50 protein-coding genes and 5 pseudogenes (1 of these 55 running past the window's edge) are annotated in these 57,671 nt (G+C 70.2%); 21 read left to right on the plus strand and 34 right to left on the minus strand.

From position 1 onward, the window contains the following. Positions 1-190: pseudogene (locus ABZS66_RS22490) on the minus strand (hypothetical protein); the annotation flags it as partial. Positions 191-642: 452 nt separating this feature from the next. Between ABZS66_RS22490 and ABZS66_RS22495 the strand changes: the two are divergent. Next, positions 643-1,092: an SDR family NAD(P)-dependent oxidoreductase gene (locus ABZS66_RS22495; protein ID WP_354760585.1), complete on the plus strand. Its 450-nt coding sequence runs from the start codon at positions 643-645 to the stop codon at positions 1,090-1,092. 870 nt (positions 1,093-1,962) lie between these two features. Here ABZS66_RS22495 and ABZS66_RS22500 read toward each other — a convergent pair. From ABZS66_RS22500 to ABZS66_RS22540, 9 genes are all read right to left on the minus strand, one after another. After that, positions 1,963-3,189 carry a molybdopterin molybdotransferase MoeA gene (locus ABZS66_RS22500; protein WP_354760587.1) on the minus strand — a complete coding sequence of 409 codons (1,227 nt, stop codon included), beginning with the start codon at positions 3,187-3,189 and terminating at the stop codon, positions 1,963-1,965. Beyond that, positions 3,186-3,518 (minus strand): LuxR family transcriptional regulator, encoded by a 333-nt coding sequence (locus ABZS66_RS22505; RefSeq protein ID WP_354760589.1) that lies wholly within the window; start codon positions 3,516-3,518, stop codon positions 3,186-3,188. Before ABZS66_RS22505 ends, ABZS66_RS22500 begins: the two co-directional genes overlap by 4 nt. Before the next feature lie 7 nt (positions 3,519-3,525). Further along, entirely contained in the window at positions 3,526-4,803 is a 1,278-nt protein-coding gene (locus ABZS66_RS22510; RefSeq protein WP_354760591.1) for an MFS transporter, read from the minus strand. 71 nt (positions 4,804-4,874) lie between these two features. Next, the gene (narI, locus tag ABZS66_RS22515; protein ID WP_354760593.1) at positions 4,875-5,621 is read right to left on the minus strand and encodes a respiratory nitrate reductase subunit gamma; all 747 of its coding nucleotides are present in this window, start codon (positions 5,619-5,621) and stop codon (positions 4,875-4,877) included. Beyond that, positions 5,618-6,283 (minus strand): nitrate reductase molybdenum cofactor assembly chaperone, encoded by a 666-nt coding sequence (narJ, locus tag ABZS66_RS22520; protein WP_354760595.1) that lies wholly within the window; start codon positions 6,281-6,283, stop codon positions 5,618-5,620. The genes narI and narJ overlap by 4 nt, the downstream gene beginning before the upstream one ends. Then, entirely contained in the window at positions 6,280-7,986 is a 1,707-nt protein-coding gene (narH, locus tag ABZS66_RS22525) for a nitrate reductase subunit beta (protein ID WP_354760597.1), read from the minus strand. The genes narJ and narH overlap by 4 nt, the downstream gene beginning before the upstream one ends. Next, positions 7,986-11,654, minus strand: a complete 3,669-nt coding sequence (locus ABZS66_RS22530; RefSeq protein ID WP_354760599.1) for a nitrate reductase subunit alpha — start codon at positions 11,652-11,654, stop codon at positions 7,986-7,988. The genes narH and ABZS66_RS22530 overlap by 1 nt, the downstream gene beginning before the upstream one ends. A 195-nt stretch (positions 11,655-11,849) precedes the next feature. Then, on the minus strand, positions 11,850-12,305 hold the full coding sequence (locus ABZS66_RS22535) for a hemerythrin domain-containing protein (RefSeq protein WP_354760601.1): 456 nt from the start codon (positions 12,303-12,305) through the stop codon (positions 11,850-11,852). Between the two features lie 36 nt (positions 12,306-12,341). Next, complete coding sequence (locus tag ABZS66_RS22540) at positions 12,342-13,190, minus strand: DUF2249 domain-containing protein (RefSeq protein ID WP_354760603.1); 849 nt, start codon at positions 13,188-13,190, stop codon at positions 12,342-12,344. A gap of 59 nt (positions 13,191-13,249) precedes the next feature. On the opposite strand from ABZS66_RS22540, the gene ABZS66_RS22545 reads away from it, so the two are divergent. From ABZS66_RS22545 to ABZS66_RS22580, 8 genes and pseudogenes are all read left to right on the plus strand, one after another. After that, positions 13,250-14,005, plus strand: coding sequence for a helix-turn-helix domain-containing protein (locus ABZS66_RS22545; protein WP_354760700.1), 756 nt, complete (start codon positions 13,250-13,252; stop codon positions 14,003-14,005). Then, entirely contained in the window at positions 14,002-15,156 is a 1,155-nt protein-coding gene (locus ABZS66_RS22550) for a hypothetical protein (RefSeq protein WP_354760605.1), read from the plus strand. The genes ABZS66_RS22545 and ABZS66_RS22550 overlap by 4 nt, the downstream gene beginning before the upstream one ends. A 74-nt stretch (positions 15,157-15,230) precedes the next feature. Then, positions 15,231-17,825, plus strand: a complete 2,595-nt coding sequence (locus ABZS66_RS22555; protein ID WP_354760607.1) for a multicopper oxidase domain-containing protein — start codon at positions 15,231-15,233, stop codon at positions 17,823-17,825. Further along, positions 17,822-18,589 carry a YwiC-like family protein gene (locus ABZS66_RS22560; protein ID WP_354760608.1) on the plus strand — a complete coding sequence of 256 codons (768 nt, stop codon included), beginning with the start codon at positions 17,822-17,824 and terminating at the stop codon, positions 18,587-18,589. The genes ABZS66_RS22555 and ABZS66_RS22560 overlap by 4 nt, the downstream gene beginning before the upstream one ends. 82 nt (positions 18,590-18,671) lie before the next feature. Continuing rightward, positions 18,672-19,187 (plus strand): annotated as a pseudogene (locus tag ABZS66_RS22565) (tyrosine-type recombinase/integrase); the annotation flags it as partial. 1,652 nt (positions 19,188-20,839) lie between these two features. Next, on the plus strand, positions 20,840-21,229 hold the full coding sequence (locus ABZS66_RS22570; protein WP_354760610.1) for a DUF1304 domain-containing protein: 390 nt from the start codon (positions 20,840-20,842) through the stop codon (positions 21,227-21,229). 215 nt (positions 21,230-21,444) lie between these two features. Further along, entirely contained in the window at positions 21,445-21,777 is a 333-nt protein-coding gene (locus tag ABZS66_RS22575) for a hypothetical protein (RefSeq protein WP_354760612.1), read from the plus strand. A gap of 101 nt (positions 21,778-21,878) precedes the next feature. Further along, a complete protein-coding gene (locus ABZS66_RS22580) occupies positions 21,879-22,337 on the plus strand; it encodes an RHS repeat domain-containing protein (RefSeq protein WP_354760614.1) in 459 nt (152 codons plus the stop codon). On the opposite strand, the gene ABZS66_RS22585 is transcribed toward ABZS66_RS22580, so the two are convergent. After that, positions 22,329-22,508, minus strand: a complete 180-nt coding sequence (locus ABZS66_RS22585; protein ID WP_354760616.1) for a hypothetical protein — start codon at positions 22,506-22,508, stop codon at positions 22,329-22,331. The genes ABZS66_RS22580 and ABZS66_RS22585 overlap by 9 nt on opposite strands. 636 nt (positions 22,509-23,144) lie before the next feature. On the opposite strand from ABZS66_RS22585, the gene ABZS66_RS22590 reads away from it, so the two are divergent. Then, positions 23,145-23,363 carry a hypothetical protein gene (locus ABZS66_RS22590; protein ID WP_354760702.1) on the plus strand — a complete coding sequence of 73 codons (219 nt, stop codon included), beginning with the start codon at positions 23,145-23,147 and terminating at the stop codon, positions 23,361-23,363. Positions 23,364-23,456: 93 nt separating this feature from the next. Here ABZS66_RS22590 and ABZS66_RS22595 read toward each other — a convergent pair whose 3' ends face one another. Both ABZS66_RS22595 and ABZS66_RS22600 read right to left on the minus strand, forming a co-directional pair. Then, on the minus strand, positions 23,457-23,588 hold the full coding sequence (locus ABZS66_RS22595; RefSeq protein ID WP_354760704.1) for a hypothetical protein: 132 nt from the start codon (positions 23,586-23,588) through the stop codon (positions 23,457-23,459). Between the two features lie 58 nt (positions 23,589-23,646). Continuing rightward, positions 23,647-23,823, minus strand: a pseudogene (locus ABZS66_RS22600) (DUF4192 family protein); the annotation flags it as partial. An 84-nt stretch (positions 23,824-23,907) separates the two neighbouring features. Between ABZS66_RS22600 and ABZS66_RS22605 the strand changes: the two are divergent. Beyond that, complete coding sequence (locus ABZS66_RS22605) at positions 23,908-24,345, plus strand: GNAT family N-acetyltransferase (protein WP_354760618.1); 438 nt, start codon at positions 23,908-23,910, stop codon at positions 24,343-24,345. A 125-nt stretch (positions 24,346-24,470) separates the two neighbouring features. Then, positions 24,471-25,220, plus strand: coding sequence for a hypothetical protein (locus tag ABZS66_RS22610; RefSeq protein ID WP_354760620.1), 750 nt, complete (start codon positions 24,471-24,473; stop codon positions 25,218-25,220). Here ABZS66_RS22610 and ABZS66_RS22615 read toward each other — a convergent pair. Next, the gene (locus tag ABZS66_RS22615; RefSeq protein ID WP_354760622.1) at positions 25,119-26,039 is read right to left on the minus strand and encodes a hypothetical protein; all 921 of its coding nucleotides are present in this window, start codon (positions 26,037-26,039) and stop codon (positions 25,119-25,121) included. The genes ABZS66_RS22610 and ABZS66_RS22615 overlap by 102 nt on opposite strands. 256 nt (positions 26,040-26,295) lie before the next feature. Between ABZS66_RS22615 and ABZS66_RS22620 the strand changes: the two genes are divergently transcribed. Together ABZS66_RS22620 and ABZS66_RS22625 are read left to right on the plus strand one after the other, a co-directional pair. After that, positions 26,296-27,177 carry a hypothetical protein gene (locus ABZS66_RS22620; RefSeq protein ID WP_354760623.1) on the plus strand — a complete coding sequence of 294 codons (882 nt, stop codon included), beginning with the start codon at positions 26,296-26,298 and terminating at the stop codon, positions 27,175-27,177. A gap of 686 nt (positions 27,178-27,863) precedes the next feature. After that, positions 27,864-28,622, plus strand: coding sequence for a maleylpyruvate isomerase N-terminal domain-containing protein (locus ABZS66_RS22625; RefSeq protein WP_354760625.1), 759 nt, complete (start codon positions 27,864-27,866; stop codon positions 28,620-28,622). Here ABZS66_RS22625 and ABZS66_RS22630 read toward each other — a convergent pair. Together ABZS66_RS22630 and ABZS66_RS22635 are read right to left on the minus strand one after the other, a co-directional pair. Continuing rightward, a complete protein-coding gene (locus ABZS66_RS22630) occupies positions 28,606-29,358 on the minus strand; it encodes a transposase (protein ID WP_354760627.1) in 753 nt (250 codons plus the stop codon). The two genes, ABZS66_RS22625 and ABZS66_RS22630, sit on opposite strands and share 17 nt — an antisense overlap. 52 nt (positions 29,359-29,410) lie before the next feature. Beyond that, a pseudogene (locus ABZS66_RS22635) lies at positions 29,411-29,716 on the minus strand (helix-turn-helix domain-containing protein); the annotation flags it as partial. Between the two features lie 502 nt (positions 29,717-30,218). On the opposite strand from ABZS66_RS22635, the gene ABZS66_RS22640 reads away from it, so the two are divergent. The 3 genes from ABZS66_RS22640 to ABZS66_RS22650 are packed head-to-tail and all read left to right on the plus strand — an operon-like array spanning position 30,219 to position 35,939. Beyond that, positions 30,219-32,324, plus strand: coding sequence for an Hsp70 family protein (locus ABZS66_RS22640; protein ID WP_354760629.1), 2,106 nt, complete (start codon positions 30,219-30,221; stop codon positions 32,322-32,324). Between the two features lie 55 nt (positions 32,325-32,379). Continuing rightward, complete coding sequence (locus ABZS66_RS22645) at positions 32,380-34,743, plus strand: BTAD domain-containing putative transcriptional regulator (protein WP_354760631.1); 2,364 nt, start codon at positions 32,380-32,382, stop codon at positions 34,741-34,743. Beyond that, a complete protein-coding gene (locus ABZS66_RS22650; RefSeq protein WP_354760633.1) occupies positions 34,740-35,939 on the plus strand; it encodes a hypothetical protein in 1,200 nt (399 codons plus the stop codon). Before ABZS66_RS22645 ends, ABZS66_RS22650 begins: the two co-directional genes overlap by 4 nt. Before the next feature lie 73 nt (positions 35,940-36,012). Here ABZS66_RS22650 and ABZS66_RS22655 read toward each other — a convergent pair whose 3' ends face one another. Further along, positions 36,013-37,500, minus strand: a complete 1,488-nt coding sequence (locus ABZS66_RS22655) for a hypothetical protein (protein WP_354760635.1) — start codon at positions 37,498-37,500, stop codon at positions 36,013-36,015. 58 nt (positions 37,501-37,558) lie between these two features. Continuing rightward, the gene (locus ABZS66_RS22660) at positions 37,559-40,081 is read right to left on the minus strand and encodes a hypothetical protein (protein ID WP_354760637.1); all 2,523 of its coding nucleotides are present in this window, start codon (positions 40,079-40,081) and stop codon (positions 37,559-37,561) included. A gap of 452 nt (positions 40,082-40,533) precedes the next feature. Between ABZS66_RS22660 and ABZS66_RS22665 the strand changes: the two genes are divergently transcribed. From ABZS66_RS22665 to ABZS66_RS22675, 3 genes are all read left to right on the plus strand, one after another. Then, positions 40,534-40,698: a hypothetical protein gene (locus ABZS66_RS22665; RefSeq protein ID WP_354760639.1), complete on the plus strand. Its 165-nt coding sequence runs from the start codon at positions 40,534-40,536 to the stop codon at positions 40,696-40,698. Positions 40,699-40,755: 57 nt separating this feature from the next. After that, positions 40,756-40,974 (plus strand): hypothetical protein, encoded by a 219-nt coding sequence (locus ABZS66_RS22670; protein ID WP_354760640.1) that lies wholly within the window; start codon positions 40,756-40,758, stop codon positions 40,972-40,974. A 388-nt stretch (positions 40,975-41,362) separates the two neighbouring features. Then, a complete protein-coding gene (locus ABZS66_RS22675) occupies positions 41,363-41,770 on the plus strand; it encodes an excalibur calcium-binding domain-containing protein (RefSeq protein ID WP_354760642.1) in 408 nt (135 codons plus the stop codon). 335 nt (positions 41,771-42,105) lie between these two features. Here ABZS66_RS22675 and ABZS66_RS22680 read toward each other — a convergent pair whose 3' ends face one another. The 3 genes and pseudogenes from ABZS66_RS22680 to ABZS66_RS22690 all read right to left on the minus strand — a co-directional run. Continuing rightward, on the minus strand, positions 42,106-42,483 hold the full coding sequence (locus ABZS66_RS22680) for a CopG family transcriptional regulator (protein WP_354760644.1): 378 nt from the start codon (positions 42,481-42,483) through the stop codon (positions 42,106-42,108). Beyond that, a complete protein-coding gene (locus ABZS66_RS22685; RefSeq protein WP_354760646.1) occupies positions 42,476-42,754 on the minus strand; it encodes a hypothetical protein in 279 nt (92 codons plus the stop codon). Before ABZS66_RS22685 ends, ABZS66_RS22680 begins: the two co-directional genes overlap by 8 nt. Before the next feature lie 533 nt (positions 42,755-43,287). Then, positions 43,288-43,538 (minus strand): annotated as a pseudogene (locus tag ABZS66_RS22690) (transposase); the annotation flags it as partial. A 704-nt stretch (positions 43,539-44,242) separates the two neighbouring features. Here ABZS66_RS22690 and ABZS66_RS22695 point away from each other — a divergent pair. Further along, positions 44,243-45,346 carry a hypothetical protein gene (locus ABZS66_RS22695; RefSeq protein ID WP_354760648.1) on the plus strand — a complete coding sequence of 368 codons (1,104 nt, stop codon included), beginning with the start codon at positions 44,243-44,245 and terminating at the stop codon, positions 45,344-45,346. Between the two features lie 576 nt (positions 45,347-45,922). Here the strand turns inward: ABZS66_RS22695 and ABZS66_RS22700 are convergent. The 13 genes from ABZS66_RS22700 to ABZS66_RS22760 form a co-directional block, all read right to left on the minus strand. Then, positions 45,923-46,258 carry a hypothetical protein gene (locus ABZS66_RS22700; protein ID WP_354760650.1) on the minus strand — a complete coding sequence of 112 codons (336 nt, stop codon included), beginning with the start codon at positions 46,256-46,258 and terminating at the stop codon, positions 45,923-45,925. A gap of 92 nt (positions 46,259-46,350) precedes the next feature. Then, positions 46,351-47,388, minus strand: a complete 1,038-nt coding sequence (locus tag ABZS66_RS22705; RefSeq protein ID WP_354760652.1) for a M23 family metallopeptidase — start codon at positions 47,386-47,388, stop codon at positions 46,351-46,353. A 187-nt stretch (positions 47,389-47,575) separates the two neighbouring features. After that, a complete protein-coding gene (locus ABZS66_RS22710) occupies positions 47,576-47,755 on the minus strand; it encodes a hypothetical protein (protein WP_354760654.1) in 180 nt (59 codons plus the stop codon). Positions 47,756-48,532: 777 nt separating this feature from the next. Continuing rightward, positions 48,533-49,081, minus strand: a complete 549-nt coding sequence (locus ABZS66_RS22715; RefSeq protein ID WP_354760656.1) for a hypothetical protein — start codon at positions 49,079-49,081, stop codon at positions 48,533-48,535. Next, complete coding sequence (locus ABZS66_RS22720; RefSeq protein WP_354760658.1) at positions 49,078-49,689, minus strand: hypothetical protein; 612 nt, start codon at positions 49,687-49,689, stop codon at positions 49,078-49,080. Before ABZS66_RS22720 ends, ABZS66_RS22715 begins: the two co-directional genes overlap by 4 nt. Positions 49,690-49,915: 226 nt before the next feature. Next, positions 49,916-50,881: a hypothetical protein gene (locus tag ABZS66_RS22725; protein ID WP_354760660.1), complete on the minus strand. Its 966-nt coding sequence runs from the start codon at positions 50,879-50,881 to the stop codon at positions 49,916-49,918. Positions 50,882-51,257: 376 nt separating this feature from the next. Next, complete coding sequence (locus ABZS66_RS22730) at positions 51,258-52,658, minus strand: hypothetical protein (RefSeq protein ID WP_354760662.1); 1,401 nt, start codon at positions 52,656-52,658, stop codon at positions 51,258-51,260. A 303-nt stretch (positions 52,659-52,961) separates the two neighbouring features. Continuing rightward, positions 52,962-53,249: a hypothetical protein gene (locus ABZS66_RS22735; protein WP_354760664.1), complete on the minus strand. Its 288-nt coding sequence runs from the start codon at positions 53,247-53,249 to the stop codon at positions 52,962-52,964. A 59-nt stretch (positions 53,250-53,308) separates the two neighbouring features. Then, positions 53,309-54,064: a hypothetical protein gene (locus ABZS66_RS22740; protein ID WP_354760666.1), complete on the minus strand. Its 756-nt coding sequence runs from the start codon at positions 54,062-54,064 to the stop codon at positions 53,309-53,311. A gap of 20 nt (positions 54,065-54,084) precedes the next feature. Next, on the minus strand, positions 54,085-55,332 hold the full coding sequence (locus tag ABZS66_RS22745) for a monooxygenase (protein ID WP_354760668.1): 1,248 nt from the start codon (positions 55,330-55,332) through the stop codon (positions 54,085-54,087). A gap of 158 nt (positions 55,333-55,490) precedes the next feature. After that, a complete protein-coding gene (locus ABZS66_RS22750) occupies positions 55,491-56,009 on the minus strand; it encodes a hypothetical protein (protein WP_354760670.1) in 519 nt (172 codons plus the stop codon). Further along, the gene (locus tag ABZS66_RS22755; RefSeq protein WP_354760672.1) at positions 55,993-56,928 is read right to left on the minus strand and encodes a DNA-processing protein DprA; all 936 of its coding nucleotides are present in this window, start codon (positions 56,926-56,928) and stop codon (positions 55,993-55,995) included. Before ABZS66_RS22755 ends, ABZS66_RS22750 begins: the two co-directional genes overlap by 17 nt. After that, positions 56,928-57,671, minus strand: the 3' portion of a protein-coding gene (locus ABZS66_RS22760) for a hypothetical protein (protein WP_354760674.1). Its footprint extends 423 nt past the window's final position; the window shows 744 of its 1,167 coding nt (coding positions 424-1,167); its start codon lies off the right edge, out of view; its stop codon occupies positions 56,928-56,930. The genes ABZS66_RS22755 and ABZS66_RS22760 overlap by 1 nt, the downstream gene beginning before the upstream one ends.

The raw sequence follows: 57,671 nt of genomic DNA on the forward strand, positions 1-57,671 counted from the left end.
TGATCAGGATGTCCTCGACCCGGTCGGGTAGGCCGAGCATCTCGATCGTGCGAAACTTGGCGCGCACGACGTCGGTGTTGCCGGCCGCGGCCACGGTGATGTCGAAGTCGGGCCCGCCCCCGAGCGTGCCGAGGGTCATGCCACTGGTGTAGTCGACGAGCGCGACGGCCAGGGCGCCGTCGATGGCCATTGCGCTCTTCAGTGCGACGTCGAGGGTGTTGCTCAAGACCTGCCTCCTTGGGTGTCGTAGCCCGGGAGCCTGCCACGCAGGTCAACTTCGCGAACAGGCTTCGCGCAAGCAATTGACCGTCCGGCTCACCGGAACCTGACTTCCCGACCGATTCTCTGCTCACGGCCCGGGTTGACGGCACCGACGGTCTGTGACATCGACCTCGGTGGGTCTTTGTGGCGCACGTTGCGCCTGATTGGCCGGAGGTGTGCCTCCGGTATCGTGGAGGCGCTGTGCCTGTCGAAAATGGCGTCCGGGCAGTTCAGGCGGCATGTTCGTACTCGTGCAGCACACCGCCGACGCGGTCATGTCGGCGGATGATCAGACGACCGAGTCTGGCCGGTTCTATGATCGGTTCAGGTAGCGGGGCCAGTGGTCGGGCGTTGGCGATGCCCTGATGTGGCCGACGCTCATTGCAGAAGATCTCGAATCGGGCGCGGAACGCCGTCGAGGAACTGCGCCGTGACACCAGCAACGACCAAGTGGACTCGCTGACCGCGGACGTAACCCGCCAACGAGACCTGCATCACCTGGCCGACCAGGTAAAGGGCCGTCACGGGACCCGCGACGTGCTGATCAACAGCGCGGGCGTGACCATGGCGCGGCGGGAACCGACCGAGGACGGTGCCGAGACCGCCTTCGCCGCAAACGTGCTCGCGCCGTACATCCTGATCCACCGGTTGCTGCCGACATTGTCCCGCGCGACGCCGACCCGGGTTATCAACATCACCGGCGGCGTCCCACGCGCCCGGATCGACCTGGACGACCTGCAAGGCGAGCGCTCGGACGTCGGACTGTCGTTGTACAACCAGACGAAGCTGGCGCTGATGGCGATGAGCTACACACTCGCCGAGCGCCTATGAGGCAGCGGAGCAAACCTCAACGTGGCGTATCCGGACACGCGTACACGTCGATGAACCAGGGCCTCACGATCGACACGTACCCGCCCGAAGTACGCCCAATCGTGCCGCTGCTACGGCTGCTGGTGCCGGTCCTCTACGGATAACGCGCCCTGGTCAAGGCCTCCCGGTCCAGCATCTACCTGGCATTGAGCTCTCACGTCGCCGACTTACACGGCACCTACGTCAACAGCAAATGCCGCCGGACCCATGGCCCACCGCGGTCCTCGACCAACGCAACCGCGACGCCATCTGGAGACTTTGCGAAAAGCTAGCCAGCTAACACGTGTAACGGCGTCGGCAAGACGCAAACAGGGCCATCGCCGCCGTCGTCAAAGGCGTGCTCGCAGCCCGTGAAAGCCCAACTTCTCATCGCACTCCACGACGCCGCAGCGCCCACCACGGCCGACCGACCTGCACGACAGCATAAGGCAGCCGGTCCAAGTCCCCGCCAACGATGCCTATCCAAGATCTGTGCGCGGAGTGGTCGCTAACCGCGCGGCGCGGCCGATGGCGCTGAAGGTTCAGAACGAGAACGGCTGGCGCGCCGTCGCAACTGGGCGGCGACAATCGGCCGCACATCCACTCGCGGCCCAGTCCGAATCCGGGCCGCGCACGGCGGTGCCGGCTTACGGCGGCCGGCGACCGGGTCAACACGCTGCCCGCGATGGATCGCACCGGTCGCCATGTCTCCGCCCCCTACACGCCACGCGGAAGGAATCTCCAGCATCAGCCACCGGTCGACGGCATACCGGCGACAGCCGGCAACCTCAGGCCCGCTCGTTACCGGCCGTCGGCAACGTTGCCGGGTGACACGGTCTGTACCCGATCGTCCTACCAGCTGCCGGTGGTCAGCGGGATGTACTGGACGAGGTTGTCGCCGCGTTCGGCGGGCAGGACGGCTAGGGCGTCGGCGTGGGCTGCCGGTCCGAGGTGGCCGGGCCGGGCTCCGCCGATGACGTGGACGCCGTCGCTGCGTCGGTGTACCGGGACGAGTCGGGTGTGTCCTGGTACTACGTGGACGTCGCCGTGCAAGGGTGCGGTGGGCAGGGCCGGGAGCGCGTGGCCGGCCAGTCCGGCGAGAAGCGGTTGCAGCAGGGTGTGCGCGGCGACGAGGGCGGCGAACGGGTTGCCGGGCAGGCCGACGATCCAGCGGCCGGCGGCCTCGGCGAGGACCTGCGGGTGGCCGGGCCGGCAGGCGACACCGTCGACGTGGACGGTCGCGCCGACGGTGTGCAGCGCGTGGTGGAGGCTGTCGGCCGGGCCGATGGAGGACGCGCCGCACACCACCACGACGTCCGCGCTGGCGAGGCTGTCGATGAGGGCTGCGGTGAGGGCGTCGGCGGGCCGGTCGGGCACCGGTAGGGAGCCGACGTCAGGGTCGGCTCCCCACATGGGCAGCAAGGCGTTGACGACCGGGCCAATCGCGTCGCGGACCGTTCCCTGTGGTGGACGCCCGCAGGGAATCACCTCGTCGCCGGTGATGAGCAGTTGCACGAGGGCTCGGGTGGTGACGGTGACGGCGTCGATGCCGACGCTCGCGGCCAGGCCGAGGGCCGCCGGGCGGAGCTGGTATCCGGCGGGCAGGATCTGCTGCCCGGCGCGGACGTACTCGCCGTGCCGGCGGATGTGGTGGCGGTCCGTCGGCGGGGCGAACACCGTATCGGCGTCGCGGACGGCGTCCTCATACCTGACCACGCGGTCGGTACCGTCCGGAACCGGCGCCCCAGTGCCGATCTCGACCGCTTCCCCGAGCGCGAGCGGGCTGGTCGCCGGGTCGCCGGCGAGGACCCGTCCGACGAGCTGCCACGGGCCGGGTCCCCGCACTGCGTAGCCGTCCATCGCAGCGTTGTCGAACCCGGGCAGCATGGTGGCCGCATGCAGGGCGGATCGGAGGGTGCGGCCGGCGGCATGCGGCAGGGCGACGACTTCGGCGGGCAGCGGGACGGCGAGCTGGTGGGCCAGTGTCCTGGCCTGATGCCAGGGCATCGGCCGGTGCGCCGCGAGATGGCCCGGCTGGTGATCGGCTGTGGCGGTCACGATGTCGGCGGGCCCGGTCATGGCAGTTTCGCGACCGTCAGCAGGATCACACTGTCAGTGATGGCTTCGAGGCTGTGCCGGGCGTCGGGCACGGTGAGCAGGTCACCAGCGGCGGCGTCGCAGGTGTCCGCGGCCGCGGTCATCCGAACCTGGCCATGCAGGACGTGCACGGTCGCCTCGCCCGGGTTCTCGTGCTCGTCCAGCCGGTGCCCGGCGGCCAACGCGATGATCGTCTGGCGCAGGGCTTTGGTGTGCCCGCCGACAACGGTGTGCGCGCTGCGCCCGCTGACGGCGGCCTGCGCCGTGGCGAGGTGCTCCGCGGCGAGGCCGGTGAGTGATTGCGTGTGCACGGGGTTCCTACTTTCTGCCTCGGCCGGTGGCTGCGGTGCGGGGAGTGCCGGGGCGGGTGCCGCTTCCGGCGGTCGGGGTGGTCAGGCCGCGCATTTTGACGGCGGTGTAGACGGCGGCGGCCAACGCGACATCGGACAGCAGCATCAGACCGATCGCGTAGGATTGTTCGACTCCGTACACCGCACCCATGATCAGTGGTGGGATGAAGCCGCCGAGACCACCAGCGGCGCCGACCACGCCGGTGACGGCGCCGACCTTGTCGGCTGGGGCGACCTTGCCGACGAGGGCGAACACGGCGCCGCTGGCGGTGCCGAGCAGGGCGGCCATGCCGAGGAACGCCACGGTCGCGGCCGGCATCAGCGGCGGCTGGAACGCCTGCGCGACGGCGAACAGGGCGGTGCCGGTGAAGCACCACACGAGGACCGGCACAGGATGGAACCGGTCGGACAGCCAGCCGCCGGTGGGTCGCGCGATCACGGCGAGGACGACGAACCCGGCGGTGCGCAGCGCAGCGTCATCCGCGGTCAGCTGGTAGGCGGTGCGCAGGTAGGCGGGCAGGTAGACGCTGAAGGCGACGAAGCCGCCGAACCCGACGGCGTAGAGGAAGCACAGCTGCCAGGTGACGCCGAGACGGCCGACATCGACGACGCGGGCGAGCGCCGACCCGGCCGGAGGTATGCGGCCGGGCGGGTCACGCAGCAGCAGGAACGCCAGGACTGCGTAGCCGGCCAGCAGGCCCGCGACGAGCAGGAACGGGGTGTTCTTGCCGTAGGCGTCGGCGAGTCTGACGGTGCTGAAGTTGGCGATGGCTGTGCCGCCCATGCCGATGCCGAACACGCCGAGGGCGAATCCTTTACGGGCCGGTGGGTACCACGCCGACACGTGCGGCACGCCGATGGCGAAGGTGGTGCCGCCGAGACCGAGGACGAAGCCGGTGGCGATCAGCGCCGGGTAGCTGTCGACGACGGTGAGGGTCAGCACCGGCGCGATGGTCAGCAGACTGAGCAACGGAAACATGATCCGGGCGCCGAGCCGGTCGGTGAGCGCCCCGACCGGGATCCGGCCCAGGGAACCGACCACGACCGGCACGGCGACGAGCAAGGACTGGGCGGCGAAGCTCAGGCCGAGGCGTTCCTTGAAGCCGGGTCCGAGCGGGCCGAGCAGCGCCCAGGCCCAGAAGTTGACGGTGAATCCCAGGGTGACCACGATCAGGTTGACCGTGGCACCGGGCGTGCCCGCGGCTCCGGTCGCAGCGGCGGCACGAGCCTTGCCGGTTGATGTCATCCCTCACCTCGAGCGTGATGCCGCTGTTCCCGGACGGCGGCAGCGATACGGGTCAGTGTCAGTCCGGCGGACTACCGCCGCGCGCGGACCGTCGGCGCCTTCGGCGGGCCCTCCCAGCCGGGGCGGCTCGGCCGCAGCCCGCCGCGCGGGTCGCGGCTGCGGTAGACAACGTACGGGCGGGTGAGATAGCCGACCGGCGCGCTGAACGCGTGGATCAGCCGGGTGAACGGCCAGATCGCGAAGAGCAGGAACGCGCTCAGGATGTGCAGCTGGAAGCCCAGCGGCACGTTCGCCATGATCTGCGGGTCGGGGCTGAGGTAGAACAGCGACCGGAACCAGGGCGAGATCGTTTCCCGGTAGTCGTAGCCGTCGCCGGCTACGTTGGCGCGCACGGTGGCGAGCAGGCCAAGCACGATGACGGCGACGAGCACGACGTACATCGCCTTGTCGTTCCTGGTGGTGGCGGTGAAGACCGGTCCGGTGAGCCGGCGGCGGGCGATGAGGATACCGAGCCCGATCAGCGTGCACAAACCGGCGACGGTGCCGATGAACACGGCCATGAGGTGGTAGGTGTGCTCGGTGATCCCGACCGCCTCGGTCCATGCCTTCGGCACCAGCAGCCCGCCGATGTGTCCGATGAGGACCATGAGGACGCCGACGTGGAACAGTGGGCTGCCCCAGCGCAGGACGGTGGTCTCGTACAGCTGCGAGGAGCGGGTGGTCCAGCCGAACTTGTCGAAGCGGTAGCGCCAGATCACGCCGCCGACCAGGATCACGAGCGAGAGGTAGGGCACGACGGCCCACAGCAGCGCGTTCATCGACGGCCTCCGGTGGTGTCGACGGGTCCGAAGGGTTCCAGTCCGACGTTCTCGACCGGCGGGCCGGTACGGGCGAGGCGGGCGGCGGCGGCCAGGTCGGCCGGGGTCGGCGCAGGCAGCATGGCCCGCACGGCGACGATCGCCTCCCGGTAGACCGACCGGTCCCTGGTCAAGGCCTCGGTGAGGAGATCCAGGCCGACCCGGTGCTCGCGCAGCAGTCGCCAGCCCCCGTCGTCGGCGGCGGCCAGGTCGAGCACGGCGGGTAGGTAGTCGGGCAGCTCGCCGTCGACGACCTCCAGCCCGGCGGCCTTGTAGACGGTGGCGAAGCCGACCAGCGCCTCGCCCCGGCGGCGGGTGTCGCCGGCCGTGTAGTAGGTCAGGTGCAGGCAGCAGCGGCGCCGGAAGTCGAACAGCTCCACGTAGTCGGCGGCGAGGCGAACCGGGTCGGTGCCGACGCGGTGCGCGGCCACCTCACCGAGCGGTCCGGCGACCGTCGACGGCAGCTCGGCCAGCGCCGCCCGCAGGACCGGCAGCGCGGCGAGCGTGGTGGCGTCGGGGTAGCGCAGCAGCAGCGACGCCGCCCGGGCCGCGACCGTCCGCCAGCCGGGGCCGTCGGCCGGGTTCGGTGCCCGGTCCGCCGGACGCTCACGGGTCGTGGTCACCGCGCACCTCCGCCGTTGGGCCCCTTGTCGCGGCCGTTCGCGTTCTTCGGCGGGAACAGGCCCTCCGGTTGGCCCTTGCCGTCCCAGTTGAGCAGGTTCACCCGGGCTTCCTTGCTCTCGGGCGCCGCCATGGTGTCGGCGGTCTGCCGGCTGCGCAGCATGTGGAAGTTCTCCACGTCGATCGGCAGTGGGGTGCCCGACGACTCGCCGAAGGGTCCTTGCCCGTACGGGCCGCCGCCGCCCATGCCCGGCCCGCCCTCGAAGTCGAGGCTGCACTCCGCGCCGATCGCCTCGAGGCGGTGCGCGTCCTCGGCGTGCGCGGCCGGGATGACGTAGCGGTCCTCGTACTTGGCGATGGCGAGCAGCCGGTACATGTCGTCGATCTGCGCGCCGGTCATGCCCACGGCCGAGGCGATCGACTCGTCGGGTTCCTCGCCGAGGTTGACCCGACGTTGGTAGGAGCGCATCGCGGCGAGACGCCGCAGTACCTTCGTCACCGGTGCCGGGTCTCCCGCAGTGAACAGCCCGGCGAGGTACTCGACCGGGATGCGCAGCGCGTCGACGGCGCCGAAGAGGTTCCCGGCGTCCTCGCCGTCGTGGCCGGTGTCGCGCAGTACGTCGACGACCGGCGACAGCGGCGGGATGTACCAGACCATCGGCATGGTGCGGTACTCCGGGTGCAGCGGCAGCGCCACCTGGTAGCGCATGATGAGGTCCCAGATCGGCGATCGCTGCGCCGCGGTGATCCAATCGTCGGGGATGCCGGCCTCCCGAGCGTCGGCGACCACCCGCGGATCGTTCGGGTCCAGGAAGACCGAGCGCTGTGCCGCGTAGAGGTCGTGCTCGTCCTTGACGGCGGCGGCCGTACCGACCCGGTCGGCGTCGTAGAGCATGAGTCCGAGGTAGCGCAGCCGGCCGACGCACGTTTCCGAGCAGATCGTCGGCTGGCCGATCTCGATGCGCGGGAAGCAGAACGTGCACTTCTCCGCCTTGCCGGTCCGGTGGTTGAAGTACACCTTCTTGTACGGGCAGCCGGTCACGCACATCCGCCAGCCCCGGCACCGGTCCTGGTCGACGAGCACGATGCCGTCCTCGGACCGCTTGTAGATCGCGCCGGACGGGCACGACGCGGCGCACGACGGGTTGAGGCAGTGCTCGCAGATGCGGGGCAGGAAAAACAGGAACGCCTGCTCGTACTCCTGGCGCACCCGGTCGGACACCTGCCGCAGCACTGGGTCCCCGGCCGCGATCGCGTTGCCGCCGGCGAGGGAGTCGTCCCAGTTCGCTGACCAGGTGACCTTCGTGTCCTGGCCGGTCAGCAGCGACTTGGGCCGGGCGACCGGGATGTCGTCGCCGGCGGGCGCGGTGAGCAGGTGCTCGTAGTCGTAGGTCCACGGCTCGTAGTAGTCCTGCATCGCCGGCAGCTTCGGGTTGGCGAAGATGCTGAGCAGCTTCTTGACCCGCCCGCCGGCCTTGGGCTTGAGCCGGCCGGTCCGGGTGCGGGTCCAGCCGCCCTGCCACCGCTCCTGGTCCTCGTATGTGCGGGGATAGCCCTGCCCCGGGCGGGATTCGACGTTGTTGAACCACACGTATTCGACGCCGGAGCGGTTGGTCCACGCCTGTTTGCACGTCACCGAGCAGGTGTGGCAGCCGATGCACTTGTCGAGGTTCATGACCATCGCCATCTGGGCCATCACTCTCATCAGTACTGCACCTCCTGCGAGCGGCGGCGGATCACGGTGACCTCGTCGCGCTGGTTGCCGGTCGGGCCGAGGTAGTTGAACGCGAACGACAGCTGCGCGTAGCCGCCGATGATGTGGCTGGGCTTGATGAGCAGCCGGGTCAGCGAGTTGTGGATGCCGCCGCGACGACCGTTGACCTCCGCCTTGGGCACGTCGATGACCCGTTCCTGCGCGTGATACATGTACACGGTGCCCTCGGGCATCTTGTGGGTGACCACCGCGCGGCACACCACGACGCCGTTGCGGTTGACCGCCTCGATCCAGTCGTTGTCGGCGATGCCGATCTTCGCGGCGTCCGCTTCGGACATCCACATCGTCGGCCCGCCCCGCGACAGGGTGAGCATGATGAGGTTGTCCTGGTACTCGGAGTGGATGGACCACTTCGAGTGCGGCGTCAGGTAACGCACGGTCAGCTCCAGCTCCCCGTTCCGCCCGAGCCTGGGCTCGCCGAACAGCTTGTGCATGTCCAGGGGCGGGCGGAAGATCGGCAGCTCCTCGCCGAGCTCCTGGATCCAGTCGTGGTCGAGGTAGAAGTGCTGCCGGCCGGTGAGCGTGTGCCAGGGTTTGAGCCGCTCGGTGTTGATGGTGAACGGCGAGTACCGCCGGCCGCCGGTCTCGCTGCCCGACCACTCAGGGCTGGTGATGACCGGCACCGGGCGGGACTGCGTGTCGGCGAAGCGGATCTGCTTGCCCTCGTGCTCGGCGGACAGGTCGGCGAGGCGCTGCCCGGTGCGCCGCTCCAGGGCGTGGAAGCCCTCGGTGGCGACCCGGCCGTTCGTGGTCCCGGACAGGGCGAGGATGGCCTCGCAGGCGCGGATGTCGGTGTCGAGGCGGGGCCGGCCGTCGGCGACGCCGCCGTGCACGGTGCCGTTGATCTGCTTGAGCCGCTCGACCTCGGGGGTGACGTCGACGGTGACCGCCTTCGTCGTGGTGCCGAGCCGGTCCAGCAGCGGACCGAGCGCGGCCATCTTGTCGGCGATCGCGCCGTAGTCGCGCTCGACGACGAGGAACTTCGGCATCGTCCTGCCCGGCACCGCCGCCGTCTCGCCGGTCTTCCAGTCGCGCACGACCCCGCCGGGGGTGGCCATGGCGTCCGGGGTGTCGTGCAGTAGCGGCGCCGCAACGAGGTCCCGGCGCACGCCGAGGTGCCCGGCGGCGAGGCGGGAGAACACCTTCGCGATGCCGTGGAACGTGTCGAAGTCGGTCCGGGTCTGCCACGGCGGGCTGATCGCCGGGGTGAACGCGTGGACGAACGGATGCATGTCGGTGGTGTTGAGGTCGTGCTTCTCGTACCAGGTGGCGGCGGGGAGCACGACGTCGGAGAACAGCGTCGTGGACGTCATCCGGAAGTCCAGCGACAGCAGCAGGTCCAGCTTGCCTTCGGGGGCCTCGTCGTGCCAGACGACGTCTTCGGGGCGCCGGTCCGGCGGGGCCTCGGCCGCGCGCAGGCTGGCGTCGGTGCCGAGCAGGTGGCGCAGGAAGTACTCGTTGCCCTTGGCCGAGGAGCCCAGCAGATTGGCGCGCCACACGGTGAGCACGCGCGGCCAGTTCTGCGGCGCGTCCGGGTCGGTGCAAGCGAAGCTGAGCCGCCCGTCGACGAGTTCCCGCGCTACGTACGCGGCGGGGTTGTCCGGGTCGGCGGCCAGGGCCTCGTCGGCGATGTCCAGGGGGTTGCGCGACAGGGTCGGCATGGACGGCATCCAGCCCAGCCGGGCGGACTTGGCGAGCAGGTCGGCGGTGTGCCGGCCAGCGAACTCTCCCTTGGCGAGGGGCGTGGTGAGCACGTCGGCGGTGTACTGATCGTAGCGCCACTGGTCGGTGTGCAGGTACCAAAACGCGGTGCCGATCATCTGCCGGGGCGGGCGTGACCAGTCCAGCCCGAACGCGAGGTGCGCCCAGCCGGTGACCGGGCGGCACTTCTCCTGCCCGACGTAGTGCGCCCAGCCGCCACCGTTGACGCCCTGGCAGCCGGTCAGCGTGGTCAGCGCCAGCATCGCCCGGTAGGTGGTGTCGGAGTGGAACCAGTGGTTGGTCCCGGCGCCCATGAGGATCATCGAGCGGCCGCCGGAACGCTCGGCATTGTCGGCGAACTCGCGGGCGACCCGGGCCACCGCCGCGGCCGGCACGCCGGTGATCGGCTCCTGCCACGCCGGCGTGCAGGGCGCCGTGGCGTCGTCGTAGCCGGCTGGCCACACCCCCGGCAGACCCGGCCGAGGCACCCCGTACTGCGCGAGCATCAGGTCGTACACCGAGGTGACGAGGCGACCGGCGACGGTGGCGGTCGGGACGCCGCGGCGCAGCAGGGTCGGGGTGTCATCGTCGAAGCGGGGCAGCAGCAGCTCGACGGGCTCACCGCCTGCGCAGCTGAGGCGGGGCACGACGGCGCCGAGGTCGAGGTTCCACCGGCCGACGCCAGCCTCGCTGAACCGGTCGCCGAGCGAGCCGCCCGGCACCACCGCGGCGTCGGTGATCGAGTCCCACAGCACTGGCCGGAACGCCGCCTCGGCGTCGCTCTCACCGAGGTGCGCGGCGGTGAGGAACTTGCCGGGCCGGTAGCCGCCGCCCTCGACCACCTCCAGGGTGACGAGGTAGGGCAGGTCGGTGAAGCGCGAGACGTAGTCGACGAACCGGGGTGTGGTCCGCTCGACGAAGAACTCCTTGAGGATGATGTGGCCCATCGCCATCGCCAGGGCGCCGTCGGTGCCGGGCTGGGCGGGCAGCCATTCGTCGGCGAACTTGACGTTGTCGGCGTAGTCCGGTGAGACCACGACGACCTTCTGGCCGCGGTAGCGGGCCTCGGCCATCCAGTGCGCGTCCGGGGTGCGGGTCACCGGCACATTGGAGCCCCACATCATGAGGTAGGCGGCGTCCCACCAGTCGCCGGACTCGGGCACGTCGGTCTGGTCGCCGAACATCTGCGGCGAGGCGACCGGCAGGTCGGCGTACCAGTCGTAGAACGACAGCATCGTCGCGCCGATGAGTGACATGAACCGGGCGCCGGTCGCGTGCGACACCATCGACATCGCCGGGATCGGCGAGAAGCCGGCGATCCGGTCCGGGCCGTGCCGCCGGATCGTGTGGACGTGGGCGGCGGCGATCATCTCGAGGGCCTCGTCCCAGCCGACCCGCACGAGGCCGCCCTTCCCGCGGGCCTGCTGGTAGCGGCGCCGCCGCTTCGGGTCGTCCTGGATGTCGGCCCACGCCGCGACCGGGTCGCCGCCGTGCCTGGCCTTCGCCTCGCGGAACATCTCCACCAGGACCCCGCGGGCGTACGGGTAGCGCACGCGCGTCGGTGAGTACGTGTACCAGGAGAAGGCAGCACCGCGGGGACAGCCGCGCGGCTCGTACTCCGGGCGGTCGGGGCCGGCGGTCGGGTAGTCGGTCTGCTGCTGCTCCCAAGTGATGATGCCGTCGCGGACGTATACCTTCCACGAGCATGATCCGGTGCAGTTGACCCCGTGGGTGGAGCGGACCACCTTGTCGTAGGACCAGCGGTCCCGGTAGAAGGCGTCAGCCTCCCGGCCGCCGATCTGATGCAACGTCCGGCCGTCCGCGGACACCTCGGCCCTCCGAACCAACCCACCGACCGCCAGCAGTGCGCGTCCCGCGCTGTCGGTTGCGCCCGTCATTGCAGTCTCGACCTCCAAGAGATGACCTTGTTGACCACATTTGTCCGTCGGGCCGGCCCTCGCAACCCGAATACGACTTTCTCCGGTGTCGTCCGGTCCTGAGCATGAGCGGTGCCGTCGCCGGTGCACCGGCGACGACGCGTCACGCGGCTCGCGGGTTGGCGCCAGCCGGCGTGGGTGCTGTCGCCGTTCTGATCATGGTGGTGGTGGTGTGCCGTGTCCTGGCCGGGCCGGTGTGACACGGTCCCAGGCATCGATCGGCAGGGCGATGACGGAGGCGGGGAACAGGCCGTGTTCCTCGTTGTCGATGTGCCGGTGCAGCCGGTCGAGCGCGGCGAGGACCGTCGGCCAGTCGGGGGCGGCACGGTCGACGGTGCCGAGGACACCGTGGATGTCGTGGTGTTCGGCGCACAGCTTGTCCACCGCTTTGGTGAGGCTGCCTTCGGTGCGCAATTCGGCGAACAGGCCGGTCTCCTCGGTGGCGGTGTGCGGGCCGAGCAACGCCAGCAGGTCATCGAGCGCGGTGGCGGGGTCGGCGGTGCCGTGGCTGACGGCGCGGCGCAGCCGGCCGGCGGCGTCGGCGATGGCCTCGTGCTCGTCGGTGAGCCGGGCGATGAGCGGAAAGTCCCGGCAGCCGCAGTAGTTGCACACGGCTTCTTCCTCTTCTCTGGTCGGCGGCGGCAGGTGTCAGCCGTTGACCGGGTGGCGGTGCAGCCGCAGCTGCCACACGTCGGGACCGTCCTGCAGCCAGTCGGTGTCGATCTGACCCGGGTGGCGGGCGTCGATCTCGGCCAGCAGTGGCCGCGGCGTGTGCGGGGCGATGAGCACCAGGGCACCGTCGGCGGGGAGTGCGTCGACGGCGGCGAGGACCCGGGCGTGTCGTTCGTCGTGTGGCAGCGCGCGCACGTCGAGGCGGGTGTCCACGCTGAGGACCGGTGCCGGCGCGCCGGCCGGGCCACGGTCACCGCCGCAGCCGCAGCCGCACCCGCCGCCACCGCAACCGCAACCGCCGGCACCTGATCCGCCCACCTCGTCGGCCGTGTCGGGGGCGTCGGGGGCGTCGGTGCAGCCGAGCAGGTCGTGCATCCCGGTCAGCAGGCCAGCCAGCGACACGTGCGCGGTGTCGAGCAGCAGCGGCAGGACCAGATTGTTCTCTTTGTCCAGATGGACCTCGAACAGTGCGGTCAGCGCGCGGGCTGCCGCTGCCGCATCCGTCGCGGTGTCGGCGGTCTCGAGTTCGGCGACGAGGGCGGTGATCGTCTGATGCTCGCCCACCATGGCCTCGACCAGGAGCCGCCCGCTGGCCTGCGCGGCGGCGGCCGGGTACAGGGCGGTCTCCTCGGCAGCGGCATGTGGCAGCAGTTCGGTCCGCAGCCACCCCAGCAACCCCGCGCGCCGCTGCGGCCACAACGCCGGCGTCCCCTGCCGGGCGGCGTCCCGCAGTGCCGCGGTGTGCCGAGCGAGGTCGGCGGCCAACTGGGTGTGGTGGGCGATCACCGCGGTAGCGGCGCGGCGGTCAGCATCGGGCTGTGACATGGCACCCGTCCCTGGTTTTGACGTCGTTTGACGTTGTAACGTTAGACCTTGTGGAAACCCTGCGACTAGGCCCATCCGGAGAGACGATCGACACGCCCCGGCACCGCGCGCTCGGCTCGGCCAGCCGCACGGCGATCCTGCGGCTGGTCCGCGCCACCGGCACCGGGCTCACGGCCGCCGACGTCGTTGACGCCACTTCACTGCACCCGTCGACGGTGCGGGCGCACCTGGAACGGCTGGTCGAGGCCGGGCTGCTGGTCAAGGCGCGGGCCAGCGGCGGCCTGCCTGGCCGGCCAGCGTGGCGATACCGGGCCGCCGCCGCCGAGCCCGCACCGGCGCCGTACCGGGCCCTTGCCGCCGCGCTGCTGGACCACCTGGCCACCACCGGCGGCGGCGTCGCGGGCGCCGTGACCGCAGGCGAGGCGTGGGGGCGGCGGCTCGCCGCACCCGCCGACTCGGCCGATCCGGTCACCACGGTGCTCGGCGTGCTGCGGCAGCTGGGGTTCGACCCGCAACCGGTACCGGCCACCGGTCCCGTCCCCGTCGATGGTTCTAACCCAGCCCGGGGGCCAGGCCCGGACCAGGCGCCCGGTCCGGACTCCGGCGAGGTGGAGGTGCGCCTGCACACCTGCCCGTTCCTGGAACTGATCGGCCAGCAGCCCGACGTCATGTGCGCGCTGCACGCCGGGATGATCCGCGGTGTGCTGCGCGCCGCGGGAGCGGCCGACGGGCAGGCCGTGCTGGAGCCGTTCGCCGCCCCGAACGCATGCGTGGCCCGGCTCCGGGCCTCGCGTCGGCAGGGTGACCAGCCGTGACCGGGTCCGGTGCGGTGCGGTGGCGACTGCCCCTGCTCGGCACCGGCGGTGTCGCCCTGATATCCGGGCTGTACGCGGGACTGCTGCTGCTCGGCTTCGACCTGCCCGCACCCCGCCCGACCCTGGCGGACGTACACGGCCCAGTGATGGTCATCGGCTTCGTCGGCACCCTGATAGCCCTGGAACGCGCTGTCGCCCTCGGCGCCCGCTGGGCTCTCGCTGCACCCGCCTGCTCCGGTGCCGGCGGCCTGGTCCTCGTCGTCGCCGGTCCGGTCCTGCCCGGCAAGCTGCTACTCGCCGCCGGCGGTGTCGCCCTGCTCGGCGTGTACCGCACGCTGTGGCGCCGCCAGCCGGGGGTGGCGCTGCTCGCCCAGGCCACCGGCGCGTTCGCCTGGTACGCCGCCACGCTGCTGTGGCTGGCCGGGCTGCCCGTCCCCGATCTGGTGCCGTGGTTGGCCACGTTTCTGGTCGCCACCATCGCCGGGGAACGTCTGGAACTGGCCCACGTCGTCAGCGGCGGGCGGTCGGCTCCGCGGTGGTTCCTCGCCGCGTTGACGGCGCTGGTCGCTGGCGCGACCGCGGTCACCGTATGGCCGAGAACCGGTGCGCACCTGTTCGGCGCCGGGCTGCTGGCGATCGTGGCGTGGCTGGCCGTGTTCGACGTCGCCCGCCGCACGATCCGCGGCACCGGGCTGCCCCGCTACGCCGCCGCCGGGCTGCTGGCCGGCTACGCCTGGCTGGCACTTGCCGGCGTGTTCTGGGCCGGTGGTGGCCGGACGGTCGCCGGGCCCCGCTACGACGCGACGCTGCACGCGGTGTTCCTCGGCTTCGCCATGTCGATGATCTTCGTGCATGCGCCGGTGATCCTGCCCGCCGTGCTGCGCCGGCCGTTGCCGTACCGGCCAGTGTTGTATGCGCCGCTGGCGCTGCTGCACGTCTCCCTGCTGGTCCGGGTGACCCTCGGCGACGGCGCCGGGATGAAGCCGGTATGGCGGTGGGCCGGCGTCGGCAACGTCGCTGCGGTCGTCGCGTTCGTCGGCTGCGCCGTTGTGCTCGGTGCGCGGGCCGGCCGGCTCAGCACACGCACCGCCGGTACCCGGGGGTCCGCTGCGGCACGGCCACGGCAGGCCGCGGTAGGAGCGTCCCGGTGACCGGCCCGCAGCGCGCACCGGCCACCGGGACCGATGTTCAGGCCGGATCGGCCGGACCACGATCCGAGCCGCCGATGAGCGAACGAGGCCGATGGCACCGGCGCACGAACGTGCTGCCGCTGGCCTACCTCGCCGGGATCGTCGTGGTCGGGTTCGTCCACCCGGTGCTGGCGCAGTGGCGGTGGCTGGCGATCCACCTGCTGTTGCTCGGCGCGGTCAGCAACGCCATCGTGATCTGGAGCGTGCAGTTCACCGCCGCCGTGTTGCGGGTGCCGACCCCGGAGCGCCGCCGTGAGGCGGTGCGGCTCGCCCTGCTCAACGCCGGCGTGGTGGCGGTCCTGGCCGGTGGTGGCCTCGGCCTGCCGTGGGTCGGCGTCGCCGGTGCGGTGGCCGTGTTCACCGCGATCGTCGCGCACCTGTGCTGGTTGCGGACCCAGCTGCGGGCGGCGCTGCCCGCCCGGTTCACGGTCACGGTGCACTACTACCTGGCGGCGGCGGTGGCGCTGCTGAGCGGCATCCCGGCCGGTGCGTGGATGCTGGTGGACGACGACACCGTCCGGTCGCGGCTGGTGCTGTTCCACGCCCACATCAACCTGCTCGGCTGGGTCACCCTCACCGTGCTCGGCACCGTGCTGACCCTGTGGCCGACCGTGCTGCGCACCCGGATGGCCGACGGTGCCGTCACCGCTGCCCGCACAGCCCTGCCCGCGGCCGTCACCGGCCTGCTGCTGCTCGCGGTCGGGGTCCTCACCTGGTGGCCGGTCCTCGCCGTCGCCGGGCTCGCCGTCACCGCCGCCGCCGTACTGCTCGTGCTGCGCCCGGCGGTGCAGGTCGCCCGCCGTAAACCACCGATGTCGTTCGCGGCCTGGTCGCTGGCCGCCGGCGGCGGGTGGCTGCTCATCGCGCTCGGTACCGACGCCATCTGCCTCGCCACCGCTACCGGCGCGGATGCGGCGGTGGACCGGTTCGGTGCCGTGCTGGTGCCGCTGCTGGCCGGGTTCGCCGCCCAGACCCTGCTCGGCGCGCTGACCCACCTGCTGCCCGTTGCCCTCGGCGGTGGACCGGCCCGCGTCCGCGCCGCCATCGCCGTGCTCGAACGGTATGGCCCGCAGCGGGTCATCACCGCCAACCTCGCCCTCGCCCTGTTCCTGCTGCCCACACCGGCCTATGTACGCATCACCAGCTCGTTGCTGGTGCTCGCCGCGCTGGTGCAGTTCCTGATCCCCGCCACCCGACTCCTCATCGCCAGGAGACGCCCTATGGCCACCTCCGCACCCCCCACCGATGTCGGCCCGCCGTCCAGGCTGCTGTCCGCACCGCCGCCGGTCCGGCTGCTGGGCGCCGTGGCGGCGGGCGTCGCCCTGGTCTTGCTGGCCGTGCTTATCGGTGTCGCCGCCGACCGCATCACCGCGCCGGCCGGACCTACTACGGCGGCCGGGGCGCCCGCGCCGGCGACCGGGCACACCACGACGGTTGCGGTCACCGCCGATGGGATGCGGTTCCACCCCGACCGGATCACGGTCCCGGCCGGGGACCGCCTCGTCATCGAACTCACCAACCGCGACAATCGCCGCCACGACCTAGTCCTCGCCACCGGCGCGAGAACCGGCACCATCGGCCGCGGCGGCACCGCCCGCCTCGACGCCGGCGTCATCGGCGCCGCCATCGAAGGCTGGTGCTCGCTGCCCGGGCACCGGCAGGCCGGCATGACCCTCACCATCAGCACGTCCGACACCGCCGATGCCGCCGCCGAACACGGGCACATCGCCTCGCCACCGAACGTGGCGGCCCCGCGCATCGACCCGATGGCCGACCCCGGCGCCGGGTTCACCGCCCGCGAGGCCACCGCCCCCACCGCCGGCGCCGACCGCATCCACCGGCTCGAATTGCGTGTCCAGGAGGTCGTCCGCGATGTCGCGCCAGGGGTGCGGCAGCGGTTGTGGACATTCAACGGCACCGCCCCCGGCCCTACGTTGCGCGGCAGGATCGGTGACACATTCGAGGTCACCCTGGTCAACGACGGCAGCATCGACCACGGCATCGACTTCCACGCCGGTGCGCTCGCCCCGGACGGCCCGATGCGCCCGATCGACCCCGGGCAGCGGCTTACCTACCGGTTCACCGCCACCAAGGCCGGGATCTGGATGTACCACTGCTCGACCATGCCGATGCTGCTGCACATCGGCAACGGCATGTACGGCGCGGTCATCATCGACCCGCCCGACCTCACCCCTGTCGACCACGAGTACGTCCTCGTGCAGTCCGAGCTCTACCTCGGCCCCGACGGCCAACCCGGCGAACTCACCGCAATACAGGCCGAGCGGCCCGACGCGGTCGTGTTCAACGGCTACGTCGCCCAGTACGTCCACCGGCCCCTCACGGCCGTCGCCGGACACCGGATACGGATCTGGGTACTCGACGCCGGGCCGAACCGACGAAGCGCCTTCCACATCGTCGGCGCCCAGTTCGACACCATCTACCAGGAAGGCCGCTACCAGCTGCGGCCCGGCGACACCGGCGGCGCCCAGATCCTCGACCTCGCCCCAGCCGCGGGTGGATTCGTCGAAACCGTCCCGCCCCAACCGGGCCACTACCCGTTCGTCAGCCACCTCATGGCCGACGCCGCCCGCGGCGCCAACGGCACCATCGACGTCACCGCCCAGTCATGACGACACCCGAGACCGCCACGACCACGCACCGGCCTGCACCGACCCGGCGGCGGACCCTGCGCCGGTACATCCCACCCCAGCACGGCGCCTGGGCCATACTCGCACTGCCCTGGCTCACCGGCGTCCTCACCACCGGCTGGCACTGGCTGCACCTACCACTGCTGCTCGCATGGCTGACCGGATACCTGGCCAGCTACTACCTCCTCCAAGCGGTCAAGACCCGCCGACCCGCCCGGTTCCGCACCCAGATCCTCATCTACGCGGCACCGACCGTCCTCCTCGGCGGGCTCGTCCTCGCGCTGCGCCCGCAACTGCTGTGGTACGCCCCCGCCTACGCCACCCTGCTCGCCGTCAACATCGGCTACGCCGCCCGACGCGACGAACGAGCCCTCCCCAACGACCTCGCCTCCGTCACCCTAAGCTGCCTCATGATCTTCGTCTGCGCCACCGCCGCCCAAACCACACCCGCAGCGACGATCGCGCCATTCCTTGCAGTGACCGCCTACCTCACCGGCACCGTCCTCTACGTCAAGACCATGATCCGCGAACGTGGCAACGCCACCTACTACCGCATCTCCGTCGCCTACCACCTCGCCATCACCGCCGTCACGGCCGGCCTCCGCATACCAGTCGCGATCCTGTTCCTGTTGTTATTGGCACGTGCCGTCGCGTTGCCGCTGCGGCCGATGACCCCGAAACAGGTCGGCCTCGGCGAAGTCGCCAACTCGGTGCTTCTTCTGGCCACCGTCACCCTCACCACATGAGCCCGCGAGCCCACGCGAGCACCCACGCCGGCGGCAGCAGGATCAGCACCGTGACGCCCTGGCCCACGGCCAGGGGCGGGTCGACTCTGGATATGTGTTCGTCCGTGGCGACGGGTTGCCGATCAACCCGAACGACGCCACCACCCGCTTCCGCAAAACTCGTCCACCGCGCCGGACCGCCGCCAGTGCGGCTGCACGACCTGCGCCGCGGCGCCGCGTCTCTCGCGCACGAGGCCAGAGCGGACCTGAAAGCGCTGCAGGGCCTGCTCGGGCACTCCAGCATCGTCGTTGCCGCCGACACCTACACCAGCGTCCTACCCCAGACCCAGCGCCGCTGCGCCGACGACACCGCCCGACTCGTCTACGTCGGCGCGCCCGCAAGAGAATCAAGGCCAAGGCCCGCAAGGGCCGACCTGACCGCCACCGCGAAACAGGCGCTCCCGCCACCATCGCGCCCGATTCGGAGACGAAGTTCCAGGTCAAGAGTGGATGGCGCGGCATGAAGGCTGGGCAGCTCTCGGCATCCACGGCCATAATTGGCCGCAAGCAGCCGATGTGTACTCATGTGATCAAGTCAGGCTTAACGCTCGGTAACTGATCAGAGGACGTCCTGGCGGTTGTCGTCGCTGCGCATGCTTCGGATCCAAGGTCGGTCACGGCGGCGCTGGTTGCCTGCACAACACTTGCGGTGCGCGGGCTGCGGTGCCGTATCGTGGCGACGACGTGCGCGCTTGCTCACCGGATCTGTCTGACCTTGCCGAAATCAGACCCGCTCGAAGCCGCGTCGCATAATGGCGATGTGGAGGCAGATCGGGGATCTTCAACAGACGGAGCTGACCTGGTGCTGTTCACCTCTCAGCCACGTGGGGCCGGCAACGCTGCCACTGCAGGAATGCTGCTCGTCATCCTCGGCGGAGCGGGCTGGGGCACATGGCGCCTCATTGACGTGTCCGGACCGGCCAGATGGTTCGGTTGGCTCATGCTCGGCCTGCTCAGTCTCGTACTGCTTCGGGCACTGAACAGGCACCTCGAGCAGGTCGGTATATGGCTGCGGTGGCGCGGCCGGCCACTGCCTGCCATGCGCTTGACCGCATCCGGTCTCGACTACAGCCCCGCATACACTGGCGAGTTCGAGTTTCACGTTCCATGGGGGCCGCCGATGAGGTGTGCTTACCGGCGAGGCCCTGACAACCGCGGCTTCTTCTGGTGCCTGTACGCGTCGGTGATCGATGGTCCCGGCTCGTTACCGGCGTCCATACCAAGGACGTGGCCCCTTGCCGAGCGCTCGCTCAGAAGCGAGTGGCGAGACCTCGTTCGCACCTTCGACGTGGATGAGCGGTCACCCGTACAGGCCGCCGCTGTGACCCACCTAGTCATGTACGGCACGCCCATCGCCATCAACCCGTACCTGGTTACGGGCGATCCGTTCGACGCAGCTGACCGACGCCTGCGTGAACGCACCAACGGCCGGTGCACACTGCAACCGCCACAGCACCCCATCGGGCCGACCACGCGGCCGGATATCTGGTAGCGCCTGCACTCACGCAACCATCGACAGGGCCGTCCGCGCCCAGCTCGCCGGAGGAGGTCCCTGGGCCCCTGTCTAGGCAGGCCACAGCTTCGGCTGGATCGACGCGAACGAGCGCGAAGGTGGACACGACTAGGCCAGTGCACGCATCCGCCAGGACGTCGTGCTCCTTCGCGGTGAGCTACGGCAACCGGACAGCGACGCCTCGACCGAATGCTGTGCGCAGTTCCGCGTGATAGCTGGCGACCATGTGGGAGACCGAGTCATCGTGGGCGATCGGGGCGGTAGCGGGTTTGACGAGCAGACAGCCGCTGAGGCCGGTAGCGTGCCCCGGTTCAGCAGAGCGGCCGCAAGCCGGTCAGGTAGTCGTCGAGCGCTGTCGGTGCGACCTCCTCCACAGTGAGTGGGGCGAGTCGCGGGCGGATCACCTCGTCGAGACGGCTGTCGACAGCCGCTCCGAACAGCCCGCGTTTGGAACCGAACGCGTGGTAGACGCTCGATCGGCCCAGCCCGTTGCTCGCTCCAGCTCAGGCAGCGCGGCGCCTTCGAATCCCTGCTCCCAGAACACAGCACGAGCCGCACGTACGGCTTCTGCCGTGTCGAACGTCTGCGTGCGGCTCATTCGAAGCACCCTCTCTTTGTGTATCGCTCGACCCACTATATATTGAACCGAGCGATACATTATTGCTCGGTTCTCGCTCCCTCGCCGAAAGGACAGCTCCATGGTCATCGCAGGCCTCGTGCTCGCCGGGCTTGCAGCTCTCGTGCACGTCTACATCTTCTACATGGAGTCGATCGTGTGGACGAGCGAACGTGCGCGTCGAACCTTCGGCACCGGCTCGGTCGAGGAGGCCGCCGCGCAGAAGGCGCTCGCGTTCAACCAGGGCTTCTACAACCTATTCCTGGCGATCGCGGTTCTTCTGGGCATCGTGATCTTCCCAACCGGAGGCGCTGCGATCGGCGCGACTCTCGTCTTCACCGGTACGGGGTCGATGGTCGCCGCAAGCCTCGTCTTGTTGCTGTCGAGCCCCGACAAGGCCGGCGCCGCTCTCAAACAGGGCGTGATCCCCGCGCTCGCCGTGATCGCGCTGGCCATCGGCCTCGCTCTCTAGCTACTTCACCTGAAACAAGCATCTATGATCCGATGGGCCGGATCACCTCGGAGAGGATCAGTACCGATACCGCGTCACGTCCGGTCGGCTGGTGGAAACTCGACGATGCAAGCCGGGGCAGGTGTTCTGGGCGGGTCACTCGTCGGCCCCACAGCACCACGCGACCGGCTACGACGGCGTTTCCCTGGGCGGGGGTCGGCACCTTCAGCACCGGGATGCTGGACGCGTCCAACGTCTTGAACACCACCCAGTCCTATTCGGTGTCGGCTTGGGTCAAGGCCAACAGCCTGACCGGATACCAGACCGCCGTGGGCCAGGGCAGCACGAGCATCGTCGACCAGCGTGGTCTCACCACCGAACAGGTCGGCTCGAACGGCAACACCACCTCGCACGTGTACGACGAGGACGGCAACCCCACAAAGAGCCTCGCCCCGAGCGCGACGACGGAGATCTTCGGCGGGACGCCGGTGTCGACGCAGCCCACGACGGTCATCGGGTACAACGCGTCGGCGAGGCCGTCGAGCAGCAGGACCCGCTCTGCAACGTGACCCAGGCCCGCATGGACGGGAACGGATGGCCCTAGAAGACGATCCTGCCGTCCTACACACCGCCCGGCGGGCCGCCGATCGTTGACGCGAGCAGCACCACTGTGTACGACAAGCTCGGCCGGGTCCCGTCAACGACGAACCCGCTGGGCAAGACGACCGCGTACGAATACGACATCCTCGGCAACGTCACCAAGGTCCCCGGCCCAACCGGCAAGATCACGACGGCGAAGTACCACGCCGTCGGTGACCTCGTCGAGACCGCCGACCCGACGGGCGCGAAGACCAAACGCCACGTACGACTACCTCGGCCAGAAGCTGACAAGCACGCAGATCGTGCAGCAGCCACGACGGTGTCGAACACGACGACGTACGACCACGGCACCGGCGTGTGCGGCACCCAGCCTGCGGCGTGCCCGCGGCTGCGGAAGGTCACCTCGCCCGGTGAAGTGATCACCGAGGCGACGTACAACAGCGTCGGTGAACGGAGGGGATGCCGAGCTTGTCGGCCAGACCAGCGTTCGCGATGTCGTTCGGCCGGTAGACCCCGACGGTCATCGTGACACCGTCCAGGCCGAGCACGGGTTTGGTGTCATCCAAGACGAGCTGACCACCGGGGCGCGCATGCGGCCGGAGCCGGCCTTCACGTCAAGGCGGCGGGTGGACTGGTCACGCAGCAGGTTGATGAGCTGGACGTTGCGGTCGTCGGACATCGCGACAGTCGGCGCGGACACGAGCGGACTCCTCGAAGACGCGGGGAATTCGGTGCGCTGCGCAGCCCGCACACGGCGGTGCGGCTGGTGCCGGAGGTGCCCGCCACGAAGCGGGCTAAGCGGCGGCTCCCGGCCTCCCCGGTGGGGGCCGGCAACGAGGACCGCCGCCCACCATGAGCGCAGCTGACGTCACAGCCGATGCGTCGGGCCGGAACCAGGTGCCAAGAAGCTCATTGGCCGCCAGGCCAGCGAGCCCGCGGCGTCCCGGCCCGAGCAGGGCTTGACGACGGCCAGCCGGGCGGGAGCGTGAGTCCTCGAACGAGCCCCGCAGGGCGAGTACCCTGCCGCCGTCAGCCGTGGGACGTCAGGCGAGTAGCCATCCGAGCGCGTATGAGGCTGCGGTTGTAGGCCCGGAGGCGGCCGAAACCGGCTGTTCCCGGCGTGGGTGCAGGTCGTCTCCTGAGCCGTCGGCCATGACCGCCAGCCGGTCGCGAATGCTCGTGTCGCTGCGGCAGGATCGCGGATGCACGGGCTGTTAGCCGCACGGAGAGCCATTCCTGGTCCGTTCGGCTGCGAGTAACGTACGTTGTGCTCGGTGCTGCGGCGGCGGTGAAGCCCGCCGAAGTCGGGCATGTGCGTCGCTACCACGATCACTTGGTGTGTATGCGGCGGCCGCATTGCGGCCGCTGTGGTGGCCAGGTCGGCGCCGACGAGCAGCAGCGTGATCTCGGCGTCGCCCTGCTGGACGGGGACTGGATCGCCGTACTCCGCGGTGAACGCCCCGGCCGGATTGCACCGCGGTGGACCGCGCCGCGGATCGTGTCGTCCGCGGTGAGCAGCACCACCGCGGCCCGCGCCGCGGCGGTCGGCCGCTGACCGGTGGGTGTCTTCGCGCTAATCGCTCACGGCCGTGCCCCGATCCCGTCAGCACCGCTGTCAGCCGGCCGCCGGCCCGGGGCCGCGGTGGAGTCACGCCCGCCGATACTGTCCGGTTTGCAGCCGGCCTGCCGTCGTGTCCTCGGTCTGCTCCGGCGTTGGCGGACAGACCGGAACGAGGTCGGCGGGGCCGACCTCCGACTGGATCGCCGCGATGACCACCATTGTGATCAGGTTCTGCGGATCGACGGCGGCGGCCTGCGGCCAGGGCGAGGGTGCCTTCGCCGCGCATCCAGCAGCACCAGGCGGCCAGCGTGGCCGGGGCGGCGACGTACGGCTCAGGGACGCTGCGGGTGAGGTCCAGGCGCAGGTTGTACTGCCATATGTGGTCGCTGGTCTGCAGGGCGTCGGCACCGGACTTCGGGTGGCTGCGCCACCGCGGCGCCCACTCCGCCTGCAACGGGCACGTTATTGCGAATTTCTGGTAACGATGTGCTTGCGCGGCGACAGGGTGCCGCTCCGGCTCATGGTTAGAGTCGCGGCCATGAGCGTTGACGTCGAGGTTGTGCGGGAAGCGAGTGACGAGATTCTGAAGGCGTTCGGGCGGTTGCTTCCGCAGCTGTCGCGGTCCGCCGAACCACTTGATGTCGAGGCGTTGCGGGCGCTGGTGACGTGGCCGGGCAATCGGCAGTTGATCGCCAGGGTGGACGGCGAGATTGTTGGTGCGTTGACGCTGGTGATGTTTCCGATCCCGACAGGGCTACGGGCGTGGATCGAGGATGTTGTCGTTGATGGGGCGGCGCGGGGCCATGGCGTGGGTTCGGCCTTGACGCTGGAGGCCGTCCGCCTGGCCCGGGCCGAGGGGGCCCGGACCGTTGACCTGACGTCGCGGCCGTCGCGGGTGCCGGCGAACCGGTTGTATGAGCGGCTGGGTTTCCAGCTGCGCGACTCGAAGGTGTACCGGCTCGACGGGGAGCTCTGATTGCGGCGATGCAGGGGTCACGGCGCCTCCGGCGGCCGCCGGCGAACGTCGGTAGGCGCGATGAACGTGGTGGTCCCGAGTTCCTGCGGTGTGGGGCCAGCGGGAGTCGGGGTGTTCGCGAGCCGTTGCGCGAGTGCGGCCACGGCTGCGCGGTCGCCCTCGAGGGCGACGCGCTCTTCGTCGGTGAGGTCGAGTTGCTCAAGCATTCGATCGATCCCGTCTTTGACGGCCAGGAGCTGGCCGGCGTTGGACTGTTTGGTCAGGTAGAAGCTGCACTTGGCGCAGGCGAGTCGGTGTCGGCGCTTGGCGAAGAAGTCGTAGCTGCAGTAGCCGTCGCCGAGGTCGTCGTACTTCCACGGCTGTTCGCCACCGGCGGTGGTGCCGGTGAGGATGGACTCGCGGTCGATGAGGACCTGAATGGTGCGGACATTGCGGGTGAAGTAGTCGGCCTTGCGGTAGGCGGCGCTGAGGGTGCGCTGCGGGATCTCGCCGTAGTAGCGGGTGCTGGCAGCGTGTTTGTGGCCGAGCCATTGCTGCAGGTCGGTGAGCGTGAGCGGCTCGCGGGCGTTGAGCAGTTGGGTGGCGATGGTGGCGCGGGCCCGGTGGCTGGTGAGTGCGCCGCGGGAGTCGGATTCGGGGATGTTGGCCTTGCTGCAGAGCGCCGGGATGATCCGGTGTCGTTGACAGTTGAAGTAGGCCTTGCCGATCAGCTGGCCGCGCCAGGTGAACAGGTGCTGACGTGGTTGACGTGTCTTGCGGTCGGGCAGGTTCGGTTAGGTTGGGCGGACCAGCTTCCAGGCGTCGATGAGCTGCCCGACGACTGGGTCGACCGGTTTGGTGGAGGGGTCGGCGGTCTTGTTCGCGGGAATCCGTAGCAGGCAGCTGGTGAATTGTTCGCCTGTGTCCGGGCCGGTGCCGGTGTCCCAGATGATGCAGTCGAGCTCGAGGTGGTGGATCTCGTCGATGCGGCAGCCGGCGAACAGCCAGACGCCGACCAGGGCGCGCAGCATCTCGATCGGGTAGTAGGTGCTGAGCTGGCCTTTGGCCTTCGAGGCTGGGCTGCCGTAGGGCTTGAGGTCCTCGCTGTTGAGGGTGAGCCCGGCGACCATGAGCTTGGCCCATGATGCGTCGTCGATGATCCACGGGTTGGGTTTCATCTGAGCGCGCAGCGAGATGGGGAGGGTAAGCACCCGGCGGGGCCCGAGCTTCGCCTCGATCCACTCGAAGTCGATCAGGTTGCAGAAGAAGCCGCGGATGCTGTCGATGCGGTTGGCCATCTCGGACGCCGCGAGCGGGCGGCCGTAGCTGGTCCTGTTGTGGTTGTGGCCGGCCCAGTCGCCGCAGTTGGCGTGCATCGTGTCGGCGACGTACTCCGCGGCGATGTCTCTGGTCCACAGGTCCGGGCTGACGGCCTCCGGATGTTTCTCGGCGGTCCATCGGCCGGCGATGCAGATCGTGGAGAACATGACCTTGGCGGTGCTGGACTCCTGACGGGCCAGCTTGCGCCAGCGCTGCGCCCAGTCCAGCCACGGGCCGGGAACGTCGGCGAGCGTGCCGGCGCGGTTGCCGCGGCGGTGCTCGTTGTTGTTCAACGGCCGCGAAATGATCCGCCGCTCGGCCAGCACCCGGGACACCTTCGCCAGACCCAGCCGCCGGGCGGACCGGGTCGGGTGGTCGGACAGCACCGCGAACACCGCTTCCTCGGTGGTAGAGACGCCCGAACATGCGCAGGTTGCTGCGGCCGGTGAGCTTCGGGCTCGTCGGTACCGAGGTTGAGCAGCCGGAATCCGTCGTACTCGTCCGCGATCGCCCGTGCTTGCCACAGGTCGGGTACGGATTCGTCCACGATGCCGAGCGTTCGATCAACGTGTTGTCGAAGACCGCACAGCTCGTATGAGGCCGATGTATGAACGTGTATCCCAGGTTGGTGCACCGGGTAGGGTGAGCTCTATGGCATGGCGCGTGTTCGGCCGGAAGCGCACCGTCGCGGCGGGGGCATCGGTAGCTGTTCGGGCAGAGGATCAACTGCGCCGACGCATCCAGCGATGCGTCGACACCGAAGACGCGAGCCAGGCGCTCGGCACCGCGGCCCTGGCCGAGGTCTCTGCAGTACTCGACGATGTCGCCGCCGCCGCCGTCGGAGACGGATCCTCCTTGGACGCCCGAGCGATCAATGACGTCGCGCTGCTGCACCGTCTGCGAGTCATCGGCCTGCACGGATCATTCGAGGACCGCCACGCTTGCGGCGCCGCGCAGGTCCTAGCCCACGCTATCGAACCTGCCGCAGTACCTCCCGACGTCCGCGATGAGGTTGCTGAAGCCGTGTCGCATGGCGCACCGACGGATCTGCCGACCGCGGTGTTGCGGGTGCTGCAGGGCAACGCCTCGGCGGTCCGCGCCGCGTGGCGCCGTCAACCAGATCCGCAGCTCGCCGATCTGCTCGTACATGCCTTCCAGCGCCTGATCGAGATGTCCGACCCCATCAGCCCGGCACACCCGACCCGGCTCCTCGATCTCGCCGCCACTCTCAGCGGCCGGTACGACTACCTCAGACCCGGCGGTGACCTCGCCGACCTCGACGAGGCTATCCGCATCACCGACGAGGTCATCGCGGCAAGCACCGACGACGCCGCCCTGCTCATCCGGGCGCACAAGCTGCGAGGCCCGATGCTCGCCGACCGGGACGAAACCAACCCAGGATCGACTGACCTCGCCGAGGCCGTGGTGTCGTTCCGTGCCCTCGTCGACCTGACCGACCCTGCCGATCCCCAGCACGCCGACCTTGTCCGTCGCCTCTCGCACGCGCAAGTCCTGCTCAGCGAGCTCAGCTAGGGAAACGCCACCGCCCGCTGCGCTCGGCCGTGATGCCGGCCGGCCGGCGTCTCAGAGTGCATCGACCACATGCGGCTGTTCGCTGCCTTGGCCGAGGCACCCCACCATGGCGGGCTGTGACGGATGCAGGCGCCAACATGAGATCGTCCGGCCGGTCTGTGGTGTGACCGCACCGGGCGAAGCGCTCGGTGCTGGTGGCGCTGCGGACGGGCACGCGCGGGCGCCGGAAGGCCGCGGTTCTGGAGCCGGCGCCACGCTGCTGCATCAGCCCAGAATCTGCCCGGAGTCCACCTTGGCGCGTCCCACGGCCTGCAAGCCCCCGCGTCGAGCGAACCTGCCCGGCTCACCTGGCGTCGCTGTGGTCCATGCGCCGCCACCTGAATCGTGGGTCGAGGCGCGGCGACGTCTCGTCGTCGTACCCCACGTGGAGTTCTGGTCAGCGTCGACACCACCCTTCCGAATCCGGACGTCCCACCGCTGCCCATCCGTGTCGCAGCCAAGTGTCGAGCCGGTCGAGCCGCCGCCAGGCGCCGTTCCACCAGTGCTCCACCGTCCGTATCTCGCCCACGGGCGACACCATAGTCGAATGCATGTGCTGCTCCTCGGCTTGTGTGGGCGATTTTCGGCCTGTATGACCGAGATGGCGGAGGGCCGCGCGCTGCGTTGGTGTCTGGTTTACTGCCGGTATGGATAGATCCAGGCTGCTGCACTGCCTTGACGCCGAAGTCGCCCAACTTCGCGCCGCGGCTGCACGTGATCTGACTGCACCGGTCCCCACTTGTCCTGAGTGGACGGTCGAGGAGCTGGTCCGTCATGTTGCGAACTTCTATCTTAATGTCGTGGTGCGGCGCTTGCACATGCCCGAGGATGTTCCAAGGGTGGAGTTGGCTCCAGACGCACTGGCGGCCCTCGACCGCGGCTACAACGCGGCGGTACAGGACCTGGCCGGGCGCCAGCCCGACGAGCATGTGGGACAGATGCCGCATGAGACCGTGTACTACTGGACCCGGCGAACGACACACGAGACGGCCATCCACCGCGTGGACGCTGAACTGGCAGTGGCCAGCCCGGTCGGTCCGATGCCCTACGATCTAGCGATCGATGGGATCGACGAGATGCTGACGGGCTTTCTCAGCGAACTTACCCGGCGGTTTCCTGAGGAGTTCGCCGCTCACCTGAACGATTGGGGCGGCAACGTGGTGGCCGTGTCAGCCAGAGACACCGCCTGGTGGATAACTGTGCGACCCGACGGCGTCGACGTCGCCCGGGGCGATCCTGGGCAGGTCCCCAACCAGGCCACCCGGGCACGTGTTCAGGGCGAGCCAGCTGCACTGTTGTACTGGCTCTACAACCGGGCCGGCAACGACCAGGTGGTCACAAGCGGCGACGGTCAATTGGTCGCACAGCTCAAGCGGCTACTGACGGCCGTCACCAACACCGTCTGACGCGTGTTGGCGTGAAGAGACTCGTGGGGGCACGGGAAGTGAGTGGCCGGCTACCAGCTGTTTTGGGTGGACAGGCTACGGATGCTGTTCGGTGGGCAGGGGCGATGGTGATGCCACCGAGACGCGGGTAAGTCATCGACATGAATGAGTCGACGTCGCGGATGCCGAAGCCGCGGCGTTGGATGAGCCGGATGCGGGCGTTGATGCCTTCCAGCCGGGAGCTGGACAGGCCGAGCCGGATTGCGGCGATGATGGCGTCGAAGTGTTTGCGGATACGGCGGACCAGGCTCTTGAACGCCTTGATCCGGCTGGGCAGTGCGGCAGTGCACCAGGACTTGAGATAGGCGGCGGCGTCGTCGGGATGGACGCTGCGGTAGAGCTCGCGCAGGCGTTCCTTGAGTTCCCAGGTGCGCCAGAGCTTGTAGCGGTGGCGGCGTAGCGCGTTGACGATGTCCTCGTGCTGCTGGTCGAGGCGTTCCCAGCCGGCGCGGAGCGCGTAGCGGGTGCGTCGCCAGTCGCGGCGGTTGGGCAGCCCAGGGGCGAGCGGGATCCGCGGCGCCTCGGCCCGGTAGACGGAGTCGAGGACCTCGTTGGTCCACTTCAACACGTGAAAGGGATCGAGGCAGACGATGGCCTGCGGGATCCGGTCGCGGGCCACCGTCATGTAGATGCTGGATCCGTCCAGACTGATCGCCTCCACTTGGCTGGCGCGGGCCGGGTCGAGGGCGTCGAACAACGCTTCGAAGGCCGGCTTTGTTGCGGTCCTTGCCGACCCACACCACACGGCCGGAGTCGTGGTCGGCCACGGTCGTCAAATACCGGTGGCCGCGCTTGTACGACACCTCGTCCACCCCGATGCGTAGCAGCCCGTCCAGCCGGGTGTCGTCGATGTGCTCGACCACGACCCGGTCGACGATGGGGTCGAGGGCCTCCCACGTGCAGCGCAGCAGCCGGGCCACGCTGGTCTTGTCCATCCGCTGCGCCAACCGGGCCGCCACGTCCTCGAAGTCGCGGGTGTGCCGCGCACCCGGCCTGGCCCACGCACCTGCTCGGTGCGACACCCGCCCACACGCCGGGCAGTCGATGCGGTGCACCCTCGGCTTCCAGGAACACCTTGCAGGCCCCGAAGTCCAGGTGCCGCCACCGGCGCCGCGAGCTGTCGTAGTGCGATCGGGTCTGCCGCCCGCACGGGCAGAGCAGGCGGCGACGCCGACGGCGTAGCCCGATGATCAGGCCCTGGTCGGCGAACGACACGGTGACCACCGACGCGCCGGGCAGGTCGAGGATGCGGTTGAATGCCGTAGTGACGCGCACGTGCGTCTCCTCGCGGTGGATGGTTTAGGCAACCGCCCAACCTAGAGGTACCCGCACGTGCCCGTCGTTCATGGCACGCGCCGATCACCCGGGCCCCTTGCGTAGCCGGCCAAGAAGGCCTCAACTCGGCTCAAAATGACCCACGCAGACCCGAGGGGTCGCACGCATGTACGACGCGTAGGTGAACGGCGATGCAGGCTGTACCTGGTCGCGTTTTGCAGTTGGTGTAGATCGACTGGGTGTTTGCATCGTGTATCGCCGATATGACGTACTGTTGCGTCGATGCGTGAGAATGCGTCGATGTCCACGGCCGGCCCGGTGACCGTGGCGGTCGACATCGGCTCGTCCCGGGTCAAAGCCGCCGTCGCCGGCACCGACGGCGTGGTACGGGTGGTGCAGTTCGGCGAGCACCCGTGGATGGATACCGGCACGGCCGTTGACCAGGACGGCACCATCGCAACCGGGCAGGCGGCGACCCGCCGGATGAGGGATCGGCCGGAGGGTTGGGTCGGTGATCCGCTGGGCCGATTGATGCAGGGCCCGTTCGATGTGGCTGGTGTCTGTATCGACCCGGCCGATCTGGTCGCGGCAGTGTTGCGGACGGTCCTGACTACCGCGTCGAGCCAATACGGCAAGGCTGATGCGGTGCGTGTCGTGGTGCCGGTTGCGTGGGGGCCCCGGCGGCGGACCGCGCTGCGCGGGGTGCTGCACCGCGCGGGCGTGGGCGACGCCGAGCTGCTCGACGCACCGACCGCCCTGGGCTGGCACCTGCTCGCCGGCGGCGTCGAACCTCCCGCCGGCAGCCACGTGCTGGTCTGCGACTTCGGCGCCGGATTCACCGCCTCGGTGCTGGCCCGCACCACGGACGGATTCCAGGAGCTGGCCACCATCTCCGACCCCGCCGCCGGCGGCGCCGCCGTCGACGTGGTCATCGCAGCGCTGCTGGTCACCCTGCCCAGCACGGCCGCTCCGACGCCGTCCCGGCTTCCGGTCCTCGCCACCGAAACGGACCAAGACGCGACGCGGACGATCACCGAGTACGCCGTCCGGGCCCGGCAAGCGAAGGAGGCGTTGTCCACCACGTCGAGCGTCGTCATCTACGCCCCGGCCGGCGCGGTCGTCCTCGACGTGACCCACCTTGGTCAGGCGACCGGGCCGGTGCTCACCCGGGCGGTCGCCGTGGCCCGGCAGGCCGTCGACGCCGCCGACCTGCAGACCAGCCAGCTCAGTCTCGTGCTGTGCGTCGGGGGTGGCGCCCGGATGCCGGTCATCGCCGACGCGCTCACCGAAGCGTTCGGGACACGTCCGGTGATGGTGGCCCGAGCGGACACCGCCTACGCCGTCGGCGCCGCCCAGGCCCCAGCCGCAGCCCCCGCAGCCGCCCCCGCCGGATCGAACACATCAGCCCGCAGCGTCCGCGACGGTGTCGGCAGCGTCCTGGCGACCGCCGTATCGGTTGGGCTGTACGCACAGTTCATCGCCGGCACGCAACGCTACGGACCGCGGCAGTCGATCACACCCGGCACACTGCTGGCCCACTGGGGCGGCCTCGCCTCCGCCGCAGTCCTCGCGGTCGTCGCCGCGGCCGCCGGCGCCGCCTGGCTGCACACCGCCACCGACCCGACCGTCGAGCCGCGGACCAGCGAACGACGATACGGGGCGCTGCTGATGATGGCAGCGCTCATCGGCCTGGCGGTGCCGGCCGGCTACGCGATCGTCGCCGCAAGCTACTTCGACGTCCCGGTCGAGCCGCTGCTGCGCTGGTCGATGCTGCCCGCGCTGCCACTGGCCGCAGTGTCCGCCGTCGCCGGGATCGTCGTGCTGCGCCATCCCCATCCACCGGCCGCACCGACGGCGGGTGGGGCCGGCCGAGCCACCGCCGACGGCCAGCGAGCGATGTCGTGGCGGGACCGGCTGCGGCTGCCGGCCGCGTCGGTCGCGCTCATCGCCGTGGGGGTGCTGCTGATCGGCTACGACGTCAGCGGCTCACCCACCGCCCTCAACCTGCTGTGGTGGCTGGCCGGTCAGTGGATGCCGGGGCCAACGATGCACATCATCAGCCCGCTCGGCCGGGTCGGCGCCGCCTGCATCGGCGCCGCCATTGCCGTCCTGCTCGTGCGCCGCCTCCAGCACCGGCTGCTCCTCGGGGCACTGTTCGGCGGGGTCGCGGCCCTCGGCCTCGCCTGGCGCACCACCGGGGTCCTCGCCGTCGCCTGGGCCAGCGTGATCGCCGTCTGGTGGTTGTGGCGTGCGCTCAGCCCGTTCGCCTGGGCAGCGCTGCGCGCAGAGCCGGCCGCCAACCCGCCATTCGCGCCGCCCGGGCCACCGCCACCCGCCGACGGCCGGGAGCCGGGCACCGTCCGCGACTCATGGCAGACGCACCGATGACGACACCACACCGGCCGGGCTGCCCGGTACAGGCGTCACGATGATTAGGCGTCTGGTGCGAGCACTCTGGGCGGCCGGCTGGATGCTCGCGGCACTCGTCGCCCTGCTGTGGCTGCTGCTGACGCTGACCCAGCAACTGCTCGCGAGTGACATCGACGTCGCCGCGGTAGTCGACCAGCCGCTCAACGCTGTCACCGCGATCGCCGCCGTCACCGCGACCGGCTGGCTGCTGTTGATCTGGCTGCTGGTCACGGTCATCCGCGGCGGCGTCGCCGAAGTCCGTCGGCTGCGCCACCGCACCGGCGTCCACCCACAAGGCCACGCGTCCTGGCTGCCGGTCCCGCTACACGCCGCCGTCACCAGCATCGCCGGTGCCACGGTCCTGCTCGTCGATGCTCTCAACAGCACCGCCGCGGCCCCCGGCCCGCTTCCGCCACCCGCCGGCACGGCGCCGGGACCGGTCGCCGTCCCAGCACTACCGGCAGCCGCGACGACGGCGACGCCCCCGAAGCCGGCCGCCCAGCCCCCGCCAGCCCCGCTGGGGCAGGTCGGTGCCGCACCGCCATCCGGACGTGCAGCCGCGCCCGTAGATCACCGCAACGACCCCGCCGATCAGGACCGGGGCGAAGCCGGCGGTGGCTGGCTGCCGGCGCCGACCCGCGATGCTATCGCCGCCGCCACCGGATCGCTGTGGCTGCGGCGGCGCAGCCGCTACCAGCCCCAAACCCCCCGCCGAGCCAACCGTCGCGACGCCGACCCACCGCCCGTCCTTCACCTGCCAAACCTCGACCCGGACACGCCCAGCGACGTCCCGCCGGAATTCGACGAAACCGACCATGCGGCGTCCGTTCCAGCGCCGTGCGTTCCACCGTCTTACCGCCACGGCTCGCCAGTCATCGGTGTTGCGGACCAGCACTGGCTGCACCTGACCGACCTTCCACCAGCCGGGCTCGGACTCATCGGACCGGGCGCAGGTGACGCGCTACGCGGGCTGCTCATCACCATCCTGGCCGCGCACGCCACCCGCGACGCCAGCCCACCCGTCATCATGACCGCGACCGACGCGCGCACGCTCCTCGGCGTCGACCCCACCGGCCTGCCCGGCCTGCGCCTCGTGCCCGCCGACAGAGACCTGCCACCAACGTCATCGGCCGGCGACCCTCGAGGCCACACGCCCGGCCAGCCGAACCAAACGATCACGTACCCGCATCCGGCCCTTGCCATCCAACCGGCGCCCTCGAGCCAACCCCACGACAGAGACCCACACCCGACGGTGGTGTTCCACGGACAACACCCGCCAGCCACCACCTGGCACGTCGCCGCCACCGGACACACCACGCCAGCCGACAGCGACCAGACCGCCCCAACCCGCACCACGCAGCAGCCGCCGACCGTACGGCTCGCCACGCTGAACCCCGCAGCCGCGGCAGCACTCGCCACCCTGCTACGCGAAACCCCGAAAACCCGGCAACCGTCCACCGATCCGGGCATCGACCGGCCCACCACATCCCAACCCCGGCACTCGGGGCCACCGCCGGCATTCGCCACGAACGGAGCCCACCCCGGACCATCACCGGCCCACCCACCGTCGCCCGCACCGCCGAACGCACCGCTCATCACCTCCGGACCCCGCCGTCTGCAGATCCACGTCCTCGGCACGGTCCAGGTACGGTGCCCCCGGCCCGACGGCGACGCCAGCCCCGTCCACATCCGCCGCACCGGCAGCGTCGAACTGCTCGCCTACCTCGCCGTTCAACGCCGCATGACCACCGCCGGGACGCTCAAACACGACCTGCTGCCAGGCATCGGCGACAGCATCGCCCGCCGCCGCCTGGCCACCAACATGTCCGAACTCCGCAGCACCCTGCGCACGGCCACCGGCCAGGACGTCCTGCGCCGCGAACCGGACCCGACCGGTGGCCGATACTGGCTCGACCCCGACCGTGTCCACGTCGACCTCTGGCACTGCCAGGACCTCCTCGACACGGCCGACACCACCCCCGACCCGAACCATCGCCACCGGCTGCTGCACGAAGCGGCCGACCTCGACGGCGGCGAGCTCTGCCATCCCCTCACCGGCCACTGGCTCGATGCCGCCCGCGACACCATGAGCCGGCATTGGATCGACCTCTACACCCACCTCGCCGACCTCGAACCCGACCACCGGGCAGCCATCGGCCTCCTCCGCCGGGCGCTGCGCATCGCCCCACACAACGAGAACCTCTACCGGGCCGCGATGCGCCGCTACGCCGCCGCCGGCGACGACCTCAGCATCCATCGGCTCTACGCCACCGCCACCGAGTGCCTCGCCGAACTGCACACCACACCCGACTCGGCAACCCGACAGCTCTACGAGACGCTCACCATGCATGACGCCACCCACCAGAGCGTCGGCACGCTCGAACGGCGAACCCGATGACCTCCCCATCCCAGCAACCTGCCGTCCTTGTGCCGTACGACGCCGCCGGCTACCCGATGCTGCCCGCCACCGAAGCCCCCGCGTACGTCATCCGCATCACCAGGCCGGCCACCACCCCTCCTCCCGCAGCACCGCACGGCAAACACCGCACACGCACCGTCCTCGCACTCGTGCTCGTCGCGCTGCTGGTCACCGCCGCCGCGGCCCGATGCGCCGGCGCCGGCCCCACCGAATCACCGGATGCCATCGTCCGTGGCTTCTTCGCCGCCCTCACCGCCCGCGACGGCGACCAGCTCACCACGTACGTCGCGTGCCGCGGCAACCCGCTGTGCACTGGCAGCGGCCTCACCGCCGGCTACCAGCCCCCGAGCGACCCCCGGGTCCTGCCGACACCGCCCGGAACCACCGAGCGCGACAAGAACCGCCGAACCATCACCGTGCAGTACACCGTCGGCGGCACTACCTCGACCGAATCCATCCAGATGCTGCGGACCCGCCGAGGGTTGCTCGGGCACGCCTGGGCCATCGCCGCACCACCGGGCACCGAACTCGACCTGCGCAGCAACGCCCACCCCAGACTCCGCCTCGCCGGCATCGACGTCGCCGCCCGCCCGATCGGCGACCACGACACCGCCACTACCCTGATCGGGGGACCACTCGACGCCCGTCCGGGTCCGCAACCGGCGACCTTCTGGGCCCCACCCGGCCTGTACACCATCACCGCACCAGGCGACCAACTCTATGCACCACTCGAAACCGCTCTCGCTGTCGCCGGCGGCACCGACGGCCCGACCACCACCACGTTCACACCGACCATCCGACCCGACGTCCTCGCCCAGACCGAACGGCAGATCCGCGACGTCATCAACACCTGCGCCGACCAGCGAACCCTCAAACCGGACCTCAACCCCGCACCGGCTACCCCCAACATCTGCCCATTCCACGCCGACACCGCATATGCGATCACCGACACACCAACATGGGCAGTCGACAACTACCCCCGGATTGCCTTGGACGTCACGGACAGCGATCTCGTCGCCGTCCGCACCCTCGAACCTGGGATCGCCACCGTCACCTACCGCTGGACGACTGACATCGTCGAACCTCGCCGCTGGAACACCGCCACCAACACCGAGCAGTTCGCCGTTGCCGGCTACGTCGAACTCGACCACGGCACGATCACGTGGCGGCCCTAAGCAGCCGCTGACCTCGCCAACCAAGGCGATCTGGCTCCCGGAGCATCGACAACGATCGCCGCCGATTCTGCGATTAACCGCTCAGGTCGTCCGCGAGCTCCACCATCCACGGGTAGCCGTACACCCCAACCATGATCTTGCCTGGCTCGACGGCCACCTGACCTCGGAACGCCAGACCGCCGGTCCCAGCGGCGGACGCCGACCCGGAACGTTGCGCATCCAGAGCCTCCCAATAGTCGAGCGAGACGACGGCCGGGTCGAGCCGATACCGGCCCCCGGTGTTGACCACCGGATCGCATGCTGCGCCCGCCGACGGTTGAGCTCCGTCAGTGCTGGCTTCGATGACACCGCGCAGGACCGAACGAAGGTTGGCGACGCAGGTCGACAGCCGCTGACCGGCGCGGTGCGTGTCCACGTCAGGCCACACCGCGTTGAGAATGTCTGGAATCGCCGCGCCCTCGCGATGGACCGCAAGATAGACCAGCAGTTCCTGGCTCTTGGCACGCAGCCCGTTGACCCGGCTGCCGCAGTCATCAATGATCGCCAGCTCGTCGAGGATACGAACCCGCACCCGCCCCGACCCGGACGCGTCGGCGTCCGTCGCGCCCGCCACCAACTCGTGGCCGCACTGCCCGTCGCCACGAGGATCGGCCCGGTCCGCAACCACTCCACGGTGGTCTTCCCGCGCCACGTCATGTGCGTCTGCTGCTTCGCTCGCCCTGCCGTGTCGCTTTGCGAGCAGCTGCTCAGCCGTCAGCTCACTGCCGAGCATCGCGGTGAGCCCGTCGTAGTCAGCGGTGGCCCGTAGCCGCCGGGCCACCTCGTCGAGGTCGAGCGTGAGGACGGCGATGTCGGCCAGATCGCGGCCAACGGCCGTCCGGATCCGTGTCCGCAGCGCACCCGCAAGGGCGGAGTTGCGTCGGTGCTGCCGGCGCAGGATGACCGCTCCACGCAGCGAGCCGTAGACGCCCAGTGCCGGGTGCGCCTTGGCCAGAGCGCGTGCCTCGATCGTAAGCATCGGGTGCCGGATCCAGTGACTCCACAGTTCGTACTTGGGGCTCGGCGGCGGCAAGTGCCCGTGCGCGCGGAGACGATCGCGGCGTTTGTTCTCCACGTCCAGCCACCAGCTGGCGAACCCGAGCCCGCTCATGAGCGCGAAGAAACCACCGAGGAGCCGGCTGTCGTGGGTCACCAGGTTGAACGTCGCCGCGGCCGCCGCGATCATGCCACCGAGCAGCCTGGACGCCGCCGCGGTCTCACCGACCCGCCGGCGCAGGTCGGCGTTCGACAGGAACACCACGCCGCCAAGTTCCAACGCGAAGATCCCGCCGGCCGCGATCCACCACGGCAGCTCAAACGCGGCGACCGCGCCGGTGGCGGTGCCGTACAACGCGACGACCAGCACCGCCACATAGAACACGCGCCGCATGATCCCGGCAGTGTGCACAGCCGCGTCAAGCTCACGGTCGACGTCACCCATCGCCTGCGGCCGTCCGGGATCGTCCAGCCCCGACAGTTCAGCGATGAGCTCGGGCTCAAGCAGTGGGATCATCGGACCCATCCGGAGCAGGATCTAGCCGCGCCGGACGTCGCGAGCACTGCCATGGTGGCGCGGATCATCACGTCCTCCTGCCGTCGAGCCGTTCGGCCGGTGCCGGATCGGTGGCGGCCGTCGGGCGCTCGTGAGGGTGTGTGCGGAGCTCTGCGTGCAGCTGCCGGTACAGCGTCGTCGTCGCGGCCTCCGACGATTCACCGATTTCGGCGAGGGCAGCATGCAGCTGACGCCAGCGTGCCTCGAGCCGTTCAGCCACACCGAGCCCGGCGAAGGCGGTCATCGCTTCCCGGGCGAGGCCATCGCTGGCCGGGTCGAGCTCCGCCGCCGCGTCCAGCAGGTCCGCCGCCTCCGCCGGGTCGTCGGCGGCGACCAGGGCGGCGAGGTCACGCCTGGCTTTGATCCCTTGACGCCGGCACGCCTCCCGAGCGCCGTCGACCCACGCATACGCCAGCTCCCCGGCCAATGGACCAGCATGTACGCCGACCGCCGAACGCAGCAGATCGGCCCGGTCGAAGCGGTCGGCCGTGGCCGCGATCGCGGTGAGCGCGTCGGTGAAGCGCCACAAGTCCACGTCGAGCAGCTTGGGGTCGAGGTGGTAACGGCCGCCGGTGTTCAGCACCGGCTGGATCGTGGCGTCGCCGCAGGCGAGCCGGATCGATCGGCGCAGGTTGGCAACATCAGTGGACAGCCGCTGACCAGCCCTGGTGACGGTGGCATCCGGCCAGATCGCCTCCAGGATGTCCGGCAGTCTTGCCCCACGACGGTGGACAGCTAGATACACCAACAGCTCCTTGGCGTGCCCCCGCATCCCACCGACGACCTCGCCCGCGGCGTCGAGGACGGCGACCTCCCTAAGCACTCGGATGCGGACCTTCACCCGACCGGCCGGCACCGCACGGTCACCGGCCGGACTCACGTCGGCAGCCTCCGGCATGACGGCGGACGATGCATGTTCGACGAGGCCCTCACGGAGCGGGGGCGCAGCAGCTTCGAGGACGAAGCCCGCAACATTGAGCCCGGCACCTTGCGCCAGGAGCGCCTCGACCCGGCCGCGGACAGCCGGGTCACCTGACTCGACGACCAGCGCGAGCGGCGGCAACCGATCAGCGACGCCCTTCACCTCATCGACGGCAGCGTCCGGGTCCTGTTCGGCGACGTGCCGGGCCCGGCGCAGGACCTGCAGCTCCGCAGCAGTGACTGCCTCCGCAGCAGTGGTAGTGACGGTCACCGCCGAATTCGCGGCGACATCCGCCCGCACACCTGTCAGGGCTACCAACGTGGCGGCCGGGACGATCACCGACGGCTCACCGTCGACCGCACGCGCCTCCAGCGATGCGGCAATCACTGCACGAGCCGCCTCGGCTACTGCGCCTGCGTGCCTACCCGCAGGCGTCGCCCACGGCGACCGGTCCGCATCAACGACCGCCTCCGCGAGCGGAGGCTGGCCTGACGGTCCAGTCGAGCTGCTCCGATCGCGACCTTGGTTGGGTCGGCCGCGCACCTGGCTCGCCGGTGCGACCGGTTCGCGGTCCAGACCGGCTACGGCAGTACCCGTCGCAGGACCGCCGCCGGGCGTGCCCGGCCTGCTGGTGGAACGTCGGCGCACATACCGAACGCCTGCCACTGTCGCGACTGCGGCACCGGTCAGCAGCAGCCACGGCAACAGCGACTCATCACCAGCCTCGAAACGGTCGCCATCGACTGCAGCGCTGGCAGCGACCTCCGGTGCGTCAGGCGACGACGGAGTCTTGGGCGATGCGCCGGTCGGAGCGGGTCCAACTTCGTTGTCGTCGCCATGACTCGACGGGCCTGCATCTGCGGGTGGTGGGACCTCGACGACTGGCGGCGTGGCCGGCTGGATGCGGGGCAACCGCAGCTGCCAACCCGGATAGATCACGTCCGGGTCGGTGAGCTTGCCACCGACGGGGAAGCGGGTACCGCGGTTCATGGCGAAGATCTCCGGCCACCGCCCGGCGTCACCGAGCTGGTCCGCCGCGATACGGGCGAGATAGTCACCCCGCCGGACGGTGTACGTCAAAGTCAGCGGAGCACCGCCAACGGACTGTTCTACGACGGCCGGTCCGTTCCCACCCAGGCCGGCCTGGTCCGCGGCAACCAACGCCATCCGGTTGGCATGGACGACGGCGCGTGCGGGGGGTGTCGCGGCCGGATACGTCGGGCGCACCTCCACATGTCCCTGATTGGATGCGACGGCCGTCGACTGCGCCAACATGTCGGCGAACCCGAGCGCAGGCTGCACAAGTGTGCCGACGATGCCCCCGATCGCGACCACGGCATGATGCAACGGCACCGGAAGCCTCGGCCGGGCCGCCGCAGCGCCACGTACCAGATCGGCAACATCCCGAACCGTCGCAGTCAGCAACCAGCCCCACAGCAACCAACCGGCCGCAATCATCACCAGCATCAACGTTGCTGCACGCAGTGGCCGGTCAGCGATTGCGATCCAGTCGATGGCTGACACTACGGCGATCTGCAGCCGCCACAACAGCGGCGGCATACCGCCTAGCGCTGCCACTAGCAGCACACCGCAGGCACACTGCCATGCAGCTCGACGGGCCAGCTTCATTGACTAATCACCTCAGATGCCGCAGGGACGCACCGCCTGGCCCAAACTTGGCCGACACCGTGACGCTAGGGCGGCAACGGACGCGTCCGTCAGGGGTGCGTGCCCACAGTCGGTCACAATCCATCACATCCGGTCACACGGCAGGTGAAATGCAATCACGTGGTCGGCGCCGCCTTCGTGCGTCAACGCCGGAGCACTGCAGCTTGGCCACGACTGGGCATCGTCGGCAGGCGAACCCTCCGGCGCACGAGCATCCACGATCTCTGGTCCAGCCGACGCCACCAACTAACTTAACTAGCAGCGCCAGCTACCGGCCCGACGTCGACAAACGTGCGGAAGCTCGCCAACGCCCTGCAGGTGAGCCCCGACGAGCTGATGGCCGGCATGGCGGGGGAGACCAACGCACCATCTGCACCCCGCCGCTGCATCCCCTTGTCGCCGAGCTGGGCCGCATGCTTGCCGACGATTCGCCGCTGTCCCAGCCGTCGCGGCAGGCACTCGCCCTCCTCGTCGACCGGGTCATGGACGGCCATCACCGGGAGATGCGCGGCGGCCCGCTGGCGGACATCGCCTTCGTCGACGCCAACACGGACCCCAGCAGATGTTCGTCGACGTGAAGGATGATCCCGACATGTTGACGCTTCGCCGCGCCCTCGACGCCCTCACCTGCGGACATGGATGAGCGGTCGCGGGCCGTCCTGATCGAGGGCATGAAGTCGCTGATGCACCTGGGGGAGCAGGCAATGCTGCTCCACGACGCCCGGTACGGGCGCAGCGACGAGGAGATCCGGGCCCAGGTCGAAGCGCACCGCGCCGAGCGGGAAGCAGGGCGGACCGAGTCCGTTGGGTTCGTCACGCAGGCCGTCTCGAACCTCATGACGTTGGGAAGCTGACCTCGGGATCTGGCGGGTCGGCGTGGCCACGGCCGTGCTGCGTTAGGCGGTGGTCCCGGCGGGTGCCACCTGTCGCCACACCGGCCCTACATTACGTTTAACGGTATCGATGGAGTGTTTGGGTGTGCGGGCGCGGAAATCTCTGCATGCCGCACACAAACCCGCCGACCGGGCACCCTACGCCGCCGGACGGCCCACCCGTTCCGGGACAGGCAAGCGGGGAACCCCGCCGCCCACCCGCCGGCATCACCTCCGCTACCCGCCGACACCCGCCCTAACCCTGCGGCGACGCCCCGACGCCGTTCATCAGGACGTTTCCCGTGATCGGCGCGCATCCCAGCCCGCACGGTCGATCCGTTCCGGCAACCACCGGGTGGACCATGCCACGATGACCCGCACTCGTCTGCTTGCCGTCGCCGCCGCCACGCTGTTCGCCCTGGCCGGGTGTGGCCCAGCCGAGACCCCGGCGAAGAGCGGCGGGCAGCCGGCCGCATCACCGTCGACGTCGGCAAGCCCATCCCCGTCGCCGTCACCGTCGGTCGCCGCGGCCGTCTCAGCCGACGCTGGCGGTGTGCCAGGTGCGGCAGGTGTGCCGACCGGCGGGCCGAAGACGACGACAGCCGCGCCGAAGAAGACCACAAAACCCCCAGCGCCGAAGACGACCGGGCCGGCGTCCGTCTACTACGCCAACTGTGCTGCGGTGAGAGCAGCCGGTAAGGCCCCGCTGTACCGGGGTCAGCCGGGCTACCGGGCAGGGCTGGACCGCGACGGCGACGGGGTTGCCTGCGAGACGTGAGCCGCCTCCGCACGTAGGCCGGTCGTGCATCCGGGCGAATCGCCGCGACAACACATCGATTGCCTCCACAAGCGGGCGGTAGCTGCTCAGGCCCATCAGGGAGGTGCCCTCATAGTCGCGGCCCACTTGCACGTATGGGCGTGCCGTGGACGGGGCACCACTCGCTGCCGTTCCAACTCGGTCCACGCTTCGGAAAGGAAGATACGCGCTCGGTCGGCGAGCTCGTCATCTTCAATGTCGCCGGATTTAACTCCCCGGGTTCCCCGGCAGCGGAATGTGCGAGCCCGCTACCGGCGTCGTCGATCCGGTGGGCGGGGTCGTCCGGATCTGTCACGTCAGGCGGCGTCGCGGTGCTCGCGGGAGGCGAGCCGGTCCGCGACTCGCTGTACGGCCGCGCCGAGGTGGCGGAGCTCGGCGAGCGGGTCCGGGGCGTCGTCGGCCTCGGCGAGGCCCTTGACGATCCACTCGCGGATCATCGCGGACACGCTGACGCCGCGGGCTGCGGCGACCTTGCGGATGGCCTCGTCGACGTCGTACGGCAGCCGCACCGACTCCACCACCGATACCGGCGCTCCGGGTGGCGGCATGGTGGCGAGGAGGCGGGCCGCTTCGGCCGGGTCGGTGACGGGCTGTAGGTCGAGTTCGCCGGCGGCGTGCTCCCGGCCGATGCGTTCAGTTTCAGCAAGGCTTTGCAGGTCGAAGTTGTCACTCATGGTTGTGCTCCCATGTTTCGAGGTGGGCGGTCTCGTCGGGCGTCATGGGCCGTGCGGCGACGATCTGGGCGTCGAATCCGCCGAGGAGGCGGATGGTGACGATGACCGGTCGCCCGGTACGGGTGCGGGCCCAGATGGCGACGAATGCTCGGCCGTACTGGTCGCGCATCGGGTGGGGCCAGCGGTGTGGGTTGTCGAGTGCCTGGATGACTTCGTGCGGTTCGACGCCATTGAGGATCGCCATGAGGCCTGGCAGCCACTCGTAGCCCACGCTGTCACTGTATACGAATTGTAAACAGGCTGGTAGCGGTCTTCGAGGTGGCGTCCGCGAGACAACGTTGTGCACAAAATCTGCCATGTTGCAGAATGTGATATGGCAGATTTCGGGCCGAATGGTTCGTGCGCCTGCTGCCGGCTCATGCGGGAAACGCAGCCGGCCGGCAGCTGTCGCTGTGAACCACCGGCTGCGCTGAGAACCTCACCAGGTGGCCGTACGGCATGGGGTGACAGTCGGGAGAGACCGGCACCCTGCATCGGTCCCTGCCGGGGCGTCGTCGAGGGTCCACCGATCCGATTCGTGTCGGGGCTCGAATCCCTGCCATCACATCACTTCGATGGAAGGGATCTCCCATGACTCGACGCATGCGTCGTTGGCTGCTCGCCGCGCTCACCGTGGCGACGACCACCGTGCTTCTGTGGCTGCCGGCGGCCGCGCAGGCCGGCATCACTGTGAGGGGCATCGACTAGGTACAAGCAGTTGTCGGCCGGAGCCGCCCGCTTTCGTCCCGGCCGCCTGGCCGCGTTTCATAACGCCCGGAGCCATTGGTTGATGGCGGCGATGGTGACGGTGGCCTCGAAGCGGACGGCGAGCTGTCGTATCGGGTAGCCATGGCGCGGTGTTGTTTGAGCTGGTTGATGCCGCATTCCACGGCATGGCGCAGCCGGTAGACGATCGGGTCAAAGGCGGGCGGACGCCCGCCTTTGGACCCTTTCGCTTTGCGGTGGGCGTCCTGGTCGGCCTTGCTCGGGATGCACACCCTGATCCCGCGACGGCGCGCGTATCCGCGGTTGCCGAGCCGTACCCGGGCGATAACGGTGTCCGATGGGAGCCCAACGGTGACCCCTGGCCGGATACCGACCAGGGGTGCGCAGGATCCTCGACGAGCGTTGACCGCGTCGAATAATGACATCGACGCCGCGTATGACCGCCCAAACTCAGGCGGTGCTGCGCGCGTTCGCCGAAACGTACCTGCACGATCCGGCACAGGAGATCTACGGTCTCCAGACTTGCGACTACACAGGCCTCGGACCGGGGGACGGTCTATCCGATCCTGTCCCGACTTCGATCCATCGGCTGGATCGAAGTCCGAGACGAAGTCGTGGACAAGGTCGATGTTTGACGCGCCGAGAGGCGCTGCCACAAGCTCACTAGCGACGGAGCCGCGCCGGCCCGCACCGCGCTTGCCGAAGTGGACGCGCGTCGGCGCCCCAACAGTGCACCCGGCTGGCTAGGCAGGACGGCGTGGGAACGCTAGCGGGGGCCGTCCGTACATCCGCTTATGTTTGATATGGCAACCTCCGGCGGGGTGTGTATCCTGGCCGAGGGCGTCCGTCCGCGCCCAACCTCCGGCGACCCGCCCCAGCCGGGTCACCCTAGGAGGCAAAGGGAGGTCCACCTCTCGGCCGGGGATTCATTGTCGATCGTGCGTCCGCCGCACCGGTCGCTGGGGGACCTGCGACGGGCCGCGGGAGACGAACGATGACCAAGAAGGCCGACCTCAAACAACGGGTGCGCGCCCGAATGGCCAAGACCGGCGAGTCCTACGCGATCGCCCGTAGCCACGTCCTTGTCGAACAGTCGGGCCTACCGGTGCCCGCCGACCGGGCGATGCTGGCGGCTCTGCACGTGAGCAACGGCGATTGCACAGATCTGCCCGGGACCGGGCTCGCGTCCCGGGTGTTGTACTGGCGCGACTCGCTCCACGAGGGGCCGGTGCCGGCGGTGGGTCCGGAGGAGCTCCGCCAGATCAGAGCCGCCTTTCTGGTCGGGGCGCACGTGGACGACCGCGCGGAGGGTTCCGACATGTTCGCCGAGCGGGACCGGACCCTGGCGGCCAACCGCGACAGCGAGTACGTGCTGTGGTTTGAAGCGGACCTGTACGACCAGCTCCAGATCATCCAGATCCTCGCTCGCCTCGCTGACCTCGGCGTGCCGGCGCAGCGCGTCACGCTGATCTGCATCGGTGAACACCCCGGCATCGCCTGCTTCGGCGGTCTCGGCGACCTGACCGCCGAGCAACTGTGCGACCTGCCTGCCACGAACGCGTGCGCGCGGCTGACCCCCGCTGCGCTCCAGCTCGCTACCGATGCGTGGGCCGCCTTCCGGGCGCCGACGCCAGACGGTCTGCCCGCCATCGCCGGCAGTCGCTCAAGTGAGCTGCGGTTCCTGGGGGAGGCGTTCGACCGGCTCAGCAGGGAGTACCCGTCGACCCGCGACGGGTTGTCGCTGACCGAACGGCGGATCCTGGCCGCGGTCGCCGACGGCGCAGCTGCGGCGGGCACGGCGTTCGTCCGCGCCGCCGCGCGGGAAACGCGCCCGTACCTGGGGGACACCTGGTCCTTCGCCATGATGGACCGGATGACGCACACCCGGATCCCGCTCCTTCACGCCGAGCCGGCGGACCGTCCGGTTGACCGCGAAACCAGCCTGCGCCTGACCGACATGGGAGCACGGGTGCTCGCCGGCACGGCGGACCACGTGACGCTCAACGGCATCAACCGGTGGATCGGTGGGGTGCACCTGCGCGGGGATCACGTGCCCTGGCGCTGGAACGATGCGACCGAGACCATCACAGACGCCTGACGGAGTCCACTGTGGACGGGTCGGCCACCGTCTCGTGAGTGCGACTACGTGACATGATCGAACGTCCGCATCTGTCGCGAAGCGGTGCAGCCAGGCTGCCGCCCTGCGCTGCATTACAGCAGCAGCCGCCGCGACGTGCCCGAGTGTCATGCTCCGCGAAATTCCAGCTGTCACCCTGCGTCACCGCATGTTCGAACTGGACGCGAACCCACGCCAAGATCATTTCGGTTTAGCCCAACGAACATGTGCGGTTCGCCTGGCGGAATCCATGCCGCCAGCTGGTCGCCATTTGTAGTCACAGAGCCACTCACTGTAGTTGATGTGGGCAGAAAAAGAGCCGGAATTCTCGCCTCGAGCCGGAACCTTTCCGGCATCCGCCCGCCGGTGAGGCGGGCAGCCCGTCACTGCGTGACAGCTGGCAACGAGCTGTCCATGGCTTACTGCGCCTCCGACCTGGTCCTTGGTGAAGACGCTGGACGCAGGGTCGGACCGGACACGTAGCGCGTCGAACTGCGCATACACCTTTGCCGTCTAGGGCTCTGCACCGGTCGTAGTGCGCGGCTCGGCAATACACCGCTATCCGATTGGTGTGCGTACGAGCCATTGGTGGCTGTCGCTGTCAGGTACGCGAACGACGTCGCCGACCGACAGCGAGCGGTGTCCGGGCAGCCGGTACGTGCAGGCGGCAAGGAAGACGGTTTCGCCGTCGACCGGGCCCCGGCCGGCCTCCAGCGCGACGAGGCCGGCGTTGAACGTGTGGAACGCCCACTCGGCGGTGGCCGCCGGTTCCCATCCTGCGCCGGTCGGGAGCCGGTTGAAGGTGACCGCGACGAGGTTGTGGCCGTCCTGGTGGGTGGTGAAGCGTGCGTCGCTGTTGGGTAGACGGTGACGGCCAGCATCGGGCTCCTTCACTGTGAGCCCAGCGGCTGGCGCGGATCGCCGGTGCACAGGCTCGGTACTGACCCGGTCGGTGATGCGACCGGAGGCCGGGCGGCCGAACCTGTTTACGGGGCGGTCAGGTCGACGCCGCGCTGGGCGAAGAGTCGGATCGGGTCGACGGCGTTGGTTTTGGTGGCGGGTTGACCGGTGTGGGTTTCCAGGTGCAGGTGTGGCCCGGAGGAGTGGCCGCTGCTGCCGACCTGGCCGATGACATGGCCGACGGTGACCTGCTCGCCGGCCTCGACGTGGGGACGACGCAGCATGTGGCAGTAGCGGGTGACGGTGGCGTCGGGGTGACGCAGTTCCACGTACCAGCCGCAGCCCAGGACGTCGACCGGATGGCCGTCAATGTCGCAGGAGTGTGGGCTGCCGTCGCGCGTGTGGGCATTGCAGGCGACGCGGATGACGACTCCGGCCGCGGCAGCGTGGATCGGTGTGCCCCTGGCCGCGGCGATGTCGACGCCGTCGTGACCGGGCCGACTGCTGGTACGGAACCCGGACACGATCGCCCCGGGCACTGGCCGCATCCAGCCGCCGCTTGTCGCACATGCCTCGCTGGGGCTGCCGGACCCGGGCAGCCGGCCCGCAACGACCTCGACGAGGGCGACCGCATCGGGTTCCCATTTGGCGTAGGCGTCCGGGTAGGCGGAGCGTTGGACGGCCTGGGCGGCCACGGTCAGCGGCATCATCTGCCAGCCGGGAATGCTGACGAGTTTGCGGTAGAACGCTGCTGCGGCGTACTCAGGGTTCACCAGCTGAGCGGGGGTGCCCCAGCCTTGGCTCGGTCGTTGCTGGAACAGGCCGAGCGAGTCGTGGTCGTTGCGGTCGCCGAGGTTGCCGAGGTTGCGCAGCCCGGACTCCTGCAGCGCGGTGGCCACCGCGATGACCTGACCGCGGACAGGAACCGCTGACTGGACGCCGACGGTGACGATGACCTGCGCATGGTGCACCTGTTCGGCGTCGTACCGGCCGACGCCGCCGTCCGGACTTGTCGGCATCGAGCAGCCCGACGCGACCCCGGTGATCGACAGCAGCCCGGCAACACACAGGAACGGAACCCCGAGGACGGCGGCGACGATGAATGCGAGCGCGCGGCCGGTCACGACCGCTCCCGCTGAGACTGTGCGGGCATGATGGCTTCCCTTCGAGATGGCTCTCCGTTCGTCCCGCAGTTGCTGTCGGGCGGCGTCGAGGGATTCGTGCAGCGGGAGTCGGGGGGTGAGGGCGAGGGATCGGGTGCGGCGGGTGATCGCCGATTCCCGCCACCAGTGGGCGAGGCCTGGGGGCGTGTCAGCGAGTTTCCCCGGCGGTACGCAGCGCGTCGCGGCGGCGGGTGGCGCTGCGCATCAGCCACACCGCGTAGGCGAAGACACCGAGACCGTCGAAGACGGTGGCGAGGCAGGGCACGTCGCGGTGGCCGAGGACGTCGACGGCGACGGCGACGGCGACGGTGACCGAGCTGGCGGACAACGTCCGCCAGCCGTATGCGGTTTCACCGAGGCGTTGCCGCCAGTCGGCGAATGCGGAGGTGACGACACCGCCGAGGTCGATGACGACAGCGAACAGGGCGACCAGGGCGACCAGGACGGCGCGCCACCACCAGCCGAGACCGTCAGGCCAGGGGGCATTTGCACGCCGACCCAGATTTGGCCGAGGCGCGCGCCAAGCGCGGCGATGATGTACAAGGTCCAGGCGGCGTGCTCGGCGGCCCGGCCGGTCGTGCCGTCGCCGGGCGGGCCGTGTGGGTCATCGCGCACCAGCCGCCGGTGTCGACGAGGTCAGGTTCACGGGTTCCTCCTGCGAAGAATGCGCAGGCCCAGCGCCCCAGCTCCGGGACGCTGGGCCCGCATGGGCGTTAACGTCCCGCCGGGACGCGCCCCCAATCGGGGTGTCCGTCGACGAGCGGGTGGTGCAGCCGATCGTGGTGCCGGTGGTGGTGGATCAGGCGGTGATGCGGAACCGGATGGCCGCTGCCAGGTGCGGATCACGGTGCCGGCCGCGGCCTGGCGCAGCAGGACGCGGCGGATCGTGCCGTGGGAACCGTGCAGCACCTTCGCCACCTCGTACGGGCTGAAGTCAAGCCGCGGTGGCTACGCAGATGCTCCAGCACCAAGGTGGTGAGTTGCCCGGCGGTAAGTCGCGGCTGGGGTTGCGGTTGCGGTTGCGGCCGGTCAACCGTCCTCTGACACGGCGGCCGCCGGTGGACGGACCCGCAGCTACCGGCCGCTGTCGTCGGTGATCACCATCTCAGCGCCGGCGGCGACGGCCTGGAGGTCTCGTCCGGCGCAGCGTGCTGCTCGCTGTGGGCGCCGGGATGGTGACCTCGTCGAGGATGAGGTCGCAGTGCTGCGGGTCAACCTGGTACCAGCGCTGGCCGAGCCCGATGCGGTACCGGCCGTCCTGGGCTGCGACCGCGACGATGACGTCCCGGTCGCCGGCCAGGTGCCGCTGGTCGCACACAAGGTGCTCGTCATACAGGCAGATCCGCGGCAGCACCTCGTCAGTGAACGTGATCGCGTCCTCGTACGCCTCCCCGCTCAGGACCAGCGCGGCCACGGCTCTCGCCCGCAGCTGCTCGTGATGCCGGCAGATCGCCGCCGCCACGGCCTGCGTGACCCAGATGACACCCGGCTCGAGGTCGGCGACCCCAACGACCCCGGCCACATACCGACGGCCGTCGGCATCGGCCGCGCCCCGGCCGCGGCCGGCATCGTCCGGGTCGACGTCGCGGACGAGGCCGTCGTGGCTGAACACCACCACGCGCCGCCGGCGGCGCCTCGCCTCCTGGCCGGTCATGCGGCACCCGCCGCGAACGCGATCCGGGCGACGACGCACGCCGCGGCGGCTCTGTCGGCCGAAGACCAGGCATCGGGCAATTCGATGCGCAACAACCCGTTGCCGAGCTCGGCCTCACCACAGCCGACCCCTCCGGTCGTGCACAAGTCGATCCGCACGAAACCGGTGTCGAGCGGCTCGGCCCACACCTCGATCAGTTCACCGTCGACGACCAGCTGGCCCGCCGGCCCGCCGGTGAGCGCGTCGCCGTCCTGCTGCGTGCTGGGAACGCCGACGAGGTTGCTGCCGGCAGCGTCGTAGAGCGTGAACGACACAACGGTGGTCGCTGCGTGCAGCCCGGCGAGCCACGCGGAGATGGCGCTGTCTGCCGCGTCCGGGCCGGGTGCGACCACGTTGACGGCCTGGTCGTCCGGGGTCCGGCCGTCGGTGGAACGACTCACGACGAGCCGGACCGCCGCACGCTGGACCGCCGAGACGGTATCGCCGACGATGAGCGTCGGGGTGTGAGCGCCGCCCCACTGGATCAGCCCGTACACACCTGGCTGGGGGCGGCATACCGGACAGTGCTGCGCGGCGGCCGGGTCGCGCCCGGCGATGTCTGTGGTCACGTGTGGGCTCCCTTTCGTGATCGGGCGAGCGGTTGACGCCGCCGCCCCGCTGATGAGTCCGTGTGCTCGGGTCTCGCAGGCACGGTGCGGTGGAACGGCCCCGAGGCAGGTCGCTCGATAATGGTGAGCGGCTCCGGCGATGCGCCGGCCGGGCCGTGTGCGACGTGCTGCGGGGTCGGTGACACAGGTGTGCGTCGCCTGGGGCGAAGCGCGACGCAGCGACGGGTCATGACCGCGGCCGGCGGCATACGATGATGCCGCCGCTGCCGCCACCGCTGGTGCAGCTGTTGGTGATCGCGCGGACCTCGTGGTTGAACAGGTGTCGCTGGTAGGCGGCGGTGTCGAAGAACTCGAACGCACCGACCTGGTGCAGCACCGCTTCCCAGCCGTTCTCGGCGATCCGGGTCGTGGTGTAGGCCAGTTCGTGACTGAACACGCCGATGAACGCCTCGGCGAATCCGGTGACGATCTCGTCCGCTGGGAGCGGGTCCGCGGTGAGGCCGCCTTCACCGGCGAGCCAGTCGCCGATGACGTTTCCGGCGACCCGGTGGGTCTCGGCGGCGGCGTTGATCGCGCACAGCAGGTCGAGCTGGAGCCGGTGGGCCTGCCGGCCGTAGGTGCCGTACCCGTGCGCCGCCAGAATCAACGGGTCGTCGGTGCCGGTGGCCGTCCTGACGCGGTGCTGGGTCTGCGGCAGGGCGGCGCCGACCGGGACCCACCAGGCACGGGCCGGGCATTCGGGGTTGGCGACCCGGGCCATGCCGTGGCGGTCGTTGCGCTGGTCAGGGTCGGCGTCGTCGGGCCGGCCGTCGCGGACGTCACGCAGGTCGGCCAACCGGCCCAGGGCGTGACGGGCGACGCCGGCCAGCGCTGCCACCGCCAGGTCTCGGTGCACGGCCTGGTTGCGGGACAGCCCGCCCGTTGCGGTCACGGTGATCCCGTCGTAGGTGAGCCAGCACACCGGAATCCCGTCGGAGCAGACAAGGTAGGCGGGTGTGTCGCCGGTGACCGTGCCGGCGGTGTCGACGGCGAGCAGCGCGGTGAGGCCGGTCGGCCATCCCGCCGCCGCAGACCGCAGTGCCGGCATACGCCAACCCTCGTCCATGAGGTTGATGCCGGTGAGCCGGCCGCCGTCCGCAGTGCGCAGGTGCTGCATCGCGCGCAATGCCTCGGAGATGGTGGTTCTGGCCACGTGAGGGTCCTCCTGTTCGTCGTGGCCGGATCGGGGCACCGCATCCAGGCCCCACGGACTTGGCCGAGCTCCGTGGGGGCTTTGTGGGTTGCCGTCGGCTGCGATGCCCCAATGCGGGGAGCGGCTGATGCATGGGCGGCGCCGCCGATCGGGGTCAGCGCCGCGTTGGGAACCCGGCAGGTCGCCGCGGCGGGTTGCCGGACGCCGCCGCGCGCGTGGGTCAGGTTGATGGTGCTGCGGGTGGTCGATGCCGCCAGCGCTGTGCGCTGCGCGGCCCAGCTGCGGCCGTGTCGACCCGGATGTCGTCGATCCTGCGCAGATCACGGCCCAGCTGACACGGCCCAGGCGGGGTTCCGTCGGCGCAGGTGTCCAGGGACTATGCGGCCTGTGCCGCGGGAAGGGTTGCCGCCAACGCGGCCGTCTTGGTCGCTGTCCGGAACATCGACACGGCGTTCGCGGCGATGTCCGCGATCCCGTCAGCGCGCTCCTGCGCAGTGAAGGGCAGTCGTGCGTGCGGACCGACGCGGAACACGGGCATGTTGTCGTGCCGGCAGGCAATAAGATTGCCGCCGGCGCTTACGTACTCCCGGCAGTCGTCGTACGCGAGGCCGTCGATGTCCGTCTCACGGTTGCCGGTGCACAGGACGACGAGGTCGTATGCGCGGGCATCGATGAGGCCCGCGCCGGGCAACGCGACCGGCCGGGCCCGACGCTCCAGCACGTTGAGCCGCTGGACGCCGAAGCGGTCCGGCCGCAGGTAACGGCCGATCGCCTGGTATCTGCCGCGGATCGCCTCCTGCCACACGTCACAGGTCGTCGGCAACGCGTCGGCATACCAGTCGATGCGCTCCACCCTGTCCAGCTCGGCGGCGGCCATGAACGGTTGCGGGGCGATGCCCAGGCAGGATTCGACGGCGCACTTGGCTGAATCGCCGCTGCCGACCACGGCGACCCGACGCAGCCCCCGCAGCGGCCACATGCCGCCCATGCGCCGCATGAACTGCGGGAAGGTGACGATTGTGGTGCCAGTCGCCATGGCCTGGTCAGTGGGATCACCCACCCCGCGGGCGTCGATGACCCGTCCCGCCGTCAGCGGCGCACGGTCGACGAGCTCGATCCCGACGCCCGGCCCGTCCGGCGAGACCGACACGACCGAGGCGTTGGTGACCACGTCGGCGAACTGGGCCAGCGCGAGACGGATCACGAACGCCATGTCGGCGTTGGTCTGGTACTCCAGCATCGACACGTTCGCCGCCTGAATCAATGCGCCCGGCAGGTAGTTCAGACTCGCCGACTGGTCGCCGGCCAGCCCGGCAGTGCCGGGCCGGTTGCGGGAGTTGAGGTAGAACGTCGGCCGCGCCGTCATCGCGAATGTCCCGCCGGCCCGGCTGTCCCGCTCCAGCACCAACGGTCTCGGGAACCCGCCGAGCACCCGGACCGCCGCGTACACGGCCGCGTGGAATCCGCTGCCGATGATGACCTCCCGGTCATCGCTGGTGGAGCGCAGGAGGTGCTGCTGCTGCGTCTCGTCCGCCCAGTAGGTGTCTAGCAGCTGATCGGCGTAGCCACGGCCGTTCGGGTCCAGGGCGACACCGGTGAGGTTCGCCGCGAGTGGGCTGGGGAACTCCGATGCCCGTTGCATGATTGCCCGCACGCCTTCGGCGGCTTCCGTCCGCAACGCGATGGCGCCGAGCATGGACTCGATCAGCGCGGATGGCTCTAGCATGGCTCGCATCCTTTCTGTCGATGGCCGGGGCGCCACGCCGGGCCGCGTCACCCACCCAGAGTCGAACCCCGGGGCAGGCGGCACGCGGCCGGCGCAGTCCATCCCCGGAAGGGGGTTCAGATGGGTGAGTGGCTGGATCTAGTAGCTGCCGGACCCAGGTGGACAGACCGCCGACCTGGTCGGCGGGTGCGTGACACGTCGCTCGGCCACCGCCGCACACGTGAACTGGCGAACGGCACGCCGGCCCTGCGCGGTGCAGGCGGCGCCACGGCAGACGGACGCCGGGCCTCGAGCACGACGAGATGGTGGATGCCGGTCAGATCCGGCGGACGGCCGCTCCCGTCGCATGGCTGGTCAGCTGTCCGGGTCCGGGCCGGGCGGCGGCGCAGGGTCGTCAGCGGGATATCGAGGTATGCCAGCCTCGGCGAAGAGCTGATCCAGGAACGACGCGTTGAGGTCGACGCTGTAGCAGCAGTGTTCGTCGTAGCTGTCGAGTCCAGCGGCGATGTCCGCCCATTCAGGGTCGCTGAGCGTGCCGCCGCGCTCGATTTCGATGTACTCACGGTCCAGCCACGCCACCGCGATCCCGGCCCGCTGGGCGAAGTCCAGCAGCGCGTCGGTGGGACTGCGGAACAGCGCCACGTACGACCGGTAAACGGCGGCGACCGCCGCTGGGCGGACAGGTTGCGGATCGGCTGCGGTCACGGACGCGTACCTCCTGTCTCGGGGTGCGCTGGCGTCTGCCCAGCCGGGTGCCCGGATTCGTGGCGACGCCGCAGCTCACGCAGCGTCAAGGGACGGCTGATACCGCCACGCCGCTCGCGGAGGATGGCCACGTCACCGAGCTGGTCACGTAGCTGCTGTTCGTGGCGTTCGGCGGCGTGGAACCGATCGGGGAAGACCCGCAGCAGGTGCAGCCACTGACGCTGCCCGGCGCGGACGCACACCCCGCCGCAGTTGTTGTGGCTGAATCCCAGCCCATACAGCCGCGGCGGCTCGATGCCGAGCCTCCGGCATTCGGCAAGCATGTCCTCTTTGGACAGCAGCGGCGGGTCGCACATGGGAAACTTCACGGGCCATGGCCGCCAGCCGGCCTCGATGGCGTAGGTGCGGCGCAGCTCGGTCCAGTCGATCCCGACGTAGAGGACAGTGCTGGCGGGGTCGGTGTGTTCGCGTAGCCAGCGGCGGCAAGGCCGCTGCTTGAGCTGGATCGAGCAGGGCGCGAGTCGGCTATTGCCGAGGAACCGCCGGTCGGTGAAGACCTCGAACGGTGTCCGCCCGTCGGTGACCACGGTCAGCGGCACGCCGATGTGTTCTGCGGCTTGCGTCGCGAATCGCCACAGGTCAGGGTCCTCAACCCTGGTGTCCGCGATGAGCAGCACGAGGTTGTCCGTGCCGTGCGCCTGGGCGACGCGCAGTGCGGCGCAGAACGACCCGATGCCGCCGGAGAACTGCACGACGTGCCGTACCGGCGCGGTCATCGGGCACCAGCCAGGACCGATGGACGCACCGCCGCACCGCCGCCAAGCGTCGGTGCAGCGCCGAGGCCGAGGCGGGCGCCGATGGCCGGTCCGAGCCGGACTGCGGCGACGGCTGCGTGGAGGTGCCGGCGTTGCCAGCCGGTGAGGGCGGTGCCGAGGTCGGCGCTGTGCCGGCGGTGCTGGCACAGGGCGGTGACGAGTCCGTCGGCTTGTTCGATGCCGTTGTTGGCGCCGCGGGCGGTGTGCGCCCGGACCGGGGCGAGGGCGTCGCCGAGCAGGACGGCGAAGCCGTCACCGATGGGCCAGACCATGCGGGCGGGCGGGTCGATGTCCATGACGGGGAATGCGGCGCGGGCGGTGGTGCAGTGCACGGCGGTTGCGTACGGGTCGGGCAGGTGCCAGACCGCGTGGCCGTCGACATACGCCCGTGCGGCGTCGCTGACGTGGCGGGGGTGGGCGAACAGCCGCCGGTGCGGGGCCGCGCCGAACATCTCGGCGTACTGGTTGGGGGTGGTGTTGAGGTAGAAGGTCCAGTCGGCGCCGTCGGGGATCGGGGCGATGTTGAACTGGATGCCGGGGCCGGGTTCCAGCCGCCAGAAATCGGCCATGCCGGTGGGGTTGAATGTGACGGTGCCGCGGTGGCCGACGTAGCCGGCGTATCGCAGCCGCCGGCCGGGGTCGAGGAGGTTCCGGCCGGCGGACGCCCGCCCGTCGGCGAATACGACCAGGTCGGCGGGTTCGGTGCGGCCGTCGGCGAAGTGCAGCAGCGCACACCGGCCGTGCTCGGTGAGCCCGATCACCCGGGCGCCGGTGTGCACCATGTCGCCGGGGATCCGGCACGTTAGGGCCTGGTTGAGCTGGGTCCAGGTGGTGAACCGGCCGGGGTAAGCGCGGCGGGTCGGGTCGCCGAGGACCCGGTTGTGGACCGGGGTCTGCCAGATCGTCTCCGACGGGACATGGACGTACTCATTCTGCTCGATGCCGAGGTGGTCGAGGATGCCGAGGCTGGAGTGTTCCAGGGAGATCAGACCGCCGCCGAGGGTGGTGCTGGCCGGCGTGGCCTCGTAGAGGTTGACGTGCGCGAAGCCGGCCTGGGTGAGCAGCAGCGCCACCGTGGGACCGGTCAGTGATCCGCCGATGACGGCGATCCGGGGTCCGCTCGATGACTCGGTGGTGCGCCGGTTGGTCCGGTGCGCCCGGTCGGGCTGGGTGTTGGTGTGCTGCTGCTGGTGTGGGCTGCGCATGGTCAGGGTTCCTCCAGAACAGGGAGTCGGGGAACCCGGGCACGGCCGTGGCGGCCGTGCCCGGGATGTGCGGGAACGCACAGTGGTGGCCGGGCATCGGCCGGAAGGTGGCGCCGGTAGGAGCAGGCGCGCCGAAATGGGGCGTGCCGTCTGTGCCGTCAGGCGGTGGCCGCGAGGGGCCGGATGCGCAGCGGCGGGATCCGCTGCCACGACGCGGCGAGCGTGCCCGGCTGGGCCGGGTGATCGATGACGTCGTAGTCGCGAACCCAGACCGCGTACCACGGCTCTGCGGATGCGGCCTGCCGCAGCAGCTGATCCGCGGCGGGCGGGACGCCGGTCAGGGCCGGGTGTCCGCTGGCCCGGTACTGGGAGCGCCGGCCGGCGAGCATGGGACAGGCCCGGCGGCTGCAGGCCGCGCACGGCGGGCAGACCGCAGGCTCAGCCGTGCACGCGTAGACCAGGTCGGACTCCCGGGCGAACAGCACCACCCGCTCGCCGAGCCGCTGGCCGCAGACCTGACATAGGCGCCGGGTCAGGCACTGGTACTGCGCCAGGTCAGTGACCTTGCCGAACAGGTACAGCCCGCCGCGGGTGGCCGGGGTGATCCACGGGACGACCAGCCCGCCGGAGCGGGGCCGCCCGGCCAGGTGCGCCGGGATGTCAGGCGTCGCCGTCACCGGTACCACCACCGTCGTCCGGCTCGCCGACGCGCTGCGGTGTGAGGTCAGCCAGGACATGGCCGGCATGGGCGACCGGCCGCACGCGCGGGTCGGTGCGCAGCAGCTCGTGGCAGCCGGCCGACATGGTCGAGGTGACCGGGCCGGGCACGACCATGCCGACACGGCCCAGGTCGACGGCCTGCCGAACGACCTGCAACGCCCGGCTGCGCAGCGACGCCTCGACCACGACCGTGCCAGCGGTGAGTGCGGCCAGCAGCCGCTGGTTGCCCAGCATCCGCTCCAGGGTCGGGCGGGCTCCGGGCGGCCATGCGCTGAGCAACAGGCCGTCCTCGGCGAGACGTTCGAACAGCCCCCGATGCTGCTGCGGATGCAGCTGGTCGAGCCCGCAGGGCAGGACCGCGACCGCGTCACCCTCGGCGGCCAGCGCGGCCCGCAGCACAGCACCGTCGATGCCCAGCGCGCCGGAGGACACCACCGTCCAGTGCCGGGCCGTCAGCTCGGCGGCGAGGTCCGCCGCCACGGTGGTGCCGTAGCTGCTGCTGGCCCGCGACCCGACGATGGTGACCGAGGCCGGCTGTCGTGGAATCTGGGCCGGCCCGCGTGCCCACAGGCACACCGGCTCGCCGCCGTCGAGGTCACGCAGTCCGGTTGGCCAGTCGGGATCGGCTGGGATCACCACCCGACCGCCGCCCCGCTGGGCTTCCTCGACGGCGACGGCCGCCTCGCCCCACCACCGTTTCGCCCACAGGTGCCGGATCTCCGCCCGGGGCACGAACGGCACACCGACCCGCGACAGCATGTCGAACGTCTCGACCGGACCGTGATCAGCCAACAGCTGCCGCAGCCGGGCGTCGCCGGGTTCGCACAGCCAGCCGAGCGTGGCCCGCGCGAACCGCTCGTCAGCGTAGGTGTCCATCACGCAGCCACCCGCCCGACCGCCGTAGCGCCGGCCAGCTCGACCGCGACCGGATCCGGTTCGCCGGGTCCCACCTGCGCCGGCTCGGACTCGTCGGTGGTGTCGCCGGGCGGGGCGAGGTCGGCCAGGATCTGCCTGGCCACCCGCAGCACCGTTTCGGCGCACTCCTTGACCAGGTCCAGGCCGCCGCCCGCCCAGCCGAACACGTAGGCGTCGGAGTAGACGGCGCTGTCGATGCCCAGGGTCCGCAGCACAATGTGGGCGACGCTCTCGGCCTCGGTCTCGCCCCGGCCGCGATGCACGTCCTCGCCGACCACGGCGGCGTCCAGGTGCCCGCAGCGGATGTGTGCCAGCTCGTGCAGGGTGGTCTTGGTCCGCTGCGCCGGGTCGACGTCGTCACGGACCTGCACGAGCCGGACGCCCTGACGCCGGACCGTGACCCCGTTCGCGCCGCCCAGGTAGCCGGTGCGCGGCGCGACCAGCTCGAGGGTGTACCCCTCGTCCTTGATGAGTTTGACGAGGTCGTCGAAGACACCGGTCGGGTCGTCGCCGACGAGCAACTGCGGGCGGTTGCCGCGCTGCTGGACCCGTCGGCGGACCAGCACCGTGGGCGGCTCGAACGGCTCACCGTCGGTCTGGCTCAGCTCGAAGGTGTTCACCAGCCGGAACCCGACGACCTGGATAGCGGGGCGGCCGGATGTGTCCCGCTGGAGCGTGCGGCCAGCGGCCTCCCATTCGGCGGC

Source organism: Dactylosporangium sp. NPDC005572, assembly GCF_040605515.1.
In the GTDB taxonomy this organism is placed as follows: Bacteria; Actinomycetota; Actinomycetes; order Mycobacteriales; family Micromonosporaceae; genus Dactylosporangium.

Excerpts from the sequence above, each read along its gene's own strand:
- ABZS66_RS22655 (WP_354760635.1), bottom strand. The coding sequence starts at position 37,500 with ATGGGTCCGATGATCCCACTGCTTGAGCCCGAGCTCATCGCTGAACTG.
- narI (WP_354760593.1), bottom strand. The coding sequence starts at position 5,621 with ATGAACGCGCTGCTGTGGGCCGTCGTGCCCTACCTCTCGCTCGTGATC.
- ABZS66_RS22530 (WP_354760599.1), bottom strand. The coding sequence starts at position 11,654 with ATGACGGGCGCAACCGACAGCGCGGGACGCGCACTGCTGGCGGTCGGT.
- ABZS66_RS22540 (WP_354760603.1), bottom strand. The coding sequence starts at position 13,190 with ATGTCACAGCCCGATGCTGACCGCCGCGCCGCTACCGCGGTGATCGCC.
- ABZS66_RS22575 (WP_354760612.1), top strand. The coding sequence starts at position 21,445 with ATGCTGGACGCGTCCAACGTCTTGAACACCACCCAGTCCTATTCGGTG.
- ABZS66_RS22510 (WP_354760591.1), bottom strand. The coding sequence starts at position 4,803 with ATGACATCAACCGGCAAGGCTCGTGCCGCCGCTGCGACCGGAGCCGCG.
- ABZS66_RS22650 (WP_354760633.1), top strand. The coding sequence starts at position 34,740 with ATGACCTCCCCATCCCAGCAACCTGCCGTCCTTGTGCCGTACGACGCC.
- ABZS66_RS22745 (WP_354760668.1), bottom strand. The coding sequence starts at position 55,332 with ATGCGCAGCCCACACCAGCAGCAGCACACCAACACCCAGCCCGACCGG.
- ABZS66_RS22555 (WP_354760607.1), top strand. The coding sequence starts at position 15,231 with ATGAGCGAACGAGGCCGATGGCACCGGCGCACGAACGTGCTGCCGCTG.
- ABZS66_RS22640 (WP_354760629.1), top strand. The coding sequence starts at position 30,219 with ATGCGTGAGAATGCGTCGATGTCCACGGCCGGCCCGGTGACCGTGGCG.
- narH (WP_354760597.1), bottom strand. The coding sequence starts at position 7,986 with ATGAGAGTGATGGCCCAGATGGCGATGGTCATGAACCTCGACAAGTGC.
- ABZS66_RS22670 (WP_354760640.1), top strand. The coding sequence starts at position 40,756 with ATGGATGAGCGGTCGCGGGCCGTCCTGATCGAGGGCATGAAGTCGCTG.
- ABZS66_RS22570 (WP_354760610.1), top strand. The coding sequence starts at position 20,840 with ATGGTCATCGCAGGCCTCGTGCTCGCCGGGCTTGCAGCTCTCGTGCAC.
- ABZS66_RS22660 (WP_354760637.1), bottom strand. The coding sequence starts at position 40,081 with ATGAAGCTGGCCCGTCGAGCTGCATGGCAGTGTGCCTGCGGTGTGCTG.
- ABZS66_RS22605 (WP_354760618.1), top strand. The coding sequence starts at position 23,908 with ATGAGCGTTGACGTCGAGGTTGTGCGGGAAGCGAGTGACGAGATTCTG.
- ABZS66_RS22560 (WP_354760608.1), top strand. The coding sequence starts at position 17,822 with ATGACGACACCCGAGACCGCCACGACCACGCACCGGCCTGCACCGACC.
- ABZS66_RS22625 (WP_354760625.1), top strand. The coding sequence starts at position 27,864 with ATGGATAGATCCAGGCTGCTGCACTGCCTTGACGCCGAAGTCGCCCAA.
- ABZS66_RS22620 (WP_354760623.1), top strand. The coding sequence starts at position 26,296 with ATGGCATGGCGCGTGTTCGGCCGGAAGCGCACCGTCGCGGCGGGGGCA.
- ABZS66_RS22595 (WP_354760704.1), bottom strand. The coding sequence starts at position 23,588 with ATGGTGGTCATCGCGGCGATCCAGTCGGAGGTCGGCCCCGCCGACCTC.
- ABZS66_RS22755 (WP_354760672.1), bottom strand. The coding sequence starts at position 56,928 with ATGGACACCTACGCTGACGAGCGGTTCGCGCGGGCCACGCTCGGCTGG.
- ABZS66_RS22715 (WP_354760656.1), bottom strand. The coding sequence starts at position 49,081 with ATGACCGGCCAGGAGGCGAGGCGCCGCCGGCGGCGCGTGGTGGTGTTC.
- ABZS66_RS22665 (WP_354760639.1), top strand. The coding sequence starts at position 40,534 with ATGCTTGCCGACGATTCGCCGCTGTCCCAGCCGTCGCGGCAGGCACTC.
- ABZS66_RS22675 (WP_354760642.1), top strand. The coding sequence starts at position 41,363 with ATGACCCGCACTCGTCTGCTTGCCGTCGCCGCCGCCACGCTGTTCGCC.
- ABZS66_RS22500 (WP_354760587.1), bottom strand. The coding sequence starts at position 3,189 with ATGACCGGGCCCGCCGACATCGTGACCGCCACAGCCGATCACCAGCCG.
- ABZS66_RS22695 (WP_354760648.1), top strand. The coding sequence starts at position 44,243 with ATGACCAAGAAGGCCGACCTCAAACAACGGGTGCGCGCCCGAATGGCC.
- ABZS66_RS22680 (WP_354760644.1), bottom strand. The coding sequence starts at position 42,483 with ATGAGTGACAACTTCGACCTGCAAAGCCTTGCTGAAACTGAACGCATC.